Source organism: Morganella sp. HSTU-ASny43, assembly GCF_022819185.1.
Classification (GTDB): Bacteria; Pseudomonadota; Gammaproteobacteria; order Enterobacterales; family Enterobacteriaceae; genus Morganella; species Morganella morganii.
In genome coordinates this window covers 1-57330 of sequence record NZ_WSPG01000002.1, presented here as the reverse complement: position 1 = coordinate 57330, position 57330 = coordinate 1, and the positions used below count along the sequence as shown (strand labels likewise).

The 57330-nt window shown below is 52.4% G+C and carries 59 protein-coding genes (1 of these 59 only partly in view); 33 read left to right on the top strand and 26 right to left on the bottom strand.

The features are described from left to right. The 4 genes from GN208_RS01690 to cobA form a co-directional block, all read right to left on the bottom strand. Window positions 1-425, bottom strand: the 5' portion of a protein-coding gene (locus GN208_RS01690) for a bifunctional precorrin-2 dehydrogenase/sirohydrochlorin ferrochelatase (protein ID WP_225310093.1). Its footprint begins 277 nt before the window's first position; only the first 425 of its 702 coding nucleotides appear in the window; the start codon lies at window positions 423-425; the stop codon falls past the left edge of the window. A gap of 767 nt (window positions 426-1192) precedes the next feature. Next, complete coding sequence (locus tag GN208_RS01685; RefSeq protein WP_004236135.1) at window positions 1193-2053, bottom strand: GHMP kinase; 861 nt, start codon at window positions 2051-2053, stop codon at window positions 1193-1195. Further along, window positions 2046-3128 (bottom strand): threonine-phosphate decarboxylase CobD, encoded by a 1083-nt coding sequence (cobD, locus tag GN208_RS01680; RefSeq protein ID WP_255267026.1) that lies wholly within the window; start codon window positions 3126-3128, stop codon window positions 2046-2048. Before cobD ends, GN208_RS01685 begins: the two co-directional genes overlap by 8 nt. A 63-nt stretch (window positions 3129-3191) precedes the next feature. After that, on the bottom strand, window positions 3192-3977 hold the full coding sequence (cobA, locus tag GN208_RS01675) for a uroporphyrinogen-III C-methyltransferase (RefSeq protein WP_004236137.1): 786 nt from the start codon (window positions 3975-3977) through the stop codon (window positions 3192-3194). A gap of 779 nt (window positions 3978-4756) precedes the next feature. Here cobA and GN208_RS01670 point away from each other — a divergent pair. Genes GN208_RS01670 through GN208_RS01565 form a run of 22 tightly spaced genes read left to right on the top strand, consistent with a single transcriptional unit; the run spans window position 4757 to window position 22965 of the window. Beyond that, window positions 4757-6142 carry a cobyrinate a,c-diamide synthase gene (locus GN208_RS01670; RefSeq protein WP_004236140.1) on the top strand — a complete coding sequence of 462 codons (1386 nt, stop codon included), beginning with the start codon at window positions 4757-4759 and terminating at the stop codon, window positions 6140-6142. Further along, on the top strand, window positions 6139-7098 hold the full coding sequence (cbiB, locus tag GN208_RS01665) for an adenosylcobinamide-phosphate synthase CbiB (RefSeq protein ID WP_243828281.1): 960 nt from the start codon (window positions 6139-6141) through the stop codon (window positions 7096-7098). Before GN208_RS01670 ends, cbiB begins: the two co-directional genes overlap by 4 nt. Before the next feature lie 9 nt (window positions 7099-7107). Beyond that, window positions 7108-7737: a cobalt-precorrin-8 methylmutase gene (locus GN208_RS01660; protein WP_004236146.1), complete on the top strand. Its 630-nt coding sequence runs from the start codon at window positions 7108-7110 to the stop codon at window positions 7735-7737. A gap of 2 nt (window positions 7738-7739) precedes the next feature. Beyond that, a complete protein-coding gene (gene cbiD, locus GN208_RS01655) occupies window positions 7740-8897 on the top strand; it encodes a cobalt-precorrin-5B (C(1))-methyltransferase CbiD (RefSeq protein ID WP_004236148.1) in 1158 nt (385 codons plus the stop codon). Beyond that, window positions 8894-9505, top strand: a complete 612-nt coding sequence (locus GN208_RS01650) for a cobalt-precorrin-7 (C(5))-methyltransferase (protein ID WP_004236149.1) — start codon at window positions 8894-8896, stop codon at window positions 9503-9505. Before cbiD ends, GN208_RS01650 begins: the two co-directional genes overlap by 4 nt. Then, on the top strand, window positions 9505-10074 hold the full coding sequence (locus tag GN208_RS01645; protein ID WP_004236150.1) for a decarboxylating cobalt-precorrin-6B (C(15))-methyltransferase: 570 nt from the start codon (window positions 9505-9507) through the stop codon (window positions 10072-10074). The genes GN208_RS01650 and GN208_RS01645 overlap by 1 nt, the downstream gene beginning before the upstream one ends. Continuing rightward, the gene (locus tag GN208_RS01640) at window positions 10067-10846 is read left to right on the top strand and encodes a cobalt-precorrin-4 methyltransferase (RefSeq protein ID WP_004239025.1); all 780 of its coding nucleotides are present in this window, start codon (window positions 10067-10069) and stop codon (window positions 10844-10846) included. The genes GN208_RS01645 and GN208_RS01640 overlap by 8 nt, the downstream gene beginning before the upstream one ends. Continuing rightward, the gene (locus GN208_RS01635) at window positions 10821-11888 is read left to right on the top strand and encodes a cobalt-precorrin 5A hydrolase (RefSeq protein WP_004236152.1); all 1068 of its coding nucleotides are present in this window, start codon (window positions 10821-10823) and stop codon (window positions 11886-11888) included. The genes GN208_RS01640 and GN208_RS01635 overlap by 26 nt, the downstream gene beginning before the upstream one ends. Further along, window positions 11882-12607, top strand: a complete 726-nt coding sequence (locus tag GN208_RS01630) for a precorrin-3B C(17)-methyltransferase (RefSeq protein WP_004236153.1) — start codon at window positions 11882-11884, stop codon at window positions 12605-12607. Before GN208_RS01635 ends, GN208_RS01630 begins: the two co-directional genes overlap by 7 nt. Continuing rightward, window positions 12604-13392 (top strand): cobalt-precorrin-6A reductase, encoded by a 789-nt coding sequence (locus GN208_RS01625; protein WP_243828280.1) that lies wholly within the window; start codon window positions 12604-12606, stop codon window positions 13390-13392. The genes GN208_RS01630 and GN208_RS01625 overlap by 4 nt, the downstream gene beginning before the upstream one ends. 17 nt (window positions 13393-13409) lie before the next feature. Beyond that, complete coding sequence (locus GN208_RS01620; RefSeq protein WP_004236155.1) at window positions 13410-14192, top strand: sirohydrochlorin cobaltochelatase; 783 nt, start codon at window positions 13410-13412, stop codon at window positions 14190-14192. A 9-nt stretch (window positions 14193-14201) separates the two neighbouring features. Further along, on the top strand, window positions 14202-14927 hold the full coding sequence (locus GN208_RS01615; protein ID WP_004236156.1) for a cobalt-factor II C(20)-methyltransferase: 726 nt from the start codon (window positions 14202-14204) through the stop codon (window positions 14925-14927). A gap of 15 nt (window positions 14928-14942) precedes the next feature. Then, the gene (locus GN208_RS01610; protein ID WP_004236159.1) at window positions 14943-15677 is read left to right on the top strand and encodes an energy-coupling factor ABC transporter permease; all 735 of its coding nucleotides are present in this window, start codon (window positions 14943-14945) and stop codon (window positions 15675-15677) included. Beyond that, window positions 15674-15952, top strand: a complete 279-nt coding sequence (locus GN208_RS01605) for an energy-coupling factor ABC transporter substrate-binding protein (protein ID WP_004236160.1) — start codon at window positions 15674-15676, stop codon at window positions 15950-15952. Before GN208_RS01610 ends, GN208_RS01605 begins: the two co-directional genes overlap by 4 nt. Then, the gene (locus tag GN208_RS01600; protein WP_004236162.1) at window positions 15939-16616 is read left to right on the top strand and encodes an energy-coupling factor ABC transporter transmembrane protein; all 678 of its coding nucleotides are present in this window, start codon (window positions 15939-15941) and stop codon (window positions 16614-16616) included. Before GN208_RS01605 ends, GN208_RS01600 begins: the two co-directional genes overlap by 14 nt. Next, window positions 16613-17461, top strand: coding sequence for an ATP-binding cassette domain-containing protein (locus GN208_RS01595; RefSeq protein WP_004236164.1), 849 nt, complete (start codon window positions 16613-16615; stop codon window positions 17459-17461). The genes GN208_RS01600 and GN208_RS01595 overlap by 4 nt, the downstream gene beginning before the upstream one ends. Next, the gene (locus GN208_RS01590) at window positions 17458-18993 is read left to right on the top strand and encodes a cobyric acid synthase (RefSeq protein WP_004236165.1); all 1536 of its coding nucleotides are present in this window, start codon (window positions 17458-17460) and stop codon (window positions 18991-18993) included. The genes GN208_RS01595 and GN208_RS01590 overlap by 4 nt, the downstream gene beginning before the upstream one ends. Next, on the top strand, window positions 18990-19535 hold the full coding sequence (gene cobU, locus GN208_RS01585) for a bifunctional adenosylcobinamide kinase/adenosylcobinamide-phosphate guanylyltransferase (RefSeq protein WP_004236166.1): 546 nt from the start codon (window positions 18990-18992) through the stop codon (window positions 19533-19535). The genes GN208_RS01590 and cobU overlap by 4 nt, the downstream gene beginning before the upstream one ends. Continuing rightward, complete coding sequence (cobS, locus tag GN208_RS01580; protein ID WP_243828279.1) at window positions 19532-20299, top strand: adenosylcobinamide-GDP ribazoletransferase; 768 nt, start codon at window positions 19532-19534, stop codon at window positions 20297-20299. Before cobU ends, cobS begins: the two co-directional genes overlap by 4 nt. Before the next feature lie 4 nt (window positions 20300-20303). Next, entirely contained in the window at window positions 20304-20930 is a 627-nt protein-coding gene (gene cobC, locus GN208_RS01575; RefSeq protein WP_004236168.1) for an alpha-ribazole phosphatase, read from the top strand. A gap of 30 nt (window positions 20931-20960) precedes the next feature. After that, window positions 20961-22022, top strand: coding sequence for a nicotinate-nucleotide--dimethylbenzimidazole phosphoribosyltransferase (gene cobT / locus GN208_RS01570; RefSeq protein ID WP_061057276.1), 1062 nt, complete (start codon window positions 20961-20963; stop codon window positions 22020-22022). A 31-nt stretch (window positions 22023-22053) separates the two neighbouring features. After that, window positions 22054-22965, top strand: a complete 912-nt coding sequence (locus tag GN208_RS01565) for a LysR substrate-binding domain-containing protein (protein ID WP_004236170.1) — start codon at window positions 22054-22056, stop codon at window positions 22963-22965. 43 nt (window positions 22966-23008) lie between these two features. Here GN208_RS01565 and GN208_RS01560 read toward each other — a convergent pair whose 3' ends face one another. The 5 genes from GN208_RS01560 to GN208_RS01540 form a co-directional block, all read right to left on the bottom strand. Further along, complete coding sequence (locus GN208_RS01560) at window positions 23009-23761, bottom strand: M48 family metalloprotease (protein ID WP_004236171.1); 753 nt, start codon at window positions 23759-23761, stop codon at window positions 23009-23011. A gap of 173 nt (window positions 23762-23934) precedes the next feature. Beyond that, window positions 23935-24525, bottom strand: coding sequence for a cob(I)yrinic acid a,c-diamide adenosyltransferase (gene cobO, locus GN208_RS01555; RefSeq protein ID WP_004236172.1), 591 nt, complete (start codon window positions 24523-24525; stop codon window positions 23935-23937). Between the two features lie 26 nt (window positions 24526-24551). Continuing rightward, a complete protein-coding gene (locus GN208_RS01550; protein ID WP_004236173.1) occupies window positions 24552-26210 on the bottom strand; it encodes a fumarate hydratase in 1659 nt (552 codons plus the stop codon). A gap of 446 nt (window positions 26211-26656) precedes the next feature. Beyond that, window positions 26657-27955 (bottom strand): dicarboxylate/amino acid:cation symporter, encoded by a 1299-nt coding sequence (locus GN208_RS01545; RefSeq protein ID WP_004236174.1) that lies wholly within the window; start codon window positions 27953-27955, stop codon window positions 26657-26659. A 512-nt stretch (window positions 27956-28467) separates the two neighbouring features. Next, on the bottom strand, window positions 28468-29361 hold the full coding sequence (locus tag GN208_RS01540) for a hypothetical protein (protein WP_243828278.1): 894 nt from the start codon (window positions 29359-29361) through the stop codon (window positions 28468-28470). Window positions 29362-29750: 389 nt separating this feature from the next. Between GN208_RS01540 and GN208_RS01535 the strand changes: the two genes are divergently transcribed. Together GN208_RS01535 and GN208_RS01530 are read left to right on the top strand one after the other, a co-directional pair. Continuing rightward, on the top strand, window positions 29751-30401 hold the full coding sequence (locus GN208_RS01535; protein ID WP_004236178.1) for a LysE family transporter: 651 nt from the start codon (window positions 29751-29753) through the stop codon (window positions 30399-30401). An 18-nt stretch (window positions 30402-30419) separates the two neighbouring features. Further along, window positions 30420-31361 (top strand): alpha/beta fold hydrolase, encoded by a 942-nt coding sequence (locus tag GN208_RS01530; protein WP_015422469.1) that lies wholly within the window; start codon window positions 30420-30422, stop codon window positions 31359-31361. A 24-nt stretch (window positions 31362-31385) separates the two neighbouring features. Here GN208_RS01530 and GN208_RS01525 read toward each other — a convergent pair whose 3' ends face one another. Next, entirely contained in the window at window positions 31386-31982 is a 597-nt protein-coding gene (locus GN208_RS01525; RefSeq protein ID WP_004236180.1) for a TetR/AcrR family transcriptional regulator, read from the bottom strand. A gap of 79 nt (window positions 31983-32061) precedes the next feature. Here GN208_RS01525 and GN208_RS01520 point away from each other — a divergent pair, with 79 nt between their 5' ends. The 4 genes from GN208_RS01520 to GN208_RS01505 all read left to right on the top strand — a co-directional run bounded on the left by GN208_RS01520 (window position 32062) and on the right by GN208_RS01505 (window position 35782). Then, entirely contained in the window at window positions 32062-33000 is a 939-nt protein-coding gene (locus GN208_RS01520; protein WP_004236181.1) for a helix-turn-helix domain-containing protein, read from the top strand. A gap of 193 nt (window positions 33001-33193) precedes the next feature. Continuing rightward, entirely contained in the window at window positions 33194-34666 is a 1473-nt protein-coding gene (locus GN208_RS01515; RefSeq protein WP_004236182.1) for an anion permease, read from the top strand. 115 nt (window positions 34667-34781) lie between these two features. Beyond that, window positions 34782-35108 (top strand): hypothetical protein, encoded by a 327-nt coding sequence (locus GN208_RS01510; RefSeq protein ID WP_101924402.1) that lies wholly within the window; start codon window positions 34782-34784, stop codon window positions 35106-35108. 194 nt (window positions 35109-35302) lie between these two features. Next, window positions 35303-35782: a GNAT family N-acetyltransferase gene (locus GN208_RS01505; protein ID WP_004236188.1), complete on the top strand. Its 480-nt coding sequence runs from the start codon at window positions 35303-35305 to the stop codon at window positions 35780-35782. Here GN208_RS01505 and GN208_RS01500 read toward each other — a convergent pair. The 3 genes from GN208_RS01500 to GN208_RS01490 are packed head-to-tail and all read right to left on the bottom strand — an operon-like array spanning window position 35762 to window position 39083. Continuing rightward, window positions 35762-36886: a DUF4056 domain-containing protein gene (locus tag GN208_RS01500; protein WP_225310091.1), complete on the bottom strand. Its 1125-nt coding sequence runs from the start codon at window positions 36884-36886 to the stop codon at window positions 35762-35764. The two genes, GN208_RS01505 and GN208_RS01500, sit on opposite strands and share 21 nt — an antisense overlap. A 26-nt stretch (window positions 36887-36912) precedes the next feature. Further along, window positions 36913-38055 (bottom strand): BamA/TamA family outer membrane protein, encoded by a 1143-nt coding sequence (locus GN208_RS01495; protein ID WP_004236190.1) that lies wholly within the window; start codon window positions 38053-38055, stop codon window positions 36913-36915. After that, window positions 38055-39083 carry a hypothetical protein gene (locus tag GN208_RS01490; protein ID WP_004236191.1) on the bottom strand — a complete coding sequence of 343 codons (1029 nt, stop codon included), beginning with the start codon at window positions 39081-39083 and terminating at the stop codon, window positions 38055-38057. Before GN208_RS01490 ends, GN208_RS01495 begins: the two co-directional genes overlap by 1 nt. A 340-nt stretch (window positions 39084-39423) precedes the next feature. On the opposite strand from GN208_RS01490, the gene GN208_RS01485 reads away from it, so the two are divergent. Then, on the top strand, window positions 39424-39876 hold the full coding sequence (locus GN208_RS01485; protein WP_015422468.1) for a hypothetical protein: 453 nt from the start codon (window positions 39424-39426) through the stop codon (window positions 39874-39876). Window positions 39877-40299: 423 nt separating this feature from the next. Beyond that, window positions 40300-42861 carry a DNA mismatch repair protein MutS gene (gene mutS, locus GN208_RS01480; RefSeq protein ID WP_015422467.1) on the top strand — a complete coding sequence of 854 codons (2562 nt, stop codon included), beginning with the start codon at window positions 40300-40302 and terminating at the stop codon, window positions 42859-42861. A 90-nt stretch (window positions 42862-42951) separates the two neighbouring features. On the opposite strand, the gene rpoS is transcribed toward mutS, so the two are convergent. From rpoS to surE, 4 genes are all read right to left on the bottom strand, one after another. Continuing rightward, window positions 42952-43944 (bottom strand): RNA polymerase sigma factor RpoS, encoded by a 993-nt coding sequence (gene rpoS / locus GN208_RS01475; RefSeq protein WP_004236195.1) that lies wholly within the window; start codon window positions 43942-43944, stop codon window positions 42952-42954. 49 nt (window positions 43945-43993) lie between these two features. Then, complete coding sequence (gene nlpD, locus GN208_RS01470) at window positions 43994-45115, bottom strand: murein hydrolase activator NlpD (protein ID WP_015422466.1); 1122 nt, start codon at window positions 45113-45115, stop codon at window positions 43994-43996. Window positions 45116-45256: 141 nt separating this feature from the next. Further along, complete coding sequence (locus GN208_RS01465) at window positions 45257-45883, bottom strand: protein-L-isoaspartate(D-aspartate) O-methyltransferase (protein WP_004236198.1); 627 nt, start codon at window positions 45881-45883, stop codon at window positions 45257-45259. Next, window positions 45880-46641 carry a 5'/3'-nucleotidase SurE gene (gene surE, locus GN208_RS01460; RefSeq protein ID WP_015422465.1) on the bottom strand — a complete coding sequence of 254 codons (762 nt, stop codon included), beginning with the start codon at window positions 46639-46641 and terminating at the stop codon, window positions 45880-45882. The genes GN208_RS01465 and surE overlap by 4 nt, the downstream gene beginning before the upstream one ends. A gap of 162 nt (window positions 46642-46803) precedes the next feature. On the opposite strand from surE, the gene GN208_RS01455 reads away from it, so the two are divergent. Beyond that, window positions 46804-47199 (top strand): DUF5329 domain-containing protein, encoded by a 396-nt coding sequence (locus GN208_RS01455; protein WP_004236200.1) that lies wholly within the window; start codon window positions 46804-46806, stop codon window positions 47197-47199. A gap of 64 nt (window positions 47200-47263) precedes the next feature. Here the strand turns inward: GN208_RS01455 and truD are convergent, their stop codons facing one another. The 5 genes from truD to GN208_RS01430 form a co-directional block, all read right to left on the bottom strand. Further along, complete coding sequence (truD, locus tag GN208_RS01450) at window positions 47264-48310, bottom strand: tRNA pseudouridine(13) synthase TruD (RefSeq protein ID WP_004236201.1); 1047 nt, start codon at window positions 48308-48310, stop codon at window positions 47264-47266. Next, a complete protein-coding gene (ispF, locus tag GN208_RS01445; RefSeq protein WP_024472856.1) occupies window positions 48307-48786 on the bottom strand; it encodes a 2-C-methyl-D-erythritol 2,4-cyclodiphosphate synthase in 480 nt (159 codons plus the stop codon). The genes truD and ispF overlap by 4 nt, the downstream gene beginning before the upstream one ends. Continuing rightward, window positions 48786-49562 carry a 2-C-methyl-D-erythritol 4-phosphate cytidylyltransferase gene (ispD, locus tag GN208_RS01440; RefSeq protein ID WP_004236203.1) on the bottom strand — a complete coding sequence of 259 codons (777 nt, stop codon included), beginning with the start codon at window positions 49560-49562 and terminating at the stop codon, window positions 48786-48788. The genes ispF and ispD overlap by 1 nt, the downstream gene beginning before the upstream one ends. Window positions 49563-49588: 26 nt before the next feature. After that, entirely contained in the window at window positions 49589-49903 is a 315-nt protein-coding gene (ftsB, locus tag GN208_RS01435) for a cell division protein FtsB (protein WP_004236204.1), read from the bottom strand. Window positions 49904-49984: 81 nt separating this feature from the next. Beyond that, the gene (locus GN208_RS01430; RefSeq protein WP_243828277.1) at window positions 49985-51757 is read right to left on the bottom strand and encodes a flavodoxin domain-containing protein; all 1773 of its coding nucleotides are present in this window, start codon (window positions 51755-51757) and stop codon (window positions 49985-49987) included. A 198-nt stretch (window positions 51758-51955) separates the two neighbouring features. Between GN208_RS01430 and queD the strand changes: the two genes are divergently transcribed. Then, window positions 51956-52318: a 6-carboxytetrahydropterin synthase QueD gene (queD, locus tag GN208_RS01425; protein WP_243828276.1), complete on the top strand. Its 363-nt coding sequence runs from the start codon at window positions 51956-51958 to the stop codon at window positions 52316-52318. On the opposite strand, the gene queE is transcribed toward queD, so the two are convergent. Beyond that, window positions 52319-52990: a 7-carboxy-7-deazaguanine synthase QueE gene (gene queE / locus GN208_RS01420; RefSeq protein ID WP_004236207.1), complete on the bottom strand. Its 672-nt coding sequence runs from the start codon at window positions 52988-52990 to the stop codon at window positions 52319-52321. It lies immediately after the preceding gene. A gap of 149 nt (window positions 52991-53139) precedes the next feature. On the opposite strand from queE, the gene GN208_RS01415 reads away from it, so the two are divergent. After that, a complete protein-coding gene (locus GN208_RS01415; protein WP_015422464.1) occupies window positions 53140-54501 on the top strand; it encodes an amino acid permease in 1362 nt (453 codons plus the stop codon). 69 nt (window positions 54502-54570) lie between these two features. On the opposite strand, the gene GN208_RS01410 is transcribed toward GN208_RS01415, so the two are convergent. From GN208_RS01410 to GN208_RS01400, 3 genes are all read right to left on the bottom strand, one after another. Next, window positions 54571-54966 carry a hypothetical protein gene (locus GN208_RS01410; protein ID WP_004236209.1) on the bottom strand — a complete coding sequence of 132 codons (396 nt, stop codon included), beginning with the start codon at window positions 54964-54966 and terminating at the stop codon, window positions 54571-54573. A 14-nt stretch (window positions 54967-54980) separates the two neighbouring features. Then, complete coding sequence (locus GN208_RS01405; protein WP_004236210.1) at window positions 54981-56168, bottom strand: FAD/NAD(P)-binding oxidoreductase; 1188 nt, start codon at window positions 56166-56168, stop codon at window positions 54981-54983. 143 nt (window positions 56169-56311) lie between these two features. Continuing rightward, entirely contained in the window at window positions 56312-57097 is a 786-nt protein-coding gene (locus GN208_RS01400) for an endonuclease/exonuclease/phosphatase family protein (protein ID WP_032098911.1), read from the bottom strand. Window positions 57098-57330: the final 233 nt, after the last annotated feature.

Genomic DNA, 57330 nt, shown 5'->3' with positions numbered 1-57330 from the left:
AGCGCAATCTGAACCGGCGGGACATCAATGGTGGCCGGGGAGATAAATGAGGCGCTTTCCGGCGCGTCAGTCACGTTACAGAAGCAGTGACGGGCATTGGCCTGTTCCAGCACCTGCTGATTTACCTCCGGTGAGTCTGTCGCGGCAAAGGCCAGCCAACAGCCCTGCGGCCACAGTGCAGCATCAAAGTCCGCTTCTGTCAGCGTAAGATGCGGATTTCCCGCCAGAGCGGTGAGATCTCCGTGGAACCAGCGGGCAATGACGGTGACATGCGCCCCGGCCTGTAACAGTGTCCGGCATTTATGGGCGGCAACTTCCCCGCCCCCCACGACCAGACAGGTCTTTCCCTGTAAATCACAAAACAGCGGATAACGCAGCATAGTGTCTCCTTTGCGGACAGCGTCAGAATCAGTTGTCTGAATCATATCCTGCCCGTTACCGGGACGCAGCAAAGCGGCGCGTACTTTGTGGGGCAGCGCGTTAAATAGAGGGGGAATGCTCAGCACCTGAGTCTGTTGTTAATAAAGAAGGCGGAATGCTCAGCACCGGGACCGGGCTGATAACCGGCAAAACGAAAAGTCGCTGTAAACACTTCCCTGTGCGCTCAGGCGCGTCATCCATGACGCGCATGCTTTTCGTCTCTCTGCCGGTTATCTGCCTTTTACTTTTGCTGCGGATGGAATGATGCGAACTTTGGTTCGGTGGCCTGTTGTTAACAAAGGGGGGTGAAACGCTCAGCACCGGGGCCGAGCTGATAACCGGCAAAACGAAAAGCCGCTGTAAACACCTCCCTGTGCGCTCAGGCGCGTCATCCATGACGCGCATGCTTTTCGTCTCTCTGCCGGTTATCTGCCTTTTACTTTGGCATGATGAAAACCGTGGATATTCAATATCATCCCACAGAAGTCAGGACGTTAAATAAAAAGAGACTCAGGAGTCATCCGCTAAATTATTCAATTTGCAGCAAGGCGGCAAACGAAAGAAACCGGGGAGCATACATCAGTATGTGACCCGGTTTATTGAGTGCAGCCAACGCAGCTGCGGATTGAAGAATGACGCGGATAGGAATACTCAAAATCATTCGGTCTGTGGCAAGGCGGCAAAGTGAAGATGACCGGGGAGCATACACCAGTATGTGACCCGGTCAGCTGAATGAAGCCAACACAGCCACAGGCTGAAGGATGATGAGTATTTAGCGGACGCCGCCCGGCGCCATGCTCACCTCATGCACCTGAGGGTAGAATCTGTCCAGCTGATGCCGCTGGATCCAGTCATAAATAAAATCTTTATCGTGCAGGGTGTCATCATAGATAAGCCCGGCCACGCTGCCGCTGTGGGCGACATTCAGACCGTAAATCTTTCCTTTATCTGCAAGGGCATGCAGCTCGCTGAAACCGGGTTTGGGCAGCAGATCCTGGCTGGCGATCGCACTCAGAGTGGCTGCTTCGCCCAGTCGCTGCGGATCCTGTTGTTCACAGGCGGCGGTAAGCAGTTTCCAGGCCTGAGCCAGCAGAGGTTCCCGCGCCAGCAATGCGGCCCGGCGGTCGCGCTTGTGGAAATCTTCCGTCAGTACCACATCCGGACTTTCCAGCAGCAGCAGTTTCAGATCCGGCGCCCAGCCGAGTGATATTTGTGTCTCAGCCGTCTGGTGGTCAAACAGTGTCAGGGAGGAAAAGAGCGTGCTGTCTGTCGGTTCAACCGCCACACAGAGTTCTGCGAGAGTTTCCGGTGATAATTCATGGCCGTAAAAACGTGCGGTCGCCTGGGCGGTGGCGGCAATATCCGCTGTGCTGCTAGCCAGCCCTTTACCGACGGGGATGGTGGATTCATATTCGATCCGCAGCATACCGGTGGCTTCCGGCACGATATCCAGATGTTTCAGTACGCGTTCCAGCATCTGGCGCATGCGGGGCCGTTCCAGCCCCAGCGGAACACCTTCTTCCACCGAGACATAGCTGTACCAGTTGATGGGGCAGGAAACCAGTTTTTCTCCCCCGAGGATCCATCCCTGCAACAATTCTCCGCAGGATGCCGGACAATGTGCCTCAGCCATGTTGAAATACCTGTTTTAATGCGCCGATAAGATGACGGTTCTCCGCCTGACTGCGGACCGCGATCCGGTAATAAGAGCCATCCAGCCCCGGGTAGTTCTGACAGCGGCGGATCAGCAGCTTATATTTCAGCAGAGCGGACTGGAGTTCCACGCCGTTCAGGCAGCGGATAAAGATATAGTTTGCCGATGGCTGCCGGATTTTCAGCAGCGGAAACTGCCGCAGTTCATTGCACAGGTATTCCCGCTGGGCGGCAATAAAATCCTGTGTTTTGCGGATATAGTCTTCATCATCCAGCAGTGCTTCACCCACCAGCGCAGCCAGACCATTGATAGTCCACGGCTCACGCCAGGCTTTCAGATTACTGATAATGTGGCTGTCGCCGCACAGCAGATAACCGAGGCGCAGACCGGGAATGGCGAAGAATTTTGTCAGCGAACGCAGCAGATAAAGGTAGCGGGTTTCCGGCAGGCGCGCTGTCAGCGGTGATCCTTCCGGCAGAAAATCAATAAACGCTTCATCGACAATCAGATGAATATGGCGGGATTCGCACAGGGACACCAGTTTGTGCAGCAGTGCGGTATCCGGCATCAGACCGGTCGGGTTATTCGGTGTGGCGATAAACACACAGTCCGGGCGGCGGGCTTCAATATCCGCCAGCAGGGATTCATCCGGCTGGAAATCATTCTCTTCCGTCAGCGGGTGTTCGATGATATCGCAGCCCTGCTGTTCCAGTGCTCTGCGGTATTCGGCAAATCCGGGGGTTAACAGTAATGCGCTGTGGGGGTTGAGATGGCGCACCAGCGCGTAAATCAGTTCCGTCTCTCCGTTACCGGCAATGACCTGCCCCAGTTCACAACCCGCACCTTTGGCCAGTGCGGCATGCAGATAGCGGTATTCAATATCCGGGTAGCGTTCAATAACTGACAGGTTATCGCGGATGATGGCTTTAACCCTCTCGGGCGGCCCCAGCGGGTTAATATTGGCACTGAAATCGAAAATAGATGCGGGTGAGATGCCGAGGAGCTCAGCCACCTCTACCACATTACCACCGTGTTCGCTCATAGCCTCCTCCAAATGTAAGGGCTGCACACAGAATCACCTGCATACAGCCGGATGCTTATTATTTTAAGGATAATACTATGACGCAGCTTCTAATGGGGCTTCCTGCGTAATATCAATTTGTGTGGCCGCAAATGCCAGAATTTGGTGCAGATTCACCACATTACCAACGACAATCAGTGCCGGCGGATGTAATTTATGACGCGCAGCCTCTTCCGGTAAGGTGGCGAGGGTGGCAGTAACCACCTGCTGGCGCTGCTGGCTGGCATACATGACCACGGCAGCCGGGGTATCCGGTGATTTTCCGCCGTCGATCAGCAACTGACTGATTTCGGCCAGGCGGGTCATCCCCATCAGAATCACCAGTGTGCCGTTAAGGGCAGCGAGTGCATTCCAGTTCTGCGGCTCATTCCCCTGACACATATGGCCGGTGACCACATGGAAGCTTGATGCGTGATCGCGGTGAGTCACCGGGATCCCCGCATACGCCAGCCCGCCGATAGAGGAACTGATGCCCGGGATAACCTCAAAATCGAGGCCGTTTTCGGCCAGAGATTCCGCTTCTTCGCCGCCGCGGCCGAACACATACGGATCCCCGCCTTTCAGGCGCACAACATTTTTGCCTTCTGCGGCATATTTCACCAGGATGGCATTGATTTCTTCCTGCGGCACCGGATGGTGATTCGGTGTTTTACCGACATTGATGATTTTGCAGTCCGCCGGTGCACAGGCGATCAGCTCAGGATTGACAAGACGGTCATGCACCAGCACTTCGGCATGACGTATACAGTGAAGTCCCTTTACGGTAATTAATGATGCATCTCCGGGTCCGGCTCCGACCAGCCATACTTTACCTTTGCTCATTTTATTGCCTTATCAATCAGATTAATCAACATGAAAAAATCACATCATTTTATTCGTTATGCACGACACCTGGTGGTGATAAAAAATACTATTTATTAATGATGTTTTGTAGTTGGACAGCAGTATTAATTACCCGTGAACTTTATTCTTTGATCTATTCACGATAAATGCGTAATAAAGACAATTCTGTTTAATATTTTGTATTATTAAATAATCACAGGAAAAAATATATGACTAATATCCCAATAATACGTTCACGTAACGGAAGAGTTCATGAAAAAAAATCAAGTAGATCATGAACTTTCAAGCAACTGAAATAAATGGGTTTTTACATTCACCTCATAAAAACAGGTTATTATAATCAACAAATCAGCCGCCATTTCTGAAATTATCATTAACAAATAATAAAAACAAGATCATTTAATTAACATATTTGCATATGTTTATAAAAATAAAATAGTTGCATTTTATTCATCTTGATCACAAATCAAGTATTTATGTGAAGAAACTCACAAACTGTAATAAGCAGATATATAAAAGCAGCATTTTATGTTTTATTAAACCCGAATATAAATAGCCGTAAAAAAATCACTATATCAAAAATCGGCAATGTTAATTAAATGATCATTACATTTTCGTGTCGCTGTTCAGCAATATTCCGTGTTGCTTATGATCATGAAAATAAAAAGACAGTTCACCGGGTTAATTTATTTAACCTTTTTTTGCTTTCCTGGTATCAGGACGTTTTTTTGGCAACAACACCGTGTCAAAGGTAGCGTATGAATAAGGCACAAAAACAGGTCTTCGTAATCGCGGGCACCAGCAGCGGCTGCGGAAAAACCACCATCACCCTCGGGATCATGCGGGCACTCAGTGCACGCGGATTGCGTGTCCAGCCCTGCAAAGTCGGCCCTGATTACCTCGACAGCAGCTGGCATACCGCCGTCACCGGCGTACCTTCCCGTAACCTGGATGCCTTTATGCTGCCGGAGTCCGTTCTGACCCCGCAATTCCGTCATTATATGCAGGACAAAGACGCCGGTGTGATTGAGGGTGTGATGGGCCTGTATGACGGCTTCGGTACCGATCCTCACTATTGCAGCACCGCCGCGATGGCAAAACAGCTGAACTGCCCGGTGATTATGCTGGTCGACGGCAAAGCGGTTTCCACCTCAATTGCCGCCACGGTGATGGGATTTCAGCATTTTGATCCGTCACTGAATATCGCCGGGGTACTGATTAACCACGTTAACAGTGACAGCCATTTTCAGCTCCTGAAACACGCCATTGAACATTACTGCCATGTGCCGGTGATCGGCTACGTGCCGGTGATGAACGATATTGAACTTCCTTCCCGTCATCTGGGGCTGATCCCGCCGCAGGAGCAGGCACAGCAGACTGAGCGCTGGCAGCGTCTGGCTGATCAGATAGAAAAAACCGTTGATGTGGATAAGCTGCTTTCCCTGACACGCTGGCAGGCACCGGCAGACGGCACACCGCTGCCGCTGGCCACACCGGGTACCGGACGCGGGCTGACTGTCGCTGTGGCGGATGATGCCGCTTTTAACTTCTATTATCCTGATAATCTCGATTTACTGCGTCAGAGCGGCGCGGAGATTGTCACATTCAGCCCGCTCAATGACAGCGTCCTGCCGGATCCGTGCCATATGATTTACATAGGCGGCGGTTATCCGGAAGTCTATGCTGAAAAACTTTCATCTAACACCGTGATGCGGGACGCACTGCTGGCAGCGCATCAGCGCGGTATTCCTGTTTATGCGGAGTGCGGCGGGCTGATGTATCTCGGTGAAACCCTGACAGACAGCACCGGCAACACCTTCCCGATGACCGGCATCATTGCCGGGCACAGCACCATGGGTAACCGACTGAAGCGCTTTGGTTACTGTGAAGGTACCGCACTGACAGACACCACTCTGGTTCGTGCCGGTGAACGCCTGCGCGGCCACGAGTTTCATTATTCTGATTTTGAGACTGATCTGCCGTCTGCTTTTGAGTTTATCAAAGAGCGCGACGGCGAAATCCTCAAACGCTGGCGCGGCGGTTATCAGGTCGGAAATACCTTTGCCGGATATCTGCATGTGCATTTTGCCCAGCGTCCGGGGTTATTGGATCACTGGTTTGCCCTGGCACGGAGTGTGTTATGACGTTGCTCAGTTGGCTGGCCGCTTTCCTGCTCGACTGGCGCCTCGGTGACCCGGAGCACTGGCCGCACCCGATCCGCTGGATTGGCAACGCCATCCGTAAAACCGAAGGTGTGATCCGCCGCCGCTGTCAGAGCGGTGCGGCACTGCGCCGTGGCGGAGCCGTGTTGTGGATTGTGATCGTCGGCGGCACCTGGGCGGTGAGTTACGGCGTGCTGGCGCTGGCGTTTTATCTGGAAACCAGTCTCGGCTGGCTCGTCACCATCTGGATGACCTACACCGTCCTTGCCACCCGCTGTTTACAGGATGCGGCGATGCGGGTGTATGACGCGCTGAAGGCGGATGATCTGGCGGAGAGCCGTGAAAAATTATCATGGATCGTCGGGCGTGATACCCGGGAGCTGACACCGCCGCAAATCACCCGCGCGGTAACCGAAACCGTCGCGGAAAATACCACCGACGGCGTAATCGCCCCGCTGTTCTTCTTATTACTGGGCGGCGCACCGCTGGCGATGGCCTATAAAGCGGTGAATACCCTGGACTCGATGGTCGGCTATAAAAATGAAAAGTACGGCGATATCGGTATGTTTTCCGCCCGTGCGGATGATGTCGCCAACTATATCCCGGCGCGTCTGAGCTGGCTGCTGTTCACCTTCGCCGCCTTTGTTCTGAAATACCGTTACCGCGAGGCTTTCCGCACCGGATTACGTGATCACGCCAATCACCGCAGCCCGAACAGCGGCTGGTCCGAAGCGACTGTCGCCGGCGCACTCGGTGTACAGCTGGGCGGGCCGAATACCTATTTCGGTCAGCTGGTGGATAAGCCGTGGATCGGCGACAACACCCGCGACATCAATGCAGACGATATTCTCAGCACCATCCGGCTGATGTGGGTTGCCTCCTCCGCCTCACTGGCGCTGTTCGCCGTCATTCATCTTCTGGCACAGTGGATTTTGTAAGGGAAAAATATGAGTTACATACAACAGCCGCAGGAAATCGAAAAAAACAGTTTTCTGATCATTGATGACATTATCCGCGAAACACGGCCGGAATACCGTTTCGCCAGTGATGATCACGCGGCAATTATCAAACGCGCTATCCATACCACTGCCGATTTTGACTGGCTGGATATCCTGCATTTTTCTGATGGTGTGATTGAAATCCTCCGTGACGGCATTATGCGCGGCTGCACTATTTATACCGATACCACTATGGCGCTGTCCGGGATCAACAAAACCCGCCTGGCGAAATACGGCTCAGAGTGCCGCTGCTATGTCAGCGACCCGCGTGTGGTCGCTGCCGCCAAAGAGCAGCAGATGACCCGCTCTATGGCCGCCGTGGATATCGCCATGCAGGAGCCGGGTGAGAAAATTTTTGTCTTCGGTAATGCCCCGACCGCCCTGTTCCGCGTGCTGGAACACGCAGAAAAACCGGTTGCCGTTGTCGGTGTACCGGTCGGTTTTGTCGGCGCGGCGGAATCCAAAGATGCGCTGGCGGAGAGTTCGCTGCCGTGTATCGCCGCGCTCGGCCGCAAAGGCGGCAGTAACGTGGCCGCTGCGATTATCAACGCCATCCTTTACCGGATGCCGGAGGCGTAATCATGACGCAGAAAAACATCACAGCACCTGACGATAACGGCACCGGCGTCGTCTGGCACAAAGGCAAGGCACTGCGCAAGGGGTATACCACCGGCTCCTGTGCCACCGCTGCCGCCAAAGTGGCGGCGCTGATGGTGTTGCGTCAGGAAGTGATTCAGCAGGTGTCGATTGTCACGCCGTCCGGTGTGACACTGAACCTGAATGTGGAAGATCCGCTGATTTGCGGGCAATCCGCCACCGCCGCCATCCGTAAAGATGGCGGGGATGATATTGATGCCACCCACGGCATGCTGATTTTTGCCCGTGTCGCAGTCAATGACAGCGGCATTATCACCCTGGACGGCGGCGAAGGTGTCGGCCGGGTGACGAAGGCCGGTGTTGGTCTGCCTATCGGTGACGCGGCGATCAACAAAACGCCGCGTCAGACTATTGAAGCGGCGGTCCGCGAAGTCATCGGCCCGAACCGGGGGGCGGATATCACCATATTTGCCCCGGAAGGGGAAGAGCGGGCGAAAAAAACCTATAACGGTCGCCTCGGTATTCTCGGCGGAATTTCTGTCATCGGCACCAGCGGTATTGTCACGCCGATGTCGGAAGAGAGCTGGAAACGCTCCCTCTCCATCGAGCTGGAAATGAAACGCACCCAGGGTATGACCCGCGTTTTCCTGGTGCCGGGTAACCACGGCGAACGGTTTGTCAGCGAACAGCTCGGGCTGGACGGCACCTATGTCGTCACTATGAGTAACTTTGTCGGCTATATGCTGCAGGAAGCCACACGACTGAAGTTTGAGCAGGTGGTGATCCTCGGGCACTTCGGCAAGCTGGTCAAAATCGCGGCAGGCATTTTCCACACCCACAGCCATATTGCGGATGCGCGGATGGAAACCCTGATCGCCAATCTCGCCCTGATCGGCGCCCCGCTCTCCTTATTACAGGAAGTGGACGGCTGCACCACCACCGAAGCGGCGATTGAACTGATTAACGCACAAGGCTGGCAGGCGGTCTATCCGCGGATCGCAGAAAAAATCTGTGACCGGATTAATCAGATGCTGCGTTTCTCCGATGAGCCGCCGCACTGTGATGCCATTCTGTTCTCGTTTGATAATCAGGTGCTGGGGACCAACCGGCCGCTCAGCGCCATAACGGAGGGATTCCGATGATTTATGTGACAGGTGTGGGCCCCGGCTCAGAAGCGTATCTGACCCGGCGGGCAGCGGATGTGATTTCCGGGGCGGACATTTTAATCGGCGGTCAGCGCCATCTGGATGAATTTGCCGGGCTGACCACAGAAACCCGTGTCATTGATGCGGATATCAGCGGCCTGATGAACTGGATAGCAGAGCGTCTTGATCGCCGCATTGTCATTCTGGCTTCCGGTGACCCGATGTTTTTCGGCATCGGCAAACGCATCAGTGAAACCTTCGCACCGGAGCAGGTGCAGATGGTGCCGGGCATCAGCTCCGTACAATATCTGTGTTCCCGCGCGGGAATGGATATGAATGATATTTATCTCACCAGCAGCCACAACCGCAGCCCGGATTTTGACTGGCTGCTCGCCCATGAGCGTATCGGTATGGTGACGGACAGTAAGATCGGCCCGAAAGAAATTGCCGCTGAAATCCGTCAGCGCGGCCAGACCCGGCGGATGATCATCGGAGAAAACCTCTCCGGCCGCAATGAACGGATCACCATCCTCAATGCGGACGATGTCAGCGGGGATTACGACATGAATGTGGTGTTAATTGATAAACAAGGCAGTGTGGCCTGATGAAAGACGAACTGTTTCTGCGCGGACAACAGATCCCGATGACCAAAGAGCCGGTACGGGCTCTCGCCCTGTCGCGGCTGGATTTACAGGGTGCACAGCGCCTGATTGATGTGGGTGCGGGCACCGGCAGTGTTTCGATTGAGGCGGCACTCAGCCACCCGGCGCTTGAGATTATTGCCATCGAGAAAAAACCGGAAGCCATTGCGCTTATCAAAGAGAACTGCCTCCATTTCCGCTGCCCGCAAATCCGCGTGATTGACGCGTATGCACCGGTGGAACTGGCCGAAAAAGCAGATGCCGTGTTTGTCGGCGGTACCGGAGGAAATCTCACGGAGATTATCGACTGGTCTCTCGATCATCTGCACAGCGACGGCACCCTGGTGATGACCTTTATCCTGCTGGATAACCTGACACAAGCCATTGCGCACCTGAAACAGTGTGCGGTGAGCGAACTGGACTGCTGTGAATTACAGGCCGGAAATATGACCGCGCTCGGACACAGTTATTATTTTAAACCGAATAATCCTACCTATCTTATTTCCTGCCGTAAGGAGGCGCGTTGTGGCTGAACAGTTTGACCGTCAGAAAGTCTGGTTTGTCGGAGCCGGTCCCGGGGATATCAGTCTTATCACCCTGAAAGGCTACCGTATTTTACAACAGGCTGACATCGTCATTTATGCCGGTTCGCTTATCAATACTGATCTGCTGGACTACTGCAAAGACGGCGTCGAAAGCTACGACAGCGCCGCCATGACCCTCGACGACATCATCACTGTGATGGTTGACGGCGTGAAAAGCCACAAACTGGTGGTGCGTCTGCAGACCGGCGACCTATCCCTGTACGGCTCTATCCGTGAACAGGGCGAAGTGCTGGCAGAACACAATATCGGCTTCAGCGCGATCCCGGGCGTCAGTTCCTTCCTCGGTGCCGCAGCCGAACTGGGTGTGGAATACACCGTACCGGAAGTGTCCCAGAGCCTGATCATCACCCGTATCGAAGGCCGCACACCGATGCCGCCGAAAGAGAGTCTGCGCAGCTTTGCCGCTCACCAGACCTCAATGGCGATTTTCCTGTCTGTTCAGGATATCAAAGGCGTGGTGGAGCAACTGACCGAAGGCGGTTATCCGGAAACCACCCCGGTCGCCGTGGTGTATAAAGCGACCTGGCCGGATTGTCAGGTGCTGCGCAGTACTCTGGCGGAGATCACCGTTGCCGTGCGCGACGCAAAAATCCGCAAAACCGCACTGATTCTGGTCGGTCCGTTCCTCGGCGACGAGTATCACTATTCAAAACTGTATGACGCAGGCTTCAGCCATGAGTACCGCAAAGCCTCGCGGTAAGCGCATTGCGCTGTTTTGCCTGACACCGGGCGGCAAAGCGCTGGCGGAAAAGATCCGCCCGCTGCTGCCGGTGACCTGTTACACCAGCGAAAAACTGGTCTCGGATGGCTTTGAACCGTTCCGTGACGGCTTTGCCGCCACCTTACAGCAGGCATTTGCAGAGAATGACGCTCTGATTGTCATCGGCGCAACCGGCATTACCGTGCGGGTACTGGCACCGGTGATTCAGGACAAAATGAGTGACCCTGCCGTGATCGTGATGGATGAGAAAGGACAGCATGTGATCAGTCTGCTCTCCGGCCATCTCGGCGGGGCTAACGAGCTGGCCACCTGGCTGGCGGGCCGGATCGGCGGACAGGCGGTGATCACCACCGCAACCGATGTCAATCAGGTCACCAGTTTTGATCTGCTGGCGCAGGAGATGAATGCCACGTTCACCGATTTCCGCGCCACCGTCAAAACCCTGAACCAGATGATGGTCAGCGGGGATCGTATCGGCATCTGGTGGCATCCTGATATGGCGGCAGAGCAGGATAAATACGCCTTACCGGGGCTTATCCCGGTGGCGGATCTGCGCACTCTGCCGGAACTGGATGCGCTGGTGTGTGTCAGTTACCGCCGCGAGGAAGTGATGCTGCCGGTGCCGGTATATAAACTGATCCCGCGCCGGATTATTGCCGGTATGGGCTGCCGCAGAGATACCGGGGCAGACGAGGTTCAGCAGCTGTTTGCTGAACAGCTGGCTGAGAACAATCTGCTGCCGGAAGCCGTCCGCGCTATCGGCAGTATTACCCTGAAAGCACAGGAGCCCGCCCTGCTGGCGCTCGCTGCCCGCTATCAGGTGCCGTTTACCGTATTCAGTGCTGAGGAGCTTGCCCCTGTGGCGGCACAGTTCCCGGAATCAGAATTTGTTAAAAAAACCACGGGTGTCGGGAGTGTATCCCGGCCGGTCGCCTGGCTGATGAGCAAAGGCTGTCTGATAGGGCAAACCTGTAAGACCCGGGGGATCACCATTACGTTAGGAGCAGAAACAGTATGTTAACCGTTATAGGCATTGGCCCCGGCAGTGAAGCCATGATGACCGAAGAAGCCGTCACCGCACTGAAAGAAGCGGAAGTGGTCGTCGGGTATAAAACCTATACCCATCTGGTGAAACCTCTGGTGGGCGACAAAGAAGTCATCAAAACCGGCATGCGCAAAGAGATCGAACGCTGCTATCTGGCCATTGAGCTTGCACAGGAAGGCAAAAACGTGGCGATGGTGTGCAGCGGTGACGCCGGGATTTACGGCATGGCCGGGCTTATCCTCGAAATCGTCACCAAAGAGAAGCGCGATATTCAGGTGCGTGTGGTGCCGGGTATTACCGCCAGTATCGCCGCCGCGTCTTTACTGGGTGCCCCGCTGATGCACGACTTCTGCCATATCAGCCTGAGCGACCTGCTCACGCCGTGGGAGGTGATTGAGAAACGCATCAAAGCCGCCGCCGAAGCCGATTTTGTTATCTGTTTCTATAACCCGCGCAGCCTGGGCCGCGAAGGTCATCTGGCCCGTGCCTTTGAACTGATGGCACCGTTCAAAGCCGCCACCACCCCGATCGGCGTGGTGAAAGCTGCGGCCCGTAAGAAAGAAGAGAAATGGATCACCACCTTCGGTGAGATGGAATATGAGCGTGTCGATATGACCAGCCTGGTGATTGTCGGTAATAAATCCACCTATATCAGTGATGACCTGATGATCACACCACGGGGATACAAACTGTGAATGACGGCAGACTGCTGATTTTCGGCGGGACCAGTGATGCCCGTCTGCTCTGTGAGCGCCTGGATGCACAGGGAGTCCGCTACCGGCTCTCGGTCGCCACCGCCGCAGGCCGTCAGCAGGCAGCCGGATTACAGGGTGAGATCCGGGAAGGCCGGATGGATGCACAGGCGATGGCGGAATACTGCCGCCGTGACGGGATCCGCCTGCTGGCGGATCTCTCGCATCCTTACGCCGCCGTGCTCAGCGACACTATTTTGCAGGTGCAGCGTGAGCTGGGCATTCCGCTGGTGCGTTATAACCGCCCGAGTGATATTGACGCGGTTGATAACCCGCTGATTTACAAAACGGACTCCATCGACAGCGCCTGTGAGATTGCCATGACACTCGGTCAGCGGATTTTGCTGACCACCGGCAGCAAACAGCTGGCGGATTATATTGCCCGGCTGCCGGGCAAAACCGTGCTGGCGCGGGTACTGCCGACACAGGAAGTGCTGGCGCAGTGCGAATCTTACGGGATGACCATTGACCAGATTTTTGCCCTCAAAGGGCCGTTTTCGGCGGAATTTAATGAAGCGTTTTACCGTTACTGCGGCACGGATGTGGTGATCACCAAAGAGTCCGGCACCCAGGGCGGATTCAGTGAAAAAATCGCCCCCTGTCTGGCGCTGGGAATTCCCTGCATTGTCGTGGTACGCCCGCAGACCCGGGTGTCCGGTGATGTGACTGAATTGCAGGATCTTTGCGGGGTAGAGCAGTATCTGACATCCCGTTTTTCTGTCTGTTGATTTACTGAGGTTATGAGATGAAAAAAGCGTTATTAGTGATTAGTTTCGGCACCAGTTACGCGGAAACCCGTGAAAAAAATATCGAAAGCTGTGAAAAGCAGCTTGCGGCAGCGTTCCCCGGCCGTGATTTTTTCCGCGCCTTCACCTCCGGCATGATTATCCGCAAATTAAAAGAGCGCGATAACCTGCATATCAATAACCCTGAAGAGGCATTACGCCATCTGCACGAGCAGGGTTATGAGGATGTGGCTATCCAGTCACTGCATGTGATTAACGGGGACGAATACGAAAAGATTGTCGGCCAGGTTGAAAAATACCGTCCGTTCTTCCGCTATCTGCGCGTGGGCAAGCCGCTGCTGAGCAGTTTTGAGGATTACTCACAGCTGATTGATGCCCTGCACTTCCAGATGCCGGAACTGAAAGCCGACGAGCGTGTGGTATTTATGGGTCACGGTGCCACTCACCACGCCTTCTCCGCTTATGCCTGCCTGGATCACATGATGACCAACAGCGGCTTCCCGGGACGTGTCGGGGCGGTGGAGAGCTATCCGGAAATCGACCTGATTATTAAAGGTCTGAAAGCCGAAAACGTCCGCAAAGTACACCTGATGCCGCTGATGCTGGTCGCCGGTGACCATGCCATCAATGATATGGCCTCCGATGAAGAAGATTCCTGGAAAACACAGCTGGAACAGGCCGGAATCGAGGCTACCGCATGGTTACAGGGCATGGGTGAGAACAATATGATCCGTCAGATGTTTGTCGAACACCTGGCGCAGACAATGGATAACGGGGAGTAATATCCGCACATGAGTCAGCAAACAGAAAAACCACAGGGCAGACTTTACGCTATCGGCACCGGTCCCGGTGCCAGTGACCTTATCACGGTGCGCGGCGCACGGATTATCAGCGAGCTGGATATCCTGTATGCCCCGGCCGGTAAGAAAGATGCCCCGAGCCTGGCACATACCATTGTCGCCCCGTATATCACCGGTAAAACTACGGTGAAAACCTATCACTTCCTGATGAAAGCGCCTCAGGAAGCGAAAGAAGCAGTCTGGGATGATGTCGCGAAAGCGATTCAGGAGGATGTGGCTGACGGTAAAAAAGTCGGCTTTATCACCCTGGGCGATTCCATGCTGTTCAGTACCTGGGTTTCCCTGCTGGAGCGTATCGGCAATCAGCCATGGCTGGAAGTGATTCCGGGCGTGACCTCGTTTGCGGCTATCGCTTCACGGGCCGTTGTCCCGCTGGCAATGGAAAACCAGAGCCTTGCTGTCATGTCATGTACCGCATCTCCCGAAGAGCTGGAGCATGCGATCACGCATCATGAATGCATTGTGTTAATGAAGGTCTATGGTCGTTTACAACAGGTACGCGATCTGCTCCGCCGCCATGATTTGTTTGATCATGCCATCCTGATGGCCGATGCCACACTGGAAACTGAACAGTGCTGGCGGCGCCTGGATGAGATCGACGACGAACAGACACTGCCTTATTTCTCAACGGTATTAATTAATAAAACCCGGAAATAATTCGGTGAGGTTGTTATGCAACAGAAACTCACGCAGTTCTCGTTAACCGGTGCCGCCGTCACTATTCTGCTGATGATTGCACCCCAGGAAGCCTTTGCCATGCATATCATGGAAGGCTTTTTACCGCCGATGTGGGCGATTGCCTGGTGGCTGATTTTCCTGCCGTTCCTCGGCGCGGGGATTGTCCGCCTTAAAGCGATTGTTCAGGAAGATGCCAACCAGAAAGTTCTGCTGGCACTGTGCGGCGCCTTTATCTTTGTGCTTTCCGCGCTGAAGATCCCGTCAGTGACCGGCAGCTGCTCTCACCCTACCGGGGTGGCGCTGGCAGTGATCCTGTTCGGGCCATCCGTGGTAGCTGTGCTCGGCTCCATCGTGCTGCTGTTCCAGGCATTACTGCTGGCACACGGCGGCCTGACCACCCTCGGTGCCAACGGCATGTCGATGGCGGTTATCGGACCGATTGTCGGCTATCTGGTCTGGCGTTTCACCACCAAACTGGGCTGGCGTAAGGATGTCTGCGTCTTCCTTGTCGCGGTGATAGCGGATTTAACCACCTATTTTGTCACCTCGGTGCAGCTCGGTGTCGCTTTCCCGGATCCGCAGATGGGGATGGGTGCGGCGATCCTGAAGTTCATGGGTATCTTCTGTCTGACTCAGGTACCAATTGCGATTGCGGAAGGTCTGCTGACGGTACTGGTTTATGATCAGCTGGTGAAACGTAACCTAGTGGGTAACGAGGTGCGGGCATGAAAAAGACACTGATTTTACTGTTTCTGACTGTTGCGATTTTTGTCATCCCGTTCTTTATCGATCATGGCGGTGAATACGGCGGTTCAGACGATCAGGCAGAGCAGCAGATCCTCGCTATCGCGCCGGATTATGAGCCCTGGTTTGAGTCTCTGTACGAACCGGCCAGTGGTGAAATCGAAAGTCTGCTGTTTACATTACAGGGCTGTCTGGGCACTGCAGTGATTTTCTACGTGCTCGGTTACTACCGCAGCGGCCGGAAAAATGCAAAGCCTTGATGCGCTGAGTTATCAAAGCCGCTGGCGTCAGCGTGACCCGGGGATGAAGTTTGCCTTCTGGGTCGTGATGATGGTTCTGGCCATGAGCCTGCCGCCGGCAGGCCAGGCGGCTTTATTGCTGTGTATTGCGGCGTTTACCTGCTGGTTACTGCGGGTATCGCCGCTCCGCTATCTTAAATGGCTGCTGATCCCGTTCAGTTTTCTGGCTGTGGGTCTGGTGGCCATTATTATCTCATTTGCCCGCACACCGGACACTCTGCTGTGGGGCATTCAGATTGGTCAGTACTGGGTTGGCCTTGATCCCGCCGGTCTGACAACTGCCAATCAGACCTTCTGGCGCAGCATGGCGGCTCTCGCTGCCACCTTCTGGTTTATGCTCAATATGCCGTTTGAGCAGCTGATTAAACTGATGAAACGCGGCCGTCTGCCGCTGGTGCTGATCGAGCAGATCCTGCTGACCTGGCGCTTTATCTTTATCTTTCTGGAAGAAGCCGCCACCATTTACCACGCACAATCCCTGCGCTTCGGCTACCGCAACCTGCGCACCGGCTACCGCTCACTGGCGATGCTGGTCACCATGCTGTTTTCCCGCGTGATGATGCGCTATCAGCAAATGTCCGTCGCACTGAATGTGAAGCTCTATCAGGGAGATTTCCACCTATGAATCATCATCCGCAATTATCGGTCAGCGGTCTCACATTCCGCTATCAGGACGATAATATCCTGAAAAACCTGACGATGGATTTCGGTGCGCACCAGGTCACCGGGATTATCGGCGCCAACGGCTGCGGAAAATCCACCCTGTTTATGAACCTGTCCGGTATTCTGAAACCGCAGGACGGTCAGGTGAACTGGCGGGGTAATCCGCTGAAATACGACAAAAAATCCCTGCTGGAATTGCGTCAGCATGTGGTGACCGTCTTTCAGGATCCGGATATGCAGATTTTCTATACCGATGTGGACAGTGATATCGCTTTCGCCCTGCGCAATCTCGGGGTGGATGAGGATGAAATCAAACGCCGTACCGATGAGGCCCTGCGTCTGGTGGATGCGCTCGCCTTCCGCGACAAACCGGTGCAGCACCTGAGTTTCGGACAGAAAAAACGCGTGGCAATTGCCGGGGCGCTGGTGATGCAGTCAGATTATCTGCTGCTCGATGAACCGACGGCCGGGCTGGATCCTGCCGGACGTCAGCAGATGATCGATCTGCTGGCCCGTATTGCCGCCGCCGGTAAACACATTGTGATTTCCAGCCATGACATTGATCTGATTTATCAGGTCTGTGATGGTATTTACGTGATGTCGCACGGCGAAGTATGCGGCCACGGCACGCCGGAGTCCGTTTTCCTGCAAAAAGAGATGATCACCGCCGCCGGGCTGGAACAGCCGTGGCTGGTCAAACTCCACTGCGAAACCGGACTGCCGCTGTGCAAAACTGAACAGGCGCTGTTTGCACAATTGCAGCAGCAGACAACTCCCGCCGCCGGAACACACGAGGTAATGGCATGACATTTTCACTGATGATCCAGGGTACTGCTTCCGATGTCGGAAAAAGTGTATTAGTTGCCGGATTCTGCCGGATTTTTTCTCAGGATGGCTATCACTGCGCGCCGTTCAAATCACAGAATATGGCACTGAACTCGGGGATCACCCGTGACGGCAAAGAGATGGGCCGGGCGCAGATCTTTCAGGCGGAAGCTGCCGGTATAGAACCGGATGTGCGCATGAACCCGGTTCTGCTCAAACCGACCTCTGACCGCAAATCCCAGGTTATTCTGATGGGGAAAGTCGCGCAAAATATGGATGCGGCGGAGTATCACCTCTACAAACCTCAGTTGAAAGCCATGATCCGTGATGTTTACAATGACCTGGCTTCTGAGCACGACATTATTGTGCTGGAAGGCGCGGGCAGCCCGGCGGAGATCAATCTGCGCGACGGCGATATTGTGAATATGGGTATGGCTGAAATGATAGACGCGCCGGTGATCCTGGTGGCGGATATCGATCGCGGCGGTGTGTTCGCCTCGATTTACGGCACACTCGCCCTGCTGGCAGACGACGAACGCGCCCGGGTGATCGGCGTGATCATCAATAAATTCCGCGGTGATGTCGCTCTGCTGATGCCGGGCATTAAACAAATCGAAGATCTGACCAACGTTCCGGTGCTCGGCGTGCTGCCGTGGCTGGATGTGGATCTGGAAGATGAGGACGGCGTGGCGCTGCAGGTCGGCAAATATGACGGCAAAACAGAGGAAGTGCTGGATATTGTGGTGGTTCAGCTGCCGCACATTGCCAACTTCACCGACTTCAATGCCCTTGCCGCCCAGCCGGATGTCCGTCTGCGTTATGAATCCGATCCGCTGCTGGTCGGTGAACCGGATCTGCTGATTATCCCGGGCAGCAAAAACACCCTCGGTGATCTGCTGTGGCTGCGTCAGAAAGGAATGGATAAAGCCATTCTCACCCGCCATGCACAGGGTACACCGGTTGCCGGGATCTGCGGCGGCTATCAGATCCTCGGTAAACATATTTATGATGATGTCGAATCCGGATTATCCGATCTGCCGGGACTGGGGCTGCTCGATATCACCACCCGCTTCTCACCGGAAAAAAATACCACCCAGACCGCCGGAACCGTGTGCGGCGCACTGCCGGGGATCTGGTCAGCCTGTCAGGGTGAACCGATCAGCGGCTACGAGATCCACATGGGCGTATCCGAAACCGGCGCGGATGCCATCCCGTTTGCACAGATGCATGAGAAAAACCGCGAGCCGTGCAACCATGCTGACGGTGCGGTCAGCCCGGACGGCAGTGTGATGGGCTCTTATCTGCACGGAATTTTTGACCGCAACAATTTCACCCGTCCGCTGCTCAATCAGCTGCGGAAAAAGAAAGGGCTGGAGCCCCTGCCGGAGAGCACGTTTGATTATGCGCTGCATAAAGAACAGCAGTTTAATATTCTGGCGCAGCAGATGCGGGAACACCTCAATATTGATGAAATCTGCCGTCTGATGCGTGTACACAAGGAGAAAACAGCATGATTTTAATTACCGGCGGCGCCCGCAGCGGTAAAAGCAGTTTTGCTGAAGAACTGGTGGATAACCGCTGTCACAGTGCGCTCTATATCGCCACCTCAGTGGTGACGGATGATGAAATGGCCGCCCGCGTGGCACGCCATAAGGCCGATCGCCCGCAGCACTGGCGTACGTGGGAAGGTTTTAAAAATATTGCGCATGCTATCCGTTATGAACGCAAACCGGGCGAAGGGGTGATGCTGGAATGCATCACCACGCTGATTGCCAATCTGCTCTATGACGCCTCGGGCGGCGCGGATCCGGACACGCTCGATTACGCACAACTGGAGATCGGCATCAACAGCGAAATCGACCATATTATTGATGCCTGCAAAGAGAGCGAGTGCCCGGTGTATATCGTCACCAACGAACTGGGGATGAGCATCACACCGGAAAACCGGCTGGCACGCCATTTTGTCGATATCGCCGGACGTATTAATCAGAAACTCGCCCGCCAGGCCGAACAGGTCTGGCTGGTGGTCTCCGGGATCGGAGTTCAGATCAAATGAACCTGAAATACCTGTGGGCGACACTCCAGTTTATTACCCGCATTCCGGTGCCGCAGCGCTGGAGTGAAGGCACGGAGTTTCAGCAGTACGGACGTGGCGTACCATTTTTTCCGGTGGTCGGATTGATTGCCGGGATCATTGCAACACTGCTGACGGTGTGGATTGCGCAAGCGGCTCACAGTCCGCTGATCGCCGCGCTGGGCTATGTGCTGGCACTGAGCCTGATCACCGGCGGTTTTCACCTCGATGGCCTGGCAGATACCTGTGACGGTATTTTCTCCGCCCGCAAACGCGAAAGAATGCTGGAGATCATGCGCGACAGCCGCATCGGTACGCATGGCTGTCTGGCACTGATTTTTGCCCTGATGGCAAAATCCGCTGCCGCGTATGAGCTTCTCGCCTCCTCTTCCCTTTCCCTGACCACCGCTGCCGGATTGCTGATTTGCGCCCCGGTCGCAGGCCGCACCTGTATGTCACTGGTGATGTACAACCAGCGCTATGCCCGCGAGGGGGAAGGTATGGGCAATATTTATATCGGCCGTATCACTCTGCGCCAGTTTGTCATCACCCTCGCCACCGGCGCGGTGATTGTCACGGTAGCGGGCGGAATGAAAGCCCTCGGCGCACTGATTATCACCGCCTTTATTATTTACGGGCTGGGGCGTTATTTCCGCCATCACCTCGGCGGACAAACAGGGGACACACTCGGTGCCGCTGAAGAGTGCGGGGAAATTATCTTCCTGCTCGCGCTGTTCTGGGTGTAAGCAGATGAGTATCAGCCGCTTTATTCTTGTCCGCCACGGGGAAACCGCCGGGAACAAAGACGGTTTGTTCTACGGCAGCACTGATTTACCGCTGACGGAACACGGCCACCGCCAGGCAGCCAGCGTAGCCGCTTATCTGCAGGATATTCAGATAGATACTATACTGATCAGTGAATTGCAGCGGGCAAAACAGACAGCGGAATACATCCGCGCCCCGGAAACTCATCACTATCACTGCGACCCGCGCCTCAATGAAATGCACTTCGGCGAGTGGGAAATGCAGCATTACAGTGAGATTGCCGCCCGTTACCCGGCGGACTGGGAAACCTGGATGAATGACTGGCTGCATGCCGCACCGACCGGCGGCGAGCCGTTTCCGCAGTTTGCGGCGAGGGTTCAGGCGGTGGCGGATGAACTGCGCCGGGAAGCATCAGAAACCCCGGCAACCCGGCTGATTGTCGCCCACAAGGGCGTGCTCGGGCTTATCATCACCCGCTGGTTCGGCCTGCCCGCAGAGGCCATGTGGCAGTTCCCCTGTGAACAGGACAGTTACAGTGTGGCGGAATGCCGCGACGGATTTATGACGTTAGCTGTGTTTAACGGGCGATCATGTTTTACGCCTGTTGTTTGATTATAAAAATATAATGTGAGCATAAAAACAATGACAACACTGAAAGACCTGATCCGTGCGATCCCGCCTCTGGATCACACGGCCATGCAGGCGGCAGAGCAGCATATCAACGGATTGGCCAAGCCGCCGCGCAGTCTCGGCCGCCTGGAAGATCTGGCGGTACATCTTGCCGGAATGCCGGGAATTGACCATCCGGATAATCTGCCGAAAGAAATTATTGTGATGTGTGCGGATCACGGCGTATTTGCAGAAGGTGTCGCCGTCACCCCGCAGGAAGTCACCGCTATCCAGGCCCGCAATATTCAGAAACAGCTGACCGGCGTCTGCGCGGTTGCCCGCAGCAACGGCACCAGCGTGCTGCCGGTGGATATCGGCATTGACTGCGATCCTATCGATGACATGATTTCCCTGAAACTGGCACGCGGCTGCGGCAATATCGCCAAAGGCCCGGCAATGTCTTATGCCGATGCAGAACATCTGCTGATTGCCAGTGCAGAGCTGGTAAAACAGCGGGTTGCCGCCGGGATCCGCGTTGTCGGCACCGGGGAACTGGGGATCGCCAATACCACCCCGGCGTCTGCGATGATCAGCGTCCTGTGCGGGCTTGATCCGCATGATACCGTCGGTATCGGCGCCAATCTGCCGCTGGATCGCGTCTCGCACAAAGAAGCGATCGTCAGACAGGCTATCGCGCTGAACAAGCCGGATCCTGCAGATGCCATTGATGTGCTCGCCAAAGTCGGCGGGTATGATCTGACCGGGATGACCGGTGTGATTCTGGGTGCCGCAGCCTGCGGCATTCCTGTCGTGCTCGACGGCTTTTTATCTTACGCCTGCGCCATCGCGGCCTGCCGTCTGGCCCCTGCTGTCCGGGACTATCTTATCCCGTCCCACTTTTCCGCCGAGAAAGGCGCGGGTATCGCGCTTGAGCAGCTCGGTCTGAAACCTTTTTTATATTTGGATCTCCGGCTGGGTGAAGGCAGCGGCGCGGCATTAGCCATGTCCGTTATTAATGCCGCATGCAGCATGTATTGTCATATGGGGCATCAGGCCGGGAGTGGTTTCACTCTGCCGCCATCCCCCACCCGGTAAAATGGATTATATTTTTAGGGAGTAAAACGCCATGCGAAAGAAGATCCCGAAAACGGATTTACTGATCACCTTCGAAGCTGTCGCACAGTATGAGAGCTACACCCGGGCAGCCGAAGAGTTATCACTGACCCAGAGTGCGGTTTTCCGTCAGATCGCCGCGCTGGAAGAATTTCTGAATGTGTCGCTGTTTCATCACGTCCGCAAACGTATTTTCCTCAGTGATGCCGGAAAGCATTACCTCGGGCTGGTGCATGACACGCTGGATAAGCTGGAAAAAGACACCCAGGATATTATGTCCTGGCAGTCATCACAGCAGCTGTTTGAGCTGGCGGTAACACCGACCTTCAGCACACACTGGCTGATCCCGAACCTGCAGAGCTTCCGTGAGAAACATCCGGAAATCGCATTAAGTATCAGCGCATTAACCACACCGGCGGACTTTACCAGCCTGAAATACGATGCGGCAATCATGCGTGAGGATTTCTGTAATCCGTGGCCGGATTTTGAATATCTGTTTGAGGAAGAGCTGGTACCGGTCTGCAGCCGCATGCTGTGGCGGGATGACAGTATCAAACTCACCACCAGCCAGGTGCTGGAAGAGTTTACTCTGCTGCATCAGACCACCCGCCTCGATGCCTGGAGTGACTGGTTCCAGCTCTCGGGCATTCACAACCCGAAAACCCGGGTCGGCCCGCGCTTTGATCTGCTTTCGATGCTGATCTCCGCTATCCGCTCAAATCTCGGTGTGGCGCTGCTGCCGCGTTTTGCTATCCAGAAAGATCTGGAAAACGGCGATCTGGTGATCCCGTGCGACCTGCCGATGAGCACCGGCAACCGCTTTGTTCTCACCTATAAAGAGGACAAAAAAGGATCACTCAACCTGCGGAAATTCAGTGACTGGATCCACGAGAAATCGCGGGAAAAAGAACTGATTCTGTCTTAAATAAAAAAGGTGGCTCAGCCACCTTTTTTATTATCCGGAATACTTACTGTTTATCTGCCGCGATCCGGTTGCGGATATTCTCTGCGCGCTCTGCGGTCGGCGGGTGAGAATCAAATATGCTGTTCTGCCCTTTATCCATTTTCGCAAGCTTTTCAAACCCGGTGGCCAGACCTTCCGTTGAAATGCCGCGTTTTTTCAGCAGATCATAGGAATAATTGTCCGCTTCCGTTTCCTGACGCTGTGAGAACTGCGCATTAACCAGTTTGATACCCATATCAGCAAACTGAGAATTACTCAGTTCAGACGCCAGACCGCCCGCTGAACCCGCCGCGGTTTTTGCCGCCACCGCAGCATAGGCAACCTGCATTGCTTTACGGGTGTGACCCAGGCCGACGTGTCCTAATTCATGCCCCAGGACACCTTCGATTTCATTATCATTCATGATATCCATCAGACCGCTGTAAACACGGACACAACCGTTCGCCATCGCCCAGGCATTCGGTTCATTGGTCATATAGACCTTGTAATTCACTTTTGTGCCGTTCACATCGGAACCTAATGATTTGGCGATTTTGTCCATGCGTGCCGCGTATTTTCCGGAGGCCGGTGCAATGTTATTTTTTGCGTCCATCTCTTTGCAGGCACCGTCCGTCAGTTTCACCATATCCGCATCGGTTAAGGTGGCCGCCTGAAATAACTGGCCGCCGGACTGTGCCAGGGTGTCATAATTCATATTCTGGCAACCGGCCAGAACAACAGCGGATACCGCAAGGGCTGAGATCGTCTTTAATTTCATTCTGTCTGCTTCCGTTTACTCAGTATTTTTACGGATGCAAAGGTATCAATTTATGTTCATCCGCTGCCAGCAGTCTATTCCGAAAAACAAAGCGCAGCACTGCCGGACCGGCAAAAAAAATCGCCCCGTATAAACGGAGCGATTGTGATAACAGACTGTATTTACGGGATGAATTACCAGTCGATACCTTTCTGTGCCTGAATACCACTGTCAAACGCGTGTTTAACCGGACGCAGCTCACTGACGGTGTCTGCCAGATCCGTGATATCGCGGTGACATCCCCGGCCGGTAATAATCACGCTCTGGTTTTCTGGGCGATTTTTCAGGTAACTGATAATCTCATCCAGGTCGATATAGCCGTAGCGCACCATGTACGTCAGTTCATCCAGCACCACGAGGTCATAGGACGGATCCTCTAACATCGCTTTGCCGAACTGCCATACTTCCTGTGCCGCTTTGGTATCGCCTTCTTTGTCCTGCGTGTTCCAGGTAAAACCGGTGGCCATGATATGGAATTCAACCCCCAGTTTTTCCAGCACATTGCGCTCGCCGCATTCCCACTGGCCTTTGATAAACTGCACCACGCCCACTTTCATACCGTGTCCGGCGGCGCGGGTCGCGGTACCAAAGGCCGCAGTAGATTTCCCTTTCCCGTTACCGGTGAAGACCATCAGGACTCCGCCGGTCTTCTGAGCCGCGGCAACGCGCCCGTCGACATGCTCTTTCAGTTTCTGTTGCCGTTGTTGATAACGTTCGTCGCTCATGCAAACTCCTCAGGGAAAGTGTTGGCTCAGGCAGGCTGGCCTGCCACGCATTTCTCACATTTTTTCGTCTGAACCTGTTCGAAGAAGTTATTCCCTTTGTCATCCACCAGGATAAAGGCCGGGAGCCCTTCCACTTCCATTTTCCAGACTGCTTCCATACCCAGTTCAGGGTATTCCAGAATATCCAGGCTCTTCACATATTCCTGAGCCAGAATCGCCGCAGAACCGCCGATACTGCCCAGATAGAAGCCGCCGTGTGCTTTACAGGAATCGGTCACCGCCTGACTGCGGTTTCCTTTTGCCAGCATCAGCATACTGCCGCCCTGCGACTGGAACAAGTCCACATACGGATCCATCCGGTTACCGGTGGTCGGGCCGAGAGAGCCGGAGACCAGGTCTTCCGGTTTTTTCGCCGGACCCGCATAGTACACCATATGATCTTTGAAATACTGCGGTAATCCCTGTCCGCTGTCCAGGCGCTCTTTCAGTTTCATATGCGCGATATCACGGGCAATGATGAGCGGGCCGCTGAGAGAGACGCGGGTGGAGACCGGATACTTGCTCAGCTCTTTGAGGATTTCCGCCATCGGCCGGTTCAGATCGATACTGACCATGTCGCTTTCATTCTCTTTGCGCATGGATTCCGGAATGTAACTTGCCGGATTGTATTCCAGTTTCTCCAGCCAGATCCCGTCTTTGGTGATCTTGCCTTTGATGTTACGGTCAGACGAACAGGACAGTGCCAGACCAATCGGGCAGGAACCGCCGTGACGCGGCAGACGGATCACACGGATATCATGGGCGAAATATTTACCGCCAAACTGGGCACCGAAGCCGAACTCACGGGTGGCTTCCAGCAGTTCCTGCTCCAGCTCGCGATCGCGGAAGGCGCGTCCCAGCTCATTACCGGTATCCGGCAGATTGTCATAATATTTGGTGGACGCCAGTTTCACCGTTTTCAGGTTCATTTCCGGTGAGGTGCCGCCGATACAGAACGCAATATGGTACGGCGGGCAGGCAGTGGTACCGAGATACTTCATTTTGTCGATCAGGAATGCTTTCAGGCGATCATGTTCCAGAATGGCCTTGGTTTCCTGATACAGCGCGGTTTTGTTGGCAGAGCCACCGCCTTTATTGATAAACAGGAAGTGATATTCCGCGCCTTCGGTGGCCAGGATATCAATCTGTGCAGGTAAGTTGGTGCCGGTATTCACTTCCGTGTACATATCCAGCGCTGCGTTCTGTGAATAACGCAGGTTTTCACGCTGGAATGTGTTGTAAATACCACGGGATAAGCATTCCGCATCGTTGACGCCGGTCCATACCTGCTGGCCTTTTTTCGCCACGATAGTCGCGGTGCCGGTATCCTGACAGTTCGGCAGAACTCCTTTGGCAGAGATTTCCGCATTGCGCAGCAGTTGCAGCGCGACATATTTGTCGTTTTCGCTGGCTTCAGGGTCGCTTAAAATCTGTGCAACCTGTTTCTGATGTGCCGGACGGAGGAAATAGGAGGCATCATGCACGGCCTGCTGGGCAATCAGCGTCAGCGCTTCAGGTTCAACCTTAAGCATCTCACGGCCTTCAAATGTCGCCGTGGAAACGTGCTCCCTGCTCAGCAGATAATAGTCCGTTTTATCTTCCGATAACGGGAATGGCTCCTGATACTCAAAAGTTTTATTTGTCATTATATTCACTCGTATTAAATCAGAAAAATGAAGAACCTATTGACTCACAATTTAAAAAATAAAATTACCTGTCCCGATTATGGTGGCTTATTATGCACGAAAACAAATGATTAAAATGAAGAAGTTGGTGAATTTCATGAAGGAACAGACACGTATCACACCATTTTAATATCATTATTAAATCCGTTTAAAAACAAAGTAATAAACCATAAATTAACGATTTCAAAATGAGAAAATAACATATTATCGTTACATTTGATGATTGAATTAAATTTATAAAATAAAAAACCAAAGTTTATTTTAATAAAAATGAGATCTTAATACGGAAATACAGAATAATGAAAATGTAAAAGTGTTAAGCGGGTCATGAGATACAAACTGCAGATATAAAAAAACACAGGTGAAAATCGGTACCTGTGTTTTTTTTCATACAGAGAATAGGTTCTTCAGCCTGCTTTTTTCAGCGGCTCCGGTTCTGCCATCTCAACAACCGCTACCGGCGGTTTTCCGTGACAGCCTTCCCCGTAATGCTCGCCTTCCCAGCGCCCGACAATCGCCGCGCCCATCGCATTACTCATCACGTTGGTCGCGGAGCGGCCCATATCCAGGAACGGATCGACTCCCATCAGCAGAATTAACCCGGCTTCCGGGATATTAAACTGTGTCAGTGTGGCGGCAATCACCACCAGCGAGGCACGCGGCACACCCGCCATACCTTTGGATGTCAGCATCAGGATCAGCAACATTGTAATCTGATCTCCCATGGAAATCTCAATATTACAGGCCTGGGCGATAAAGATAACCGCAAAAGAGCAGTACGCCATAGAGCCGACGAGGTTAAAGGAGTAGCCAATCGGCAGTACAAAGCTGGCGATTTTATTGGAGACACCGAACTGCTCGAGCTGCTTCAGTGTGCCCGGAAACGCCGCTTCAGAGCTGGAGGTGGTAAATGCCAGCAGCGCCGGCTCAGCGATCCCTTTGGTCAGCCGCAGAATACAGCGCCCCACGATCAGAACTGCCAGACCGATTAACACCAGCCATAATGTTGCCAGTGTCAGGTAGAATTCACCCATAAAAATACCGGCTTCCAGCAGCACCACCAGCCCGCGCTCGGCGATCATACCGGAAATGGCGGCAAAAACCGTCAGCGGGGCGAACAGCATGACATAGCCGGTCAGTTTCAGCATCAGGCTGACCACGGACTCCAGCAGTGTCAGAATCGGTTTTCCTTTCTCACCGATAGCGGAAAGCGCAATCCCCATAAAAATAGAGAAAACAACAATCTGTAAAATCTCATTACGGGCCATGGCATCAACGATACTGGTCGGGATCAGATGGGCGATAAAGTTTTTCACCGAAAACGCGGCGGTCGCCACATTGTCCACCACCGTATCCGCCGGTGCCACAAAGTTAATTCCCGCACCCGGTTTAAGCAGGTTAACAATCACCAGCCCGAGTGTGATGGAAATAAAAGAAGCGCAGACAAATAAAAACAACGTCTTGGAGAAAACCCGGCCAAGTGTCCGCGCATCCCCCATTTTTGCAATACCCACCACCAGCGTGGAGAGGATCAGCGGCGCGATAATCATTTTAATGAGTCGCAGGAAAATATCTGTCACCACTGAGATATCAGCAGAATATTGCTGATTAAACCCGGGTGTGGCCAGTTTGTTCAGCGCAAAGCCGACAATCACCCCGATAAATAACGCAGCCACAATCCAGGTCGTTAAACTTCTTGACTTCATACTATCTCCATAATGCTGATGTACTTAATCCCCCGGAGACTTTAAAAAATCTGATTAATTTCTTCTGAGCCTGACGGCCGCAGAAAAAATCATGAGCAGAAAGTGAGGGAGTTCAGAACAAAACTGACATCTGCCTTTAACAAAATAAACAATAAAATACACCGCTATTAACATAGTGATGTGCTATTTTACCGGGCGGACCGTACATTATTCCGCCATTACTTTGTTGCAGATAAAGGATTCCGTAACAGATGTTACGTAATAAAGTGTGTTTTAAACTATTATTTACATCAGATTAACACCGATGTTGTTTTTTTATACCAACGGCCTGTTTTCAGATGAAAAATACGGCTCTCCTGAAATCATACTCCTTTTTTATTTGATGTCCCTCTCTTTATTGTTTAATTTTTTGTTGCTGATAAAACCAGCAACTCATTATTTTTCATTAAAATTTTTAATAAAAAAGGGCCGCGTAATAATGCGGCCCTTTCAGGAACTGAATGAAAAATCACTTATTTCGGCAGAACCCCGAAGGCGCGGAAATTGCCGGTCTGCGTGATAAAGGTGTTGTAATATTCATTTTCCGCCACCGTATTGGATGATGCGGACCCGGCAGACGCGGATACCAGATCCATGGTGGTCTGGTGGATCTCTTTATTCAGCTTGTCGTGAATATCCGGATTATCAGATTCGTTAATCTGCTTCAGCAGGCCGGTTAATTTCAGCGCCTGTTTATGTGTTTCCGCATCTTTAAACTGCGGCTCCGGAATGGTGTAATCGAAGGTCATATTGACGGTATCTTTCAGCTCTTCACCCGGCGCAACCGGCTGTAATTTTTCGCCGTAATCCGATTCGATATAGGCGACCAGTTCCGCTTTATCAAAACATTTGGTTTTAATATTACCGACAGACTGGCGGTTACTGGTGGTAATTTCTTCCGGGAAGGCCGTACCGACAGGGTAACTGCAATTAAACAGATTGTGGTCAATCAGGGTGGCATTGCTGCTGCGCACCGGCATCTGTAAATCGTGACCGTTAATGGTGACATCATACAGAGCCGGTTTAAAGCGATCGCTCTGCCCTTCCACCGCATAGACCTCAGACAACATATAATAGACGTGATTATCCGGGTTAATAATACCGCCGCTGTTATTGTCATACACCATAAAATTCTGTTTCTCACCCTTCGCATTCTCAATGCTGTGCATACCCGGTGATAATTTCAGTTTCGCGGCGGTACCCGGTTCGGTGGTGTATTCTTTGTCATCCACTTTAAAGGTCAGTGTGGTGTCAGTCGGGTTGCTGTACCAGAATTCATTTTTCGTACTGTCCGGATCCAGACTGTCACAGGCGGCCATTAATAATACGGCAGAACCTAATACACTTAGTTTTATTGCGGTTTTCATAATCGGTCTCATCATATTGTTCTGAACACAGTCCCGATATTATCAATCCTTATTTACCCGGCATAGGATAAATTACCGCCAATTTCCGGCGGCTAAAAACACAATAATCAGGTAAAGCCGGAAAATAACAGGATGATGATTTATATCATCAGGCGTTATTGTGTTTTTTCCGCAGTTTCTTTTATGTTATCGCCAATCTGCATTATTACTGTCACCACCCGCGCAGCAGTAAAAAAGCAGATTATTTTAATTCGTTATTAATATTTAACTATTTGTCATCCGGTGATGTTATCGCACATTATGTGCACCCTGATAATATTTCTGTATGACAATTCCCGGTTCAGTGATATGTTTTTTTTATTACTTCATTTCTGTGCCGGATAATCATCATGATGATTTTTTTTGCTGTGGCGCTCGCTCACTTTATCGCTCTGATAAGCCCCGGGCCTGATTTTCTGCTGATTATAAAAAGCACCCTGCGTAACAGCAGACGGGTGGCATTTGGTGTTGTCTCCGGTATTGCCACTGCCAATGCACTGTATATTGTACTCTGCCTGGCCGGTGCAGGCGCTATCCTCGCACAATCTGTCACGCTGATGATTCTGATTAAATTGTTCGGCGGAATATTCCTGCTCTTTATCGCATGGCAGGCATTACGGGCAAAAAAATCTGATTACCGTTTTCTGATGGCACAGGCAGCCGAAGACAGAAATACACATCCGCAGAGTACATTTAAAAAAGAATTTCTGGTCGGCTTATCCTCCGGCCTGTTAAATCCCAAGAATTTATTATTCTATTTAAGTCTGTTTACTGTTGTGCTGGAAAGTCAGGATAATTCCGCACTATTTAAAACCGGTATTGCACTCTGGATGGTGATGGCCGTATTAATCTGGGACAGCCTGATTATGTATCTTCTGACCCGGCCTGCAGTACGTCAGCAATTTAATCGCTGTGCCTTCTGGATTGATAAAACCGCCGGTATTATTCTCGGTCTGGTCGGACTGAAAATTATTCATATGACATTTAAAAGCACGCCTTAACTTAATCAGGATATTACCGTGACTGCTGTTTTACGCCATTGTTTTACCGCCCTGCTGATTATTTTTATTTCATTGCAGACAGCTGCTGCCGGGAAAAATATCCCCGCTGAAATAAACGGCCTTAACGGCACACTGACACTGCCGGAAAACAGCACGCCGAAAGGTGTCATCCTGTTTATTGACGGTTCCGGCCCGGTGGATCGTGACGGTAACAGCCCGGGCAGTCAGACCGGTAATCTGCGGATGCTGGGCGATGCCCTGAGTGATGCCGGTTATATCACACTGCGGACCGACAAAGCCGGCACAGGTGCCGGTGCAGCAACCGTTAACCCGGCAGATATCACCTTTGCCGGTTATCTGCGGGATTATCAGGCGTGGTTCGGTTTTCTGCAAAAGCACTATCCGGATACCCCAGTGTATCTGCTCGGTCACAGTGAAGGCGCGTTATTTGCCACCCTGATGGCGCAACAACATAAACCGGCGGGGATTATCCTGGTTTCGCCTGCGGGATATACCATCGATATTATCCTGAAAAAACAAATGCGTGCTCAGCCATTCCCGCCGGAGGCGCTGGCCTATATCAACGATGTGATTGACCGGCTGAAAGCAGAGAAAACCACGGAAAACGTGCCGCCGTCTCTCAATATTCTGTTCGCCCCGGAATTACAGCGCTATTTTATGGAGTGGATGCAGTATGACCCGGCAGAAGAACTGGCAAAAGTGACCGTTCCGGGGCTGATTATTCAGGGTGGCCATGACTGTCAAATCCCTCCGGAAAACGGCGAACGGCTTATCCGTACCGCACCGGATAATCAGTATGCGGAGATAGCAACCATGAATCACGTTCTGAAAGCGACCCCTGCTGATTGTGCGGCAGCCATCGGCAGTTACAATAACCCGGCGCTGGCGCTGCACCCGGAACTGGTTCCTGCCATTACCCGGTTTTTATCCGCCCGCTGACATTATGTCAGCGGACGTATTCCGTCAGGATGTTTTTTTCAGTGTCTGCAGGAAGTTATTATAAATTTCGGTGAAATCATCTTTAAAACCGGGGAATTCCGCGAGACTTTTGATATTCAGGGTAATATGCATCATAAAACCGTGGATCAGGCTGCATAACAGATAAGAGTCATACTCTTTAATTGTCTGCTCTGCTTTCAGCTGACTGATAATATTATCCACCCGGCTGCTGATATAGCGCCGGTTAATATCCTCAAATTCATACCACCCGGCGACCGGCATCACTTCCTGAACCGGAATCAGTTCCCGGTAATGCTGTTCCAGATAATTCATGAAACTGCGGACAACAAGCCGCAGCTCTTCCCATTTATCCGCCAGAGGTTCAATATTATCGAGGACAGCACTGATTTTCTGTAATTGTATTTCATAGCAGTGCAATAACAGGTCACTTTTACTTTTAAAGTGGTGATAAAACGCCCCTTTTGTGACCCGTGCATCACGGGCAATTTCATCAATCGAAACGGACTGATAGCCTTTTTCAATAAAAAGTCCGTGTGCCGAAATCAGTAATGCCTGCCGCGTCCGTGCTGAATTTTCCTGTTGCCTGGTCAGTGTGTTCATGGTAAAAATGCCCTGTTACATACTATCAGTATGTAATCGTATCACAGTATTTTTTGGGTGCCAACAAACGGAAATCCTTATGCTTAAACATGATAACACTGTCACGGAATCCGTTGATTCCGTACCGGTCACCGATAAAGAACAGGATGACAATGCCTTTTATCTCAGTGTGATAAAAGACATTATTTTGTGGATTGAGCATAACCTGGATAAGTCACTGCAGCTGGATGTGGTGGCTGAACGTTCCGGCTATACCAAATGGTATTTTCAGCGGATTTTTAAACGCTTTACCGATATGACGCTGGCAGGCTATATCCGCCGCCGCCGTCTGACAAAAGCCGCCACCGAATTACGGCTGACCACACAAAACATCGGTGATATCGCGCTGAAGTATCAGTTTGATTCCCAGCAATCTTTTGCCCGGCGTTTTAAGGCGGTCTTTAATATGACCCCGACAGAATACCGCCGTAATCCCAACTGGGATCTGACGACGCTGCAACCGCCGGTACAACTGGAAATGCCGCCGCTGCCGCAACCGGACATTATTATACTGGATGATATCGCTGTTATGGAAAAAGGCTATCACTACCAGTCACCGCTGGATGAAATCGGCCATCTGCATGAAGAGATCCGCACGACATTCTGGCGTGATTTTATCCGTCTGGTGTCACCGGAACTTCCGCACTGTTATGTCCGCACCGCCTATGACAGAACATCAGATCAACCGGAATGTATTGCTATCGGCTATCATATCGGTGTGGATGATCCGGCCTTTATTGTGCAGGAAAACGAATTAACACCAGCGGTGATCAACCGCGGGAAATATGCAAAATTCCATTTTGACGGCTTATTCCGTGATTACCGGGATTTCACCTTCAATGTGTATTTATACGCGTTACCGCAACTCGGATTATGCCGCCGTCCGGGACTGGATATCGAAAAATATACCCGTACTGAAGCGATAACGGATAATCCGCCTGAGCATCTGTGCGTGGATTATTATATTCCGGTACTTTAATTCCCCGCATTTCTCCCTGTTCATGCCGGTTATTTTCTGTTACAGAAAAATAACCGGTATCTGACATAATATTGATTACGGTCAGTAAATCTCAGCACGGTTATTAACCTGTTGTAATATACTATAACCTTCATTAACTCAGTATAAATACGTCACCCTCCGGCAGTTAAATACAATTACCACGGACGGACCTATGAATAAACTGACTCCGCTGAAACCTGTTCCTTCCTTAATCGCTGTTCTTATTACCTGTATTATCTGGTTTGCTGTTCCGGTACCCGATGGTGTTGATCCTAATGCCTGGCATCTGCTCGCACTGTTTGTCGGCACAATTGCCGCGATTATCGGTAAAGCGATGCCTATCGGTGCCGTTTCCATGGTGGCGATTGCCCTTGTCGCCCTGACCGGCGTGACCAATCCCGGCTCCGCGAAAGCTGCGCTCGCTGATGCCCTGAGCGGCTTTTCCAATGAGCTTATCTGGCTTATCGGAGTCTCTATTATGGTTTCCCTCAGCCTGAATAAAACCGGGCTCGGGGCACGTATCGGGTACTATTTTATTTCCCTGTTCGGCAAGAAAACACTGGGTATCGCTTATTCCCTGGCGATCGCCGAAACCGTGCTGGCACCGGTCACTCCCAGTAATACTGCGCGCGGCGGCGGGATCATCCACCCGATTATGCGCTCTATCGCTGACAGTTTCGGTTCAAAAGCCGATGACGGCACCAGCGGGAAAATCGGCCGTTATCTGGCGTTGGTGAATTACAATACCAACCCTATCACGTCCGCCATGTTTATCACCGCCACCGCACCTAACCCGCTGATTGTCACTCTGATTGTACAGGAGGCCGGTAAAGGAGCAGAGCTGAGCTGGTCGATGTGGGCTGTGGCCGCATTTTTACCGGCGCTGATCTCGCTGATTACCATGCCGCTGGTGATCTATTTTCTGTATAAACCGGAGATCACCGCCACCCCGGATGCCCCGGAATTTGCCCGTGAGCGGATCCGCGAACTCGGCCCGGTGTCTCTGCCGGAAAAAATCACACTCGGGGTCTTTATCCTTCTGCTGGCATTGTGGGCCGGCGTGCCCGGCTGGCTGTTCGGCAGTGAATATAATGTGAACCCGACCACCGCCGCCTTTATCGGCCTTGCCGCCCTGTTGTGCAGCGGTGTGCTGAGCTGGGATGATGTGCTGAAAAACAAAGGGGCGTGGGATACCGTGGTCTGGTTCGCCGCGCTGGTGATGATGGCATCATTCCTCGGCAAACTCGGGCTGATAAAGTGGGTTTCCCTGACAGTCGGCGGCGGTATTGATCATCTCGGGATCGGCTGGACCGGCGGGATGCTGCTGCTGGTGCTGTTCTATGTCTATTCCCACTACTTTTTTGCCAGCACCACAGCGCATATCACCGCCATGTTCGCGGCATTTTATGCAGCCGGACTGGCACTCGGCGCACCACCGATGCTGCTCGGGCTGACCCTGGCGTTTTCCTCCTCGCTGATGATGTCACTGACTCATTACGGCACCGGCACCGCCCCGATTATTTTCGGTTCGGGTTACACCACCCTAGGTGAGTGGTGGAAAACCGGTCTGGTGATGAGCATCGTTAACCTGGTTATCTGGATTATCGCCGGCAGCCTGTGGTGGAAACTCCTCGGATACTGGTAACAGATTGACCGGCATCATCTTCCTGAGGGTATTCTTTGCCGAATTAAGAATTATCGCATAAAGAATACTTATATACTGACCCCGCAGTTTTTATCAGTGATAACACGGGGGGATGATGCAAAAGGAGATTGTGCAGCCGGTATCTGCGGACACCGGCGCGATTGAGCAGTCCGCGGATAATCCGTCGCCCTGTGCGCCGCTGACCCCGTCGGCGGAAACCCGCTATCTGAAAGCGATGGATCCGACTGACCGTTATCACTGCCGCTATAATCCGTCCTATGCTCTGCTGGATAACGCAGAGCCCGCGCCGGTCATTCCCGCAGCGCTGTTCCGCAGCGGGTGTCCGGCCACGCACTCATTCTGTCAGATGCGTCTGCAATGGCTGGCGGCCACCTGCGCCATTGATACCGCTGCAGAACATGCCCTCAGCGACTCACATTAATACGCGGCACAGCGGGTACTGATTATTGATAACGGCCATAATCCGCTGACCACGGCAGAGCTGGTCATCGCCGCTTATATCACCGGTACAAAATGACATCCGTCTGCGGTGAAATAACACACCGCCGGCTTACGCAGCCTGACATTTGATCTGCTATTATTATTTGTCTCAGCAAAATCACGGATTTGATCGTTATGACCACAGAAGCACCCGTTTTTTTACTCGCCCCGCCTCAGCGTGATGAAGCGGATTATCTGACCCGCCTGTGCCTGCGTTCAAAACAACACTGGGGATATGATGAAAAATTTATGGCGACCTGCCGGGATGAACTGACCATTACCTCCGCTGATTTTGACCGTTCGCGGCTGATAACCGCACGAATCAACGGCAAAATTGCCGGTGTTGTGCAACTGACCATCAACCGCCAGGAAGAGAACGGAAAGCTATCCAAACTCTTTGTGCATCCGGATTATCTGCATCAGGGAATAGGCAGCGCACTGTACCAGTGGGCAGTTTCCTCCGCCCGGACACAGTGTATCAGCGCCCTTCTGGTGGATGCTGATCCCAACGCGGAAGCATTTTATATCCGCCAGGGGGCTATCCGCATCGGGGAAACGCCGTCGGAATCCCTGCCCGGCCGGGTTCTCCCGCTGTTACTGATTTCGCTGCACTGACACCGGCGCTGTTTTTTTATCCTCAGCCGCCGCATGTGCTGTCAGTGCCGGAAAATCCGCTTCGGTAAACGGCAGTGCGGTCACCGGCAGATTTCCGGGATTGTTTGTCCGCCATAATTCAAAGGACGCCAAATCCGCCAGCGGCCAGCCCCGGTAATGCTGAGGTAATGCCAGTCTCAATCCGGCGGCGGTTTCCCGCGCTGGCTGTGACGGCAGCCGGTCATCACTCACACTGTAATCCCGGCGCAGCACCAGAAACTTCTCCGGCACCCGCTGGCGCTTATCCCACCAGCGCCCGTCGATACTGTCAAACATCTGCCGGGTAACGGCTGCGGGCTGTGCATCCAGTTGTGCCAGCGCCAGCGGAAGAATACTCTCCATTCCGCGGTTAAAATCAGCGACTGATCCGCCGTGTCCCTGTAACAGCAAGGTGATGGCAAGGCGCGCCCCCAGCAGATTGGAATAGAGATCTTCCGGGGTAAATGCCGAAATTTCTTCCGGAAAACCGGGAACTGAATGATAACCATACCACTGGGCAATTTCATGCCATGCCGCCAGGCGAAACGCGAGCCGCGCGGCCAGATACACACTCAGGGTATAGCGCTCTGCCGGATCCTGCGGCGGGATAAAATGGCGGAACTGAATACGGCGGGAAAACAGTTCATCCGACAGTATCAGCATCCGGGCATTACCAAGATGCGGATAGATTTGCGTGAACAGGTAATAAGTGTAATCGGCGGTATCCCGCACATGGGCGATATCAATAAATCCGCCGTGGCGGGAATAGATGATCCCGAGGTTTTCATTACTCAGGCCGATAACTTCCGCCACGCCAAACCAGAAGCTGTCATTGTAGACATGCTCCCCCAAATCACCGGCGGTCAGCACATTGCCGATGGTGTAAAACGGCACCGGAACCGGCCCCAGTTTTGCCTGCAAATCATAGCCGAATGCGCAGCAGGGGCGCAGCCCGTCAGGCGCCCCCACCTTATCTGCAACCGGAAATGCCTGAGCTGCCGTTTCCGTGGTCTGCGGAGAAAGATCGGCGCGTATAACCGGCACATCGGCCATCCGGCTCTGACAGCCGGATAACAGTACCATCATGATAATTGCGCTGATAAATACCCGCATCAGAAGGCTTCCCCGACCTGGAAATAAAAACCGCTGCTCTGTTTCCCGACCCCAAAATCAAGCCGCACATTCATCCGGGGTTTGAATTCAAAACGATATCCCACACCGACGTTCGGCAGCCAGTGACCGCCGCCGAGATGACGTGCACTCTCACTCATCGTCCCGCCGCCGGCCCAGAGCACAATACCGTGCCGCCAGTCCAGCTTGCGCCGGTACTCCACCTGTGAGGCAAAGACATGATTATCCTGATAGCGGCCGTCATAATAGCCGCGCATCTGCCGCCCATTACCGAGGCGGGAATACTGATCCCACGGCACATCTCCGGAGGCAAACCGCGCGTAGTTATCAAACGCCAGCACCGTTTTATCATCCAGCGGATAATAATAGTTGTACTGAATCTCGGTGGTATTAAACCGCGTATCACTGCCGAGTGACGGCGCATACCAGGTATAACGCAGATCCAGCGCCTGCCCCTGACGGGCATTCGGCAGGAAATCCCGGCTGTCATAACTGAAGGTGGCGCTGACCCCGGAACTGACTGCATGCCGGTCATAATCATGCTCATCCATATAGCGGCTGAACGGTTTATCCGGCGAGGCCGCATTCAGTGTGCTGAAATCCCAGCCTAACCCGATATAGGTATTATCCGCCACTCGGCGCAGCAGTGACGGCGTCAGCCGCAGTTGCTGTGACTTATATTCACCGAAATGATCTTTGACACGCCCGGCCTGATAGCCTTTCCCCCAGTAATCCGTCGGCACATTATTGATCGTGCCGCTGAGATAAAAACGCCAGTTATCATTATCCAGATAGGTGTAATTATTCAGGTTCAGCCCGAACGCCCCGGTTGAGGAGGCAAAACCACTGAGGGATAAGGTGGATATTTTACTGTCAGGATCACTATCCGCCTGATACATACCGACCAGCGCCACCCCGACGCCTAATTCCAGTTCAGGGGTATAAAACGGCCCGGGTAACCCCCCCCAGTCGATGGTTTTGCTGCGGTCAAATTGGTTATTACTGCCCAGTCCGGACAGTGCATCATCAATTTGTTCCCGTGAGGGTAAATAACCGGCCTTTGCTGTGTGAACCGCCACCAGACCGGCAAATGCCAGCCCGGCGGAAAAATAACGAAATATCATTAAAAACGGAATTCTCCGGAAATAAAGAAACTGTTACGGTTATTAAAACCCACTTCTGAGATTATATTAAAATTGCGGGTCACTTCTAACCGGGCGCCGACCAGGTTGCTCCATTTATGAGCAAGATGCTGTTCAACATCGAATTTCATATCGCCGGGGATCATATTTTCCATGCCTCCCGGTAACGATAAGTTTAATCCGCTGATATCCCCTTTGAAACGCTGGGTAATATCCTGATACATAGCACCGGTCCAGACCTGTAATTTGGTATTTCCCTGACCGGCAATTAACGGTGAAAAAACAAATTCATAACCGACGCGGGGTGAAACAACCAATGCTTTAATATCACCGTCAAGGATATCAAGATTGGTTTTGGTATAGTTAACATCGACTGTACCGAAGAATTGCTCATAGGCACCGGCAAAAGTCACACCCGCACCATAAGTTTTCCCTTCGAAATCCAGTTTAAAGGGCTGACCTTCAATCTTAGAGTCAAGATTAATATTATGTATTTTTCCAAACATCTTAACATCCACCGAACCACCGGCCAGTGTTGTGTCAGATTTACCCTTTGTTTTTCCGTATAAACCATACACATTCATAAACGGAAATACCCATGAGTCTAACTTCAGCATATGGGTTTCTGTTTTTTCACGGGTATGACCGGCATCAATGTTAATACCTTCAACCGATGCTTTAAAAAGGCCTTCACCGACGACAATTTTTGTCGGCATAATAAAACCGATTTTATCCACAACAATATCCTGCCGCAGATTCATATAGTTATAACCGACACCAAACGGCTCGGGAAGATCATAACCACGGGCGCGGGCTTCATCGCCCCAGATAGGCAGAATACGGGATTTGGATTCAGAAGGACGGGTGGCATCAGGAGAGCCATCGTCATTTTGTGCAGAGCCGCCGGACTGGCTGACACTTAACGACAGAGTCGGGCCGTCAGCATAAGAAAAAGCGCTCAGGCTCAGTGAGCCGGTAATAATCAGAGTATGAAGTATCGGGCGTAACATAATATAAGCCGGTTTTGTTTAATTAAATGGTGATGAATTCTAACGGCTAATCCCCTCTGATTACGAGCTTTCTGTGCGATAATTAGTAATAATTGCTATGTACGTAACGTTATTGTCATTTACAGTAATAATAACTTAACATTATCATAATAAAATACACAGTAAATATGTAACCTGAAATATAAAACATTAATATCCATATAATCACATCGTATATTTTATATTAGATGCAATAATTTAAATAATAAGATCATTAACTTTCAATATTGCGGACATTATGCTATTTCCTTATAACTATAAACGCACCATCAACCCCACTAAATAATTAAAGGATACCAATATGCCTATTGCAGAGCCACGCAGAGATGACGTCATGACTGACTACGGTACACTTAATCGTCTTTATCCACAGACTGTTACATATAAAGTTGATAATAAAAATTATATTCTTATGGAAGATGAAAATGGTGAATTCCTCATCAAAGAAATCAGCCAGAAAGGGAAACTGGATAAAGATATTTCAAGTGGTCAATTCTCAAGATATTTCGACATCATTCAGGTAGCCTATGATGATAAAAATAAAAATACATATATTTGCGCTATCAGTTTAGGAGGAAAGAAAATGAAATTATTCCAGGCAAATAACCTGGGGATAGATAAAAAGTATTCCAAAGATTATGTCATCAACGGCCGGAAATCATTTAACTTCTTTTTCATTGACGGGTTACTCCATCTTTTTGAATGCGATGAAGACAACAAAGGCCGCTATAGTATTTATTCAATTTCTTTTTAATAAAAACCAATATTACTTTAGCATTAAAAACATCAAAATAAGTTGTAATTACGGGAGGCTTTAATTTATTATATCCGGATTATTCAGAAACAGTTATTATTCATGGATAGAATTTAACTGTTATAAGTCCTGAATCCTGGTTATAAGATAATATGTCTGATAATAAAATAGTAGATTCCTGCTGTCTCCCTGCAAAAGCCACGTTATTTTCATTACGTGGCTTTTCAGCATCAGCACCGTGATACCCGTCTGACTTCCCCGGTTTTGCGATCTTCCTCCACCCTTTTCAATAATTCACCGCGGTACAGGAAGGAATCCCCTCTTTCATCATAATCTGTGTTATTTTAAGCATATTAATGAAGACAATCCCGGGAACGGGCAGTTGATAAACCGTAACTCTTTCAGAGTGTTAACAGAATCCTTATGACTGACAACCAAAACTTTGACTCCCATACACCCATGATGCAGCAGTACTTCCGGCTCAAGGCACAACATCCGGATATTCTGATGTTTTACCGGATGGGTGACTTCTATGAGCTGTTCTTTGATGATGCCAAACGGGCAGCACAGTTACTGGATATTTCACTGACCAAACGCGGCCAGACCGCCGGTCAGCCGATCCCGATGGCCGGTGTGCCGCATCATGCGGTTGAGGGATACCTGGCAAAACTGGTTCAGCTCGGGGAATCCGTTGCCATCTGTGAGCAAATCGGCGATCCGGCCACCAGCAAAGGCCCGGTGGAGCGCAAAGTGATTCGTATCGTCACACCGGGAACGGTCAGTGATGAAGCGCTGTTACAGGAGCGTCAGGATAACCTGCTCGCCGCTGTCTGGCAGGATGCGCGCGGCTTTGGTTACGCCACTCTGGATATCACATCCGGCCGTTTCCGTATCCTCCAGTTAGACGATAAAGACGCGATGGCCGCGGAATTACAGCGCACCCGCCCGGCAGAGCTGCTCTACCCGGAAGATATGGCGGATTTCGCCATTATTCAGAATCAGAAAGGGCTGCGCCGCCGTCCGTTGTGGGAATTTGAGCTCGAAACTGCTCGTCAGCAGCTGACATTACAGTTCGGCACCCGGGATTTGCACGGCTTCGGCGTGGAAAATGCTCCGCTGGCCTTACAGGCCGCCGGATGTCTTCTGCAATATGTCAAAGATACCCAGCGCACCTCGCTGCCGCATATCCGCAGTGTGACCCTGGAAAATCTGCAGGAAAATGTGATTCTGGATGCAGCCACGCGCCGCAATCTGGAAATTACCCAGAACCTCAGCGGCGGCACCGAAAATACCCTGTCGTCCGTACTGGATCTGTGTGTCACCCCGATGGGCAGCCGGATGCTCAAGCGCTGGCTGCACTCCCCGCTGCGTGACAGAGCCGTGCTCGCCAACCGCCAGCAGGCGATTGCCGCGCTGATGGAAATCAGCCCGGATTTACAGCCGGTTCTGCGCCAGATTGGCGATCTGGAACGAGTGCTGGCACGTCTGGCACTGCGCACCGCCCGTCCGCGCGACCTGGCGCGGATGCGCCATGCTTTTTCACAGTATCCGGATATTCAGGCACAGCTGAGTGCAGTATCTGATCCGTATATTCAGACACTGCAACAGCGTATTGGTCAGTTTGACGAATTACAGGCTCTGCTGGAGCGGGCCGTTGTTGAAGCGCCGCCGGTACTGGTGCGTGACGGCGGTGTGATTGCCCCGGGCTACAATGAAGAGCTGGATGAGTGGCGTGCACTGGCGGACGGTGCCAGTGATTATCTCGATAAACTGGAAATCCGCGAGCGGGAAAAACTCGGCATCGATACACTGAAAGTCGGGTTTAATGGTGTCCACGGTTACTATATTCAGGTCAGCCGCGGACAAAGCCACCTGGTACCGATCCATTACGTCCGCCGTCAGACCCTGAAAAATGCCGAGCGCTACATCATCCCGGAACTGAAAGAGTATGAAGATAAGGTTCTGACCTCCAAAAGCAAAGCGCTGGCGATTGAAAAAGCCCTTTATGATGAGTTATTTGATCTGCTGCTTCCGCACCTGGAAGCTCTGCAGCTCAGCTCTGATACCCTGGCGGAACTGGATGTGCTCACCAACCTGGCCGAGCGCGCGGAAACCCTCAATTACACCTGCCCGCAACTGACGGATAAAGTCGGTATTCAGATCACCGGCGGTCGTCACCCTGTTGTCGAACATGTACTGACAGAGCCGTTTATCGCCAACCCGCTGACGATGTCACCACAGCGCCGCCTGCTGATCATCACCGGCCCGAACATGGGCGGTAAGAGTACCTATATGCGGCAGACAGCGCTTATCGCACTGCTCGCCTATATCGGCAGTTTTGTACCGGCGGAAAAAGCCGTTATCGGCCCGGTGGATCGGATTTTCACCCGCGTCGGGGCATCGGATGATCTCGCTTCCGGCCGCTCCACCTTTATGGTGGAAATGACCGAAACCGCCAATATCCTGCATAACGCCACAGAGCAGAGCCTGGTACTGATGGATGAAATCGGGCGCGGCACATCCACCTATGATGGTTTATCGCTGGCCTGGGCTTGTGCGGAAAGCCTGGCGAACCGTATCAAAGCACTGACACTGTTCGCCACCCACTATTTCGAGCTGACCACGCTGCCGGAAAAACTGGAAGGCGTGGCCAATATCCATCTGGATGCGGTTGAGCACGGCGACACCATTGCCTTTATGCACAGTGTGCAGGATGGTGCGGCCAGCAAAAGTTACGGCCTTGCGGTCGCCCTGCTCGCCGGCGTGCCACGTGATGTGATTAAACGCGCGAAGCAGAAGTTGCGCGAGCTGGAATCGCTGTCACTGAATGCAACGGCAAGCCATGTGGAAACACCGCAAATGAATCTGCTGGATAACCCGGAGGAAGCGGCTCCGGCACTGGATGCGCTGGCGGGGATTAACCCGGATTCACTGACACCGCGTCAGGCACTGGACTGGCTCTACCGCCTGAAAGAGATGCTCTGACAGCCGGACAAAAGAAAAGGGGGGAATAAATTCCCCCTTTTACATGAATAATATTTATAACTGCTCTGAGAACGCTGTTTTACGGATCACTCAGTTAAACAGTGAATTCTCACATAACCCGTGGTTGTGCAGGATATCCTTCAGGCGGCGTAAACCTTCCACCTGAATCTGCCGCACACGTTCGCGGGTTAAACCAATCTCGCGTCCCACATCTTCCAGTGTCTCCGCCTCATAGCCCAGCAAACCAAAACGACGCGCCAGCACTTCCCGCTGCTTCGGATTCAGTTCATACAGCCATTTCACAATGCTCTGCTGCATGTTGTTATCCTGCAGCCGGTTTTCCGGTGTGACATCATTTTCGTCAGACAGAATATCCAGCAGTGCTTTATCTGAATCCGCACCCACCGGGACATCCACTGAGGTGATGCGCTCATTCAGACGCAGCATACGGCTGACATCATCTACCGGTTTATCCAGCTGCTCGGCAATTTCTTCCGCTGTCGGCTCATGATCCAGCTTTTGTGCCAGCTCACGGGCGGTGCGCAGATAGACATTCAGTTCTTTGACAATATGGATAGGGAGACGGATGGTGCGGGTCTGGTTCATGATAGCCCGTTCAATAGTCTGACGGATCCACCATGTTGCATAGGTAGAAAAACGGAAGCCTTTCTCCGGATCAAATTTCTCCACCGCGCGGATCAGCCCGAGGTTACCCTCTTCGATCAGATCAAGCAGCGCCAGCCCGCGATTACTGTAGCGGCGGGAAATCTTAACCACCAGACGGAGGTTACTTTCAATCATACGCTGGCGCGCTGCGGTATCACCCCGCAGGGCGCGCCGTGCAAAAAAGACTTCTTCTTCTGCGCTGAGCAGCGGTGAAAAGCCTATCTCACCAAGATAAAGCTGAGTAGCATCCAGGACACGCTGGCTGACACTCTGCACGAACTCAATGTCCGGGCCGGGATCGTCAGATTCGCTCTCCTCTGCCAGCTGCTTCTCATCAAACAGCTCTTCATCTTCATCCTGCCCGGCGGCAAAATTTTCGTCGTATAACTCGTTAGCGTTCAGTGGATTACGGCTCATCAGCTTGCTCCTACCCCGATAATTCAGGCAGAACAAGCTGTTCTGCCGTTTATCGCTGCGGTAAGTACTGCAGCGGGTTGACTGATTTTCCCTTGTAACGAATTTCAAAGTGTAATCTTACAGATGTGGTTCCGCTGCTGCCCATCGTGGCAATTTTCTGACCAGCTGCGACGTCCTGCTGATCTTTAACCAGGATGGAATCGTTATGCGCGTAGGCTGTCAGGAAATCATCATTGTGCTTGATGATGACCAGATTACCGTAGCCGCGTAACGCATTACCGGTATACACCACTTTACCCGGCGCTGAAGCAAAAACAGGCTGTCCACGTGTACCACCGATATCAATACCTCGGTTACCGCTGGTAGGTCCTGTGTAGTTGGAAATGACTTTGCCTTCCGCTGGCCAGCCCCATTTAAAGGAACCACTATTTACGGCGACAGGCGCGCTGGTTGTTGTTGCCGGTGCGGTAACGGCTGCGGTTGTTGCCGCTGTGGTGGCGGCAGTGCCGTTATTCGCTTTTGCCTGTGCGGTGACCTGAGATGAGAGCATCTTACCGCCGGCCGGTTTAGCGCCTGCAGATTCAGAATACGCATTAGTTGGTTGAGAATCAACCACCCCGTTTTGCGGAGTATTCCTATTTGTTGCGACCTGAGTACCGCTGCTGACCGGTGCAACATTGTTGCCGCCGCCGTTGCTTAACCGAATCACCTGCCCTTCGTTCAGGCTGTACGGCTCAGGAATATTGTTCTGTGATGCCAGTTCGCGGAAGTCAGATCCGGAGATATAAGCGATGTAAAATAATGTATCACCGCGCTGAACCGTATAGGTATTTCCGCTGTAACTGCCTTTCGGGATCGCATCATAATTACGGTTGTACTGAATCCGGCCATCGCTGCTGGTCTGCACATTGGCAGAGCGCGGCTGCTGCACACTCCGGCTGACCGGCTGTGTGTTATTGGCGGAACTGAGCTGAGGACGTACCGGCATCGGTGTGGACACAGATGTACTGTTGTTATCATTGCCTGCTGTCATTACCGGTGCACTGCTGCTTTCGTCCACACTGCTGATTGGTGCGGCATGATACGGCGTTGAGCATCCGGCCAGAACCGTGCTCATCAGTGACCCAATTGCAACCCATCGTATTGTTTTCATAGGGTTTCTTGAGTTCATATTCCTTCTCCCGAAACTGGAAATAGTGCGAAAACTGACAATCAGAAAGTCACCACGCGGCCGCAGGCCACATGGCAGGATTGTATTATTAAAACAGATACTAAGCGAAATGAAAAAGTCTTGTTACCAAAATAGCCATTTTTATCCCAGATCGCCGTGAATCAGGGGAACAAACCGGACTGTTCCGATCGATTGGGTATGAAAATCATTGCCCCGGCGGCGGATCAGTTTAAGCATCTGCTGCTGTTCCCCCACCGGTATCACCATCCGGCCGTTATCCGCCAGCTGACTGAGCAGCGCCGGCGGGATATCACTGGCGGCGGCGGTGACAATAATGCCGTCAAACGGACCACGGGACGGCCAGCCTTCCCAGCCGTCACCGTGACGGGTGGAAATATTATGCAGATCAAGCTGTTTAAAGCGGCGTTTGGCATGCCACTGCAGTCCCTTAACCCGCTCAACAGAGTAAACATGCGCCGCAAGGTGTGCGAGGATCGCCGTCTGATAGCCGGAGCCGGTGCCGATTTCCAGCACATGCGCCTGCGGAGCCGGATCCAGCAGTTCTGTCATCTTAGCCACCATAAACGGCTGGGAGATGGTCTGCCCGTAGCCAATCGGCAGCGCGGTATTGTCGTAAGCTTTGTGTGTCAGCGCCTCATCGACAAAATTCTCCCGCGGGACAGCCGCCATCGCCTGTAACAGACGTTCATCGCGGATCCCGGCCTGACGTAACTGTGTAATCAGATCCTGTACCACCCGGCGGATCATTCCTGTATCACCCCTGCTTTTTGTAACCAGTCTTCTAATTTTTCCTGCACGCTGTAGGCGGTCAGATCAACATGCAGCGGCGTGACAGAGACATAACCTGCATCCACCGCCGCGAAATCGGTATCCGGCCCGGTGTCCAGTTTTTCCCCCGGAGGGCCGAGCCAGTACAGCGGATTTCCTTTCGGATCCATCTGTGTGTAGACCACATCCGGTGCCCGGCGCGTTCCGCAGCGGGTCACTTTCATTCCTTTGATCTCACTGAGCGGAACATCCGGCACATTCACGTTCAGAATATTACCGGCCCGTAACGGCACTTGCTGCAGCATGGTCAGCAGACGGCAGGTAATTTCCGCTGCTGTATCATAATGGGTTTCGCCGTTCAGGGAGACCGCAATCGCCGGTAATCCCAGGTGACGTCCTTCCATTGCCGCAGCAACCGTACCGGAGTAGATCACATCATCCCCGAGGTTCGGGCCGCAGTTAATCCCGGAAACCACAATTTCCGGGCGCGGGCGCATCAGCAGATTAGCACCGATATAGACACAATCCGTCGGCGTGCCTTCCACCAGCGCAATATCGCTGTTCTCATGCACTACCGTACGCAGCGGGCGGTCGAGTGTCAGCGCGTTGGATGCCCCGCTGCGGTTGCGATCAGGTGCAACCACCTGCACATGGTAAGTGCGCCGCAGCGCCTCAGACAATGTCCGGATCCCCGGCGCACTGACGCCGTCATCATTACTCACCAGAATTCGCAGCACAACGGTATCCTTTTTTATCAGTAACAGCTCGTTTATCACGACAGAAAACTATTTTATCAAGTTAGCCGCGATAAAAAAGGGTTATAACAGATTTAGTCTGATTGCTTTTTTCATATTCAGCTGCATGATACTTGTATTATTTATGACTGAAAGGATTTCTGCATGGCTATCTGTAAACGAATCACAGCTACCCTGTTCACCGCACTGACTGCCGGACTGCTTCTGGTATCAGAGGCATTCGCGCTGTCACCTCAGGAAGAGACCAGAGTGGAAAACCTGCTGACCGCTGTCGGGAAGCAGGAACAGCTGATTTTTATCCGCAACGGCAGTGAGCATAATGCCGCCGACGCGGAATCACATCTGTGCCTGAAATTAAGCAAAACGAAAAAACGTCTGAGCACCGCAGAACAGTTTGTGGATAAAGTGGCATCCGGCTCCTCCATCAGCGGTAAGCCGTATCAGGTAAAACTGCCGGGCAAAGATCCGGTGGATGCCAAAGTGTATCTGACTGAATTGCTGGCGGAAACAGACAAAGCCGCCGCAGCAAAACCTGAATAAAAAACAGAACGAAAAAAGGGGCGGAATAATTTCCGCCCCTTTTTTATGTTAATCAGTCTGTTGATTATTCACTGAATTCCGCCGCCTGATCCGCTTCCAGCTCAATAATTTCGCGGATAACACTGGTGGCAAAACTGCCGGCCGGCAGGAAGAAGGATAAACGGACGGTTTCATCATCCATCCATTCAGATGTGAAATGCTCCGGATACAACATCAGCGCTCGGCGGGCATTATCCGCCCCCTCTTTTTCCGCCAGTTGCCACAGTGATTGCCACGGTGCCAGCTGTCCTGTTTCAAAGGCCAGTGCCGCATCCTGAGACCCCAGATCACCCTTGCCCGGTAACGGCGCTGTAATGCGCAGTTCACGGTTATCCAGACGCTGCTGTACATCCGCCAGTTCATCCGCCTGAACCGCAAACCAGCTGCCGCGCCCGGCGAGCTGTACCGCATCACCCTGCAATGCGGTTGCCTGAAGCTGCTGTGTCAGACGGGCGTCCGCCACCGCGTTAAACATCGCACTGCGGGCAGCGGAGAGATAAAAACCGCGTTTGCTGCGATCTTTCACACTGATTTCGCCGTCAGCCCAGCGCTGTGCGAAATGCAGATTCTGGCCGTTGCGCCCGAAACGCTGCTCACCGAAATAATTCGGCACCCCGGACTGCGCAATCTGCTGCAGACGCTGTTCTGTCGCGGCGCGATCGCTGATCCGGCGCAGCACAATAGTAAACTGATTACCTTTCAGCGCACCGATCCGTAATTTGCGTTTCTGGCGGTTAACCGCCAGGACTTCGCAGCCTTCAAGCTGCATCTGCGCGAAATCCGGTGTTTCTTTTCCCGGCATCTGCAGGCAGAACCACTGCTCGGTGACCGCATGGCGATCTTTCAGCCCGGCGTAGCTGACAGCACGGGCGGCGATTTTCGCAAATTTGGCCAGTTCTTCCGCCACAAACCGCGTGTTACAGCCGGTTTTGCGGATACGGACCATCACATGTTCGCCGTCACCGTCAGGTTCAAACCCCAAATCTTCCTGCACCAAAAAATCTTCCGGCTGTGCTTTCAGTACCCCGGTGGCCGCTGGTTTACCGTGGAAATAACTGACCGGGAGACTCATGCTTCAGCCTTCACAAGCAGCGCTACCGCCTCACAGGCGATCCCTTCTTTGCGGCCAGTGAAACCGAGTTTTTCGGTGGTGGTGGCTTTCACATTGATATCATCCATATGACACTGCAAATCTTCCGCCAGATTCACCCGCATCTGCGGGATATGCGGCAGCATTTTCGGTGCCTGGGCGATAATAGTGACATCCAGATTACCCAGTCTGTAGCCTTTTTCCTGAATACGACGGAATGCCTCACGCAGCAGCACACGGCTGTCCGCGCCTTTATAGGCCGGATCCGTATCGGGGAATAATTTGCCGATATCCCCCAGCGCCGCCGCACCCAGCAATGCGTCGGTGGCCGCATGCAGAGCGACATCACCGTCGGAATGCGCCAGTAATCCCTGTTCGTAAGGAATGCGGACGCCCGCAATCACAATCGGGCCTTCGCCGCCGAAGGCATGAACATCAAAACCGTGTCCGATTCTCATCATGTTGTCTGTTCCTTATTGTTATTGGACAGGTAGAACCCGGCAAGTGCGAGATCTTCCGGCTGTGTGACTTTAATATTGTCCGCGCGGCCGGGCACCAGCAACGGCTGATAGCCGCAAAACTCCAGCGCGGAGGCTTCATCAGTGATCACTGCCTGCTGAGACAGCGCCTGCTGCAGACAGGTGCGCAGCAGATGAAGCGGGAAAAATTGCGGGGTCAGGGCGTGCCACAACTGTGTGCGCTCAACAGTGTGATCAATACCGGTATATCCGGCAGATGCCACACCCCGCTTCATGGTATCACGTACCGGTGAGGCCAGAATCGCCCCCTGCACGCGGTTACCGGTTTGTGTGTCTGACATCACGGCCAGCAGCCGGTTCAGATCTGTCAGTTGCAGACAGGGACGCGCTGCGTCATGTACCAGCACCCAGCTGTTTTCCGGAGTATGCTCAGCGAGATAATCGAGACCGGCCAGGACAGAATCCGCGCGCTCACCACCGCCGGTGACAGTTCGGATCCGGGGATGCCGCGCGACCGGTAATGTACTGAAAACCGTATCCTGCGGATGCAGCGCCACGACCACCTGTGTGATGCGCGGGTGTTCCAGCAGAATAGCGAGGGTATGTTCCAGAATGGTTTTTCCGGCAATAATCAGGTATTGCTTGGGGCATTCGCACTGCATGCGGGTACCGGTACCGGCGGCCGGGATCAGCGCCGTGACCGGAGCATCATCAGAAATACCGGACAGATCCGGTGCCGGTTGTGCGCCGGTCATTGCGGAAGAAAGTATTGTCATAAGGATTAGTTACTGCGACTTTGTGGCTGCGCATTCTGCTGTGTCCGTTTTTCGGACAGGACCCGGTAAAAGCTTTCGCCGGGCTTGATCATGCCTAATTCACTGCGCCCGCGCTCTTCGATGGCCTCAAGCCCGTCGTTCAGATCGCCGATCTCAGCAAACAGCTGTTCGTTACGGGCTTTGAGCTTCGCATTTACCTGTTCTGATGCAGCAACATCTTCACTGACCTGTACATAGTCGTGAATACCGTTTTTCCCTAACCACAATGAATATTGCAGCCAGCCCAGAATAACTAAAAGTAATAGCGTCAGTTTGCCCATCACCGCCCCCGAAAAGATCGGCTAATCTTCCCATAAGATCGGCGCAGATGCTACTGTTCCGTCCGTTATTCGGACAGAAGATCAGTAAACATCCCGCTGATAACGTTTTGCTGTCCGTAATCCGTTCAGAAAAACCTGTGCCTCTTCTGCGGACATCGCCCCTTCACTGCGGATAATATCCAGTAATGCGGCATCCGTGTCTTTTGCCATCCGGAAAGCATCCCCGCACACATATACGTACGCGCCCTGCTCCAGCCAGCGCCAGACGGTTTCCCGCATTTCAGACAGCTTATCCTGCACATAAATCTTCTGCGGCTGATCCCGCGACCAGGCGGTTGTCAGCTCCGTCAGTACGCCCTGACGCACAAAATCTGTCAGCTCTGTCTCATACAGAAAATCGCTTTTTTCATGCGGATTGCCGGTAATCAGCCAGTTTTTTCCGCCGGATTGCTGAGCCGCACGCTGCTGAAGAAACGCACGGAACGGCGCAATGCCGGTACCCGGCCCTATCATAATCACCGGTTTTTCCGGGTCATCCGGCAGGCGGAAGTGATCATTGTGTTCCACAAAACAGGCAACCGTATCCCCGGGCTGTAACTGATGCGCCAGGTAACGGGTTGCCGCACCGTAGCGGGTACGCCCGTCAGTCCGGAACTCCACCACCCCGGCGGTCAGATGCACTTCATCCGGTGAGACCAGCGGCGACGAGGAAATGGAGTATAAACGCGGCATCAGCGGCGGCAGGCAATCCACCCAGGCCTGTGCGGAGGTCTGCACGGCAAACTCACGCACCATATCCGCCACCGGTCTGCGCTGTGCGTACGATATCAGTTGCTGCGGATCCGCAATCATATCCAGCAGTTCCGGCGCGTTACTGACGCGGGCGTAAGCCGCCACAACCGGTGCACTGTTGATGGTCAGCTCACACTGCGTCATCAGGGCGTCACGCAGAGAATACGATTTCCCTTTCAGCATGACACGCTCAGTACCGTCAAACCAGAGCAGTCCCAGCAGCTCACTGACCAGCTCCGGGCTGTTTTCCGGATACACACCCAGCGCATCACCGGTCTGATACTGCAACCCGGTGCCGCGGATATCCAGCACAATCTGACAGACATGCTTTTCCGATTCCGGTGCGGTCAGGCGCACAGCGCGGCGCAAAACCGCAGACTGTGGTTTATCACGCTGATGCGGCTGTGAATCAATCTGCACCACCGTATTGTGAGTGAAGCGGCTGAGCCGCTCTTCATCTGCCGGCGGTGTCAGATTCAGCAGCTCAGGGAGTAACTGAGAGATCCAGTTATCTGCGGTAACCTGATAATCGCTGTCTGCTTCCGCACGCGGCAGGATCCGCTGCGCCCCGAGGGCATGCAGGCGGTTATCAAAATTCTTTCCGGCCTGACAAAACTGCGGATACGCCCGGTTACCCAGCGCCAGCACCGCGTAACGGATTTTTGTCAGCGAAGGTGCCTGAACAGAATGAAGGAAATGAAACAGCGGCAGGGCTTCTTCCGGTGCATCACCATCCCCGGTGGTGGCACAGATAAGCACTACCAGCGGTGATTCCGGAAATGCAGTCAGTGAGAGATCTCCGGCATTTACCAGACGTACCGCCCGCTGCGCACTGAACAACTGATCCCGCAGGGATTCCGCCACACGCCGGGCGTTACCGGTCTGAGATGCGGCGATCAGCAAAATATCCGCCGGTTCCCGTTCCGCCGCAGACGGCGCTGCCCGTTCACGGCACCAGGCCGATAACCAATTCAGCTGTTGCGGAGTCAGTCTGTCAAGTAAGGGTTGCAGGTGCTGCCAGTCAGGCGCGGAGAGCGGAGAGGTTGTGATCGGCGATGTCATAGTAAACCCGGTAAATGAGTGTATTCGTTATTATTCTGACGTTCCAACATAGAGAAAAGTACCGGTTTTGTCGATGAAAAATAGCAGGGCATTTCTGTTATTTATTCGCCACTTTGCTGTTTTTTGGTAACATTTTCACTGAATATTGCGTAAAATGACGCTTTTATTATGCCATACCGTCATTATCCGGAGAGAGTTATGAGCACCACGATTTTTAAAGAGTTCCAGTTCGAAGCCGCCCACCGCCTGCCGCATGTCCCGGAAGGCCATAAATGCGGGCGTCTGCACGGGCATTCCTTTCTTGTCCGTCTGGAGCTGAATGGTGAGGTGGATGCACATACCGGCTGGCTGATCGATTTTGCTGAGGTCAAACAGGCATTTAAACCGATTTATGACCGTCTGGATCATCACTACCTCAATGAGATCCCGGGGCTGGAAAACCCGACCAGTGAAGTGCTGGCGGAGTGGATCTGGCAGCAGACCAAACCGCTGCTGCCGATGCTGAGTGCCGTGCTGGTCAAAGAGACCTGTACCGCCGGCTGTATTTACCGCGGTGAATAATCAGGCAATATTAAGATATTTATGAGTCTGCATCGAGAAACGCCAGTTACGCGCGATGCAGGTCTCAATACAGAGAGCAGTGGCCGCCGGTTTCTGACTGATCGGCTGCAACGCCACCACCGGCTGTTTATCCCCCGGCAGTTTCGCCAGCAATAAATCCAGTTCATCAATATCCCGCTGCCGCCCGACCGGATGTTTCACCTCATCAGCCCGCAGCAGTGAAGGTGTCAGCACATCATAACCGCCGCGCATATTCACTTTCGGGGAAACGGTTACCCAGGTTTTCTCACTGCACTGCACCGGTTGTGTACCGCTGGTTTCAATCTGGCACTGATAACCCCGCGCTTCGAGCACCGCCGTCAGCGGCCGCAAATCATATAAACACGGTTCACCGCCGGTGATCACAACATGGCGGGCTGTATAACCTTTCGCCTCAAACTGCATAATAATGCTGTCTGCATCCAGAGAGGCCCAGCGGTCGTCCTCCTCTGTTTTACTCATCATGTCTTCTGCTGAACAGACTTTTTCCGGTAACTGTTCCCAGGTATGTTTGGTATCACACCAGCTGCACCCGACCGGACAGCGCTGTAAGCGGACAAAAATCGCCGGAACGCCGGTAAAAACCCCTTCGCCCTGCAATGTCTGAAAGATTTCGTTAATAGGGTATTGCATCACTCATCTGTTCCTTACGTTTAAGGCCGTATTATTGCAGATAATTATCCCGTCAGCATGACTCTTTATGTTAAAGTACCGGGTTGACTCTGACCGCGTTTCACATCAGTAAAAACGCTGCTAATCATGACAGCGACAGGATTAATTACATGAAAGAAAATAATACGGCGCTACGACGGGGGCTTACAGGGCGGCACATCCGCTTTATGGCACTCGGATCGGCGATAGGCACCGGCCTGTTTTACGGCTCGGCAGCCTCTATTGAGCAGGCGGGTCCTGCTGTTCTGCTGGCTTACCTTATCGGGGGTGCGGCAGTCTTTATGGTGATGCGTGCGCTGGGCGAAATGGCAGTCCACCATCCGGTACCGGGTTCATTTTCACAATATGCCAGCCATTATATGGGGCCGCTCGCCGGGTTCCTCACCGGCTGGAACTATGTTTTTGAAATGCTGATTGTCTGTCTCGCGGACGTCACCGCCTTCGGCTTCTATATGAAGCTCTGGTTCCCGGATGTCGATCAGTGGATCTGGGTACTGGGGATTGTGTGTTTCATTGGCGCGCTGAATTTATGTCACGTTAAGATATTCGGGGAGATGGAGTTCTGGCTCTCGATTGTCAAAGTGACCGCGATTATCGCCATGATTGTCGGCGGCGCGGCGATTATGCTGTTCGGCTTCGGCCAGGAAACCGCCCATCCGACCGGTATCAGTAACTTATGGGAATTCGGCGGCTTTATGCCGAACGGAATAAGCGGGGTAATAGCCTCACTGGCCATTGTGATGTTTGCCTTCGGCGGCATTGAAGTGATCGGTATCACTGCCAGTGAAGCACAAAACCCGGAAAAAACCATTCCGAAAGCGATCAACGCAGTACCGCTGCGTATTCTGCTGTTCTATGTGCTGACACTGTTTATCCTGATGTGTATCTTCCCGTGGAACCAGATCGGCCATAACGGCAGCCCGTTTGTGCAGATTTTCGAGAAACTGAATATCTCCTACGCGGCCAACATTCTGAACCTGGTGGTGATCACCGCAGCCGTTTCTGCCATTAACAGTGATATCTTCGGTGCAGGCCGGATGATGTACGGCATGGCGCAGGAAGGTCAGGCACCGAAATCCTTTATGAAGCTCACCAAAAACGGTGTGCCGTGGATGACAGTTCTGGTGATGAGTGCAGTTCTGCTGGTCGGCGTGGTGCTTAACTACCTGATCCCGGAAAAAATCTTCATCATTATCGCCTCTATCGCAACCTTCGCGACCGTCTGGGTCTGGCTGATGATTCTGTTATCTCAGGTGGCAATGCGCCGTAAGATGAAACCGGAAGAGGTCAAAACCCTGAAATTCCCTGTACCGATGTGGCCGGTTGCGCCCGCTCTGACCATCGCCTTTATGGTCTTTGTGATCGCCCTTCTGGGTTACTTCCCGGATACACGTGTGGCACTGATGGTGGGGATTGCCTGGGTGGTAATTCTGACTGTTGGTTATTTTGCCGGTGTGAAAAAACGGGTATAAACAGACAACTCACTGTTCTGAAAACACGAAACCGGGTGAATCATACACCCGGTTTTTTTATGTCCGGTATCAGGGTTCGCTGTTGATACGCTGAATACGGGAGCCCATAATCTGTAACGTTCTGAGCACCATATTGATGCCTTTGAGCGTGTCCTGATCTTTCAGTAATTTATAGGTATTACGGAAATTGTACTTTTCATCACTGTACATCATTTCCATTTTGGCCTTGTTCAGCGCCAGTCCGCTTTCCCACAATAATGCGATACCTGATTCCGCATTATCCGCCAGTTTATTGACCTCATTCTTGCCGATAATATCGACCAGATCCGAGACCAGAGACAGCAAATCAATCACATTATCAAAGCGGTTCAGCTGCATTAATACCGCCAGTTTTTCCGCTGTTTGTGCGGATAATTCAGGCTGTGGCGCAGCAGTCTGTTCATTCATCTGTTCTGTTGCAGACATTGCAGTTTCCTCTGTTATACCAGGCCGCGAACGGTTGACCAGTACAGCCCGCGGTTAAAACCGGTACGCAGCAGGCCACCCAGCTTTGTCGCCGGTGTCGGTAACACATCATGCTTATAATCATACTGAAGCGGCATCCCTGCATTCAGCCCCATCTGGGCGACTGCCTGAACCCGTCCGTCATAAATGGCGGTGGTATAGCCGAAACGCATCTCGCCGATAATATTATCCACCACGACAGTCGACTGGTTATGGCAACTGCCGGCCGCTTTACTGATAGGCAGATCCACAGTATCCCCGAGGACATACACGTTTTTCAGTCCGTACACCTGCAACGTTTCCGGATCTGTCGGCAGCCAGCCCTCTTCCGGATCGCCGTCGGATAATCCGGTATTACGTACCGATTCCACCGCAGAAATCGGTGGCGTACCTATCAGCAGATCAAACGGCTGCTCTTCCCCTTCTTTGGAATACGCAATTTTCTTTTCAGGGCAGACACGCTCCAGGGTAAAACCGCGCTGAGCCTGAATATTACGCTCCTGAAAGACCGCCGGCAGGACTTCACAGACATCTTTCTGCATAAACAGGCAGTTACGTAATAACTGAGATACTGTCGGATAGGTATAAACGATTTCGATATCCTGGCGGACACGACGCTGACGGAAATAATCATCCAGCATCAGCGTGGTTTCCATCGGTGCGATACCACACTGGTGAGGAACATTCGGGGTATTCGGGAAAGAAACCGTAATAAAAATCCGGCCTTTTTCGAATTTTGCCAGCTTTTCAGCCAACTGGCGAGCGGGTTGATACTGATAGAAATGATCGGCAGCTTCTTTCATTCCGGAGATCCGATCCGGTCTCGGCTGACAGCCGGTCGCGATCACCAGGTAGTCATATCCGTATTTGGTGCCGCTCTTTCCCTGCAGCGTCTGTGATGCAAAATCAAAATGCTCGACACGGTCGTGAATAAACTGAATTTCGGGGCGAAGCAGAGAGCGTTGTGACTTTCGTAATTCCTCTTTCAGATACAGATTAAAAGCCACATACATAAACGCAGGTTTATAATAGTGCCATTCACTGTCTGAAATAAGGACAACTTCCACTTTCTTCTGATAAATATCATTTAACAGCTTTCTGGTCAGAATATTTGCGACCATCGTGCCGCCGGCGCCGCCGCCAACAATAACAATACGCTGCATAGAGTCTCCGGTTTTATTACTTAATTAGTTAATAATAAATAACACCAGGCAATAACAACCAGATAACTATAGTTAGTATAAATAATATTGCATTAATATTATTACTTAATGATAACAGTGATAAACAATATCATCAGATATTTTTACATGAACTCAGCAATTAAAGGATAGTGATCTGAAGCATCTGTCTGCATAACGTCCGATAAAACCAGTTTAAATCCGCGATAAAACAGATAATCCAGCGGGTGACCAAATGCTTTTGTCCGGATATCATCCGGAAACAGCACTTCTTTCAGGCCCTGCGCACGGGCAAAACGTTTCAGGGCATTCATGCGCTGCCTGCTCCAGGCGTTAAAATCACCGCCGAGGATCACCGGCCCGATATGACAGCGGATCTGAGAGCCGACCGTATTCAGCTGGCGCCGGTAAACATCCACACCAAAACTGAAATTAATAGCATGGACGTTAATCACCATCAGCTGACGGCCATCCGGCAACGGGTACACAGTAACTAATGCGGATTTAGGCAGACGCAATAAGGGTTCTTTCTGCTGTAACGGGCAGCAATAGATTGGATGGGAGGTTGCCAGTGTCATCACACCGGAAGGATGCTGCTGAAAATGCAGCGCGGGAACCTGATCAGCAACAAGCTGGTGTTTTCCGGCCAGGCTGACCAGTTCAGGAGAAGGCTGTGCTTCCTGAAGCAGGACCAGTTGTGTGTCATGCAAAATGCGATCAAGGGTTTTGCGCCAGTCAGGACGCTGTTGCTTATAGATATTCCAGACCACAACGCGGATAGTTTGTTCCGGTGCGGATAATGGTAAACCAACCGGCAATCCGTTACCCAGCATGTCTGCCGACATGGGGGGGATTTGTCGTGCCGGATGCCCTGCGACATACCGGACGGACCAGTTTTTTTTCTCTTTCAACGATAACCCCGATACTGTTTGCTTCTGTCCGTCACTATCTTAGCAAACTTTGATTCATGCTATCCGGTTCAGAACACGTATTCAGGTGAAAAATATTTTTTCTTTTCGCCCAAACGCAAAAAAGCCACCCAAAGGGTGGCTTCTTCACTTAATAATAACCTGGCGGTTCCCTACTCTCACATGGGGAGACCCCACACTACCATCGGCGCTACGGCGTTTCACTTCTGAGTTCG

Coding starts and splice junctions, on each gene's coding strand:
- GN208_RS01685 (WP_004236135.1), bottom strand. CDS start 2,053: ATGGCTGAGGCACATTGTCCGGCATCCTGCGGAGAATTGTTGCAGGGA.
- cobA (WP_004236137.1), bottom strand. CDS start 3,977: ATGAGCAAAGGTAAAGTATGGCTGGTCGGAGCCGGACCCGGAGATGCA.
- GN208_RS01670 (WP_004236140.1), top strand. CDS start 4,757: ATGAATAAGGCACAAAAACAGGTCTTCGTAATCGCGGGCACCAGCAGC.
- cbiB (WP_243828281.1), top strand. CDS start 6,139: ATGACGTTGCTCAGTTGGCTGGCCGCTTTCCTGCTCGACTGGCGCCTC.
- GN208_RS01660 (WP_004236146.1), top strand. CDS start 7,108: ATGAGTTACATACAACAGCCGCAGGAAATCGAAAAAAACAGTTTTCTG.
- cbiD (WP_004236148.1), top strand. CDS start 7,740: ATGACGCAGAAAAACATCACAGCACCTGACGATAACGGCACCGGCGTC.
- GN208_RS01650 (WP_004236149.1), top strand. CDS start 8,894: ATGATTTATGTGACAGGTGTGGGCCCCGGCTCAGAAGCGTATCTGACC.
- GN208_RS01645 (WP_004236150.1), top strand. CDS start 9,505: ATGAAAGACGAACTGTTTCTGCGCGGACAACAGATCCCGATGACCAAA.
- GN208_RS01635 (WP_004236152.1), top strand. CDS start 10,821: ATGAGTACCGCAAAGCCTCGCGGTAAGCGCATTGCGCTGTTTTGCCTG.
- GN208_RS01630 (WP_004236153.1), top strand. CDS start 11,882: ATGTTAACCGTTATAGGCATTGGCCCCGGCAGTGAAGCCATGATGACC.
- GN208_RS01620 (WP_004236155.1), top strand. CDS start 13,410: ATGAAAAAAGCGTTATTAGTGATTAGTTTCGGCACCAGTTACGCGGAA.
- GN208_RS01615 (WP_004236156.1), top strand. CDS start 14,202: ATGAGTCAGCAAACAGAAAAACCACAGGGCAGACTTTACGCTATCGGC.
- GN208_RS01610 (WP_004236159.1), top strand. CDS start 14,943: ATGCAACAGAAACTCACGCAGTTCTCGTTAACCGGTGCCGCCGTCACT.
- GN208_RS01605 (WP_004236160.1), top strand. CDS start 15,674: ATGAAAAAGACACTGATTTTACTGTTTCTGACTGTTGCGATTTTTGTC.
- GN208_RS01600 (WP_004236162.1), top strand. CDS start 15,939: ATGCAAAGCCTTGATGCGCTGAGTTATCAAAGCCGCTGGCGTCAGCGT.
- GN208_RS01595 (WP_004236164.1), top strand. CDS start 16,613: ATGAATCATCATCCGCAATTATCGGTCAGCGGTCTCACATTCCGCTAT.
- GN208_RS01590 (WP_004236165.1), top strand. CDS start 17,458: ATGACATTTTCACTGATGATCCAGGGTACTGCTTCCGATGTCGGAAAA.
- cobU (WP_004236166.1), top strand. CDS start 18,990: ATGATTTTAATTACCGGCGGCGCCCGCAGCGGTAAAAGCAGTTTTGCT.
- cobS (WP_243828279.1), top strand. CDS start 19,532: ATGAACCTGAAATACCTGTGGGCGACACTCCAGTTTATTACCCGCATT.
- cobC (WP_004236168.1), top strand. CDS start 20,304: ATGAGTATCAGCCGCTTTATTCTTGTCCGCCACGGGGAAACCGCCGGG.
- cobT (WP_061057276.1), top strand. CDS start 20,961: ATGACAACACTGAAAGACCTGATCCGTGCGATCCCGCCTCTGGATCAC.
- GN208_RS01565 (WP_004236170.1), top strand. CDS start 22,054: ATGCGAAAGAAGATCCCGAAAACGGATTTACTGATCACCTTCGAAGCT.
- GN208_RS01560 (WP_004236171.1), bottom strand. CDS start 23,761: ATGAAATTAAAGACGATCTCAGCCCTTGCGGTATCCGCTGTTGTTCTG.
- cobO (WP_004236172.1), bottom strand. CDS start 24,525: ATGAGCGACGAACGTTATCAACAACGGCAACAGAAACTGAAAGAGCAT.
- GN208_RS01550 (WP_004236173.1), bottom strand. CDS start 26,210: ATGACAAATAAAACTTTTGAGTATCAGGAGCCATTCCCGTTATCGGAA.
- GN208_RS01545 (WP_004236174.1), bottom strand. CDS start 27,955: ATGAAGTCAAGAAGTTTAACGACCTGGATTGTGGCTGCGTTATTTATC.
- GN208_RS01540 (WP_243828278.1), bottom strand. CDS start 29,361: ATGAAAACCGCAATAAAACTAAGTGTATTAGGTTCTGCCGTATTATTA.
- GN208_RS01535 (WP_004236178.1), top strand. CDS start 29,751: ATGATGATTTTTTTTGCTGTGGCGCTCGCTCACTTTATCGCTCTGATA.
- GN208_RS01525 (WP_004236180.1), bottom strand. CDS start 31,982: ATGAACACACTGACCAGGCAACAGGAAAATTCAGCACGGACGCGGCAG.
- GN208_RS01520 (WP_004236181.1), top strand. CDS start 32,062: ATGCTTAAACATGATAACACTGTCACGGAATCCGTTGATTCCGTACCG.
- GN208_RS01515 (WP_004236182.1), top strand. CDS start 33,194: ATGAATAAACTGACTCCGCTGAAACCTGTTCCTTCCTTAATCGCTGTT.
- GN208_RS01510 (WP_101924402.1), top strand. CDS start 34,782: ATGCAAAAGGAGATTGTGCAGCCGGTATCTGCGGACACCGGCGCGATT.
- GN208_RS01505 (WP_004236188.1), top strand. CDS start 35,303: ATGACCACAGAAGCACCCGTTTTTTTACTCGCCCCGCCTCAGCGTGAT.
- GN208_RS01500 (WP_225310091.1), bottom strand. CDS start 36,886: ATGATGGTACTGTTATCCGGCTGTCAGAGCCGGATGGCCGATGTGCCG.
- GN208_RS01495 (WP_004236190.1), bottom strand. CDS start 38,055: ATGATATTTCGTTATTTTTCCGCCGGGCTGGCATTTGCCGGTCTGGTG.
- GN208_RS01490 (WP_004236191.1), bottom strand. CDS start 39,083: ATGTTACGCCCGATACTTCATACTCTGATTATTACCGGCTCACTGAGC.
- GN208_RS01485 (WP_015422468.1), top strand. CDS start 39,424: ATGCCTATTGCAGAGCCACGCAGAGATGACGTCATGACTGACTACGGT.
- mutS (WP_015422467.1), top strand. CDS start 40,300: ATGACTGACAACCAAAACTTTGACTCCCATACACCCATGATGCAGCAG.
- rpoS (WP_004236195.1), bottom strand. CDS start 43,944: ATGAGCCGTAATCCACTGAACGCTAACGAGTTATACGACGAAAATTTT.
- nlpD (WP_015422466.1), bottom strand. CDS start 45,115: ATGAACTCAAGAAACCCTATGAAAACAATACGATGGGTTGCAATTGGG.
- GN208_RS01465 (WP_004236198.1), bottom strand. CDS start 45,883: ATGATCCGCCGGGTGGTACAGGATCTGATTACACAGTTACGTCAGGCC.
- GN208_RS01455 (WP_004236200.1), top strand. CDS start 46,804: ATGGCTATCTGTAAACGAATCACAGCTACCCTGTTCACCGCACTGACT.
- truD (WP_004236201.1), bottom strand. CDS start 48,310: ATGAGTCTCCCGGTCAGTTATTTCCACGGTAAACCAGCGGCCACCGGG.
- ispF (WP_024472856.1), bottom strand. CDS start 48,786: ATGAGAATCGGACACGGTTTTGATGTTCATGCCTTCGGCGGCGAAGGC.
- ispD (WP_004236203.1), bottom strand. CDS start 49,562: ATGACCGGCGCACAACCGGCACCGGATCTGTCCGGTATTTCTGATGAT.
- ftsB (WP_004236204.1), bottom strand. CDS start 49,903: ATGGGCAAACTGACGCTATTACTTTTAGTTATTCTGGGCTGGCTGCAA.
- GN208_RS01430 (WP_243828277.1), bottom strand. CDS start 51,757: ATGACATCGCCGATCACAACCTCTCCGCTCTCCGCGCCTGACTGGCAG.
- queD (WP_243828276.1), top strand. CDS start 51,956: ATGAGCACCACGATTTTTAAAGAGTTCCAGTTCGAAGCCGCCCACCGC.
- queE (WP_004236207.1), bottom strand. CDS start 52,990: ATGCAATACCCTATTAACGAAATCTTTCAGACATTGCAGGGCGAAGGG.
- GN208_RS01415 (WP_015422464.1), top strand. CDS start 53,140: ATGAAAGAAAATAATACGGCGCTACGACGGGGGCTTACAGGGCGGCAC.
- GN208_RS01410 (WP_004236209.1), bottom strand. CDS start 54,966: ATGTCTGCAACAGAACAGATGAATGAACAGACTGCTGCGCCACAGCCT.
- GN208_RS01405 (WP_004236210.1), bottom strand. CDS start 56,168: ATGCAGCGTATTGTTATTGTTGGCGGCGGCGCCGGCGGCACGATGGTC.